Raw genomic sequence first — 57671 nt, forward strand, 5'->3', positions numbered from 1 at the left:
AAAATTGTATCACGTCGATTACTTGCATTTTCTGGATGGTCAATAGGATTATACAAAGATGGGCCTTTTAACATACCAGCAATTGTTGCTGACTCTCCTAATGTAAGATCAGCAGCATCAACACCAAAATATTTTCGCGCTGCATCTTGCACTCCCCATACGCCATTACCAAAGTAAGAGTTATTCAAATACATAGACATGATTTCATCTTTACTATAATTTTTCTCAATTTCAATTGCTAAAAATAACTCTTTAGCTTTACGGTTAAAAGTTTGATCTAACGATAAATAGGCATTTTTAGCCAATTGTTGTGTAATTGTACTACCTCCACCACCAGATGCATTTCTTCTAATAACCATGCGCAATCCCGCACGCGCAATTCCTTTGATATCAAAACCGCGGTGCTGATAAAAATTACGATCTTCAGTCGAAACTACTGCATCTACTACATAAGGTGACATATCTTCTACGCCAATATATGTCCCTTTTTGCGAAGAAACACTCCCTGCTTCATTTTCCTGTTTATCATAAATCACTGTTTCTTCTTGTAAACCAGCTTTTAATTCTTGTACTTTGGTCGTTTTCGCTATATAAAAAAGATAGATACTCATTACTAAGACTACAATCAACCCAAGTAGTAGTAATATTTTATTGACATGATATTTCTTCCAAATTCTCTTGCGCCAGTGATGAAACTGTACAAGGTATGGTTTCAGCCATGCCCAAAATGACGATAAATATTTTTTTATCGTACTAAAAAAGCGCTGAAAATCCATTACTTTTCCCTCCTGGTGTTAAGTGTAGCATAATTCCCTTTTTCTCCAATACTGCTCGAGTTGTATTTTTACTGATGAATCTTATACATTTTATCATTTATCTTAGCGGATTTGCTTATTTTTTTATTAAAAAAGCATTAAACATGATACAATAATGAAGCGAAAGGAAGAAAATCAATGGAATATTCAATCACTTTACCTACTTTTCAAAAAACAATAACGCTTCGTGAATTGTTAGAAACCCAGTGGCTTGTTCCTCGAAAAGTGCGTCATTTTCTGCGAACACGTAAAAATGTCTGGTGTAACCATCAACCGATAAAATTTCATGAAATGGTGCATGCTAATGATATGATTACCTTGCGAATTGAAGAAGATGATTATAATTATCAAACAGTAAAAGCTGGATCAAAAGAAAATATCGAAGTTTTATATGAAGATGAACATTTAATTGTTGTCAATAAAGCTAGCGGGGTGAAAACACATCCTAACCAACCCGATGAAACAGCTACGCTCTTAAATGACCTAAGTGCTTACCTAGGTAAAAAAAATGAACGACCTTATGTCGTTCATCGCCTGGACAAAGAAACGTCTGGCGCTATCTTGTTCGCTAAAAGTCCCCTTGTTCTCCCTATTTTAGGAAGACTCCTAGAAGAAAAGAAAATCTACCGAAACTATCAAGCAATCGTTTGGGGCAAGCTAACACAGGACTGTACAATCGATAAAAGAATTGGTCGTGATCGCCATGATAAACGCAAGCGTATCATAAGTGAACGCCAGGGTAAAACTGCCATTACCTATGTAAAAGTCCATCAAGTGTACAAACAGACCAGTGAAGTCTATTGTAGCCTCGCCACAGGCAGAACACATCAAATACGTGTTCATTTAGCAAGTATAGGACACCCAGTTGTAGGTGATCCACTATATCAAAACAAAGAAGAAAAGCGCCTAGCTTTACATGCCTACAAAATAAAATTCCTTCACCCATTTACTCAGGAACAAATCGAGGTAATAGCTAAGCCAGGCCTTTGGTAAAAAATAGTTCATTTGTTTTCAAGTAGCTTTATTTCTTCTTCGGTTAGTTCTCGGTAATCTCCAGCCTCTAACTGATCATCAAGGTACAATGCCCCCATGCGGATGCGTTTTAAATGAGTAACTTCTTTCCCGACAGCATGAACCATCCGTTTTACCTGATGATATTTACCTTCATATAGTACCAAACGTATTGTCGATTCTTCATTTTCTTCATCTACTTGTTCGATCGTCAACTCAGCAGGTAAACAAAGTTCATCGCCGTCAATCTTTAAACCTTCAGCAAAACGTTTAATATCTCTTGTCGTCATAACTCCTTTAACTTCAGCGATATATTCTTTTTCTACATGTTTTTTAGGAGAAAGTAAACGATGTGAAAGTGCGCCATCATTTGTTATTACAAGCAGTCCTTTTGTATCTTTATCTAAGCGACCTACCGGAAAAAGATCTGAGCGAAAATCTTGATCAGAAAAAATATCCAAAACAGTTAATTCAAAATCGTCTACCGTAGCACTGATAACATCAGCAGGTTTATTGAGTATATAATAAAAGTATTTTTGATAAATAATTTCCTCTTCGTCTAAAGTGACACGATCCTCATTTTCATTGACTTGAAATTTATCTGAAACTTCAGTTTTACCATTAACAGCTACTCGTTTCTTTTTGATCAGTTGCTTCACTTCTTTTCTTGAACCCACATCCATATTTGCTAAATATTTATCTAAGCGCAAATTTTATCCTCCTTTTAAAAGAAAGTTCGAAAACCAAAACGATTTCCGAACTTATTTATGTCTATTTTATTTTATTCTTAATTTTTGACGTAATGAAGCCATTTTTGCTCCTAAAAATTTATCAGCTAAGCGGATTTTCAGCGTCATATACAGATAAGTTATTACACCTATGACTGCAACAATTAAAATCAAAATAAAAGATTGAACTTTACGTTCTTGTGTAAAGATCATCCCAAAAATTCCGCGTGCAATAGCAGCAAAAACAATCATAGCCATAGACAGCATAAATATTAATACTACCCGTCGAAAAGTTAGACTAACGTTAAATCCAGTTTCTTTCTGTAATTTACGTAAGTTAAGATAACAAGTCACCCCAAAACCAAGTATGGTAGAAACGACCGGACCGTAAGATTCCAACATATAAATACTTAAGTATTGAGTTAAAAATTTAACAGCTAGACCAATAATAAAGTAAAGCACAGCTGAAGAATTTTTATAAATCCCCTGCAGCATACTTGAAGTGAGCATGAATAATCCTAATAATAAGCCGGAAAAACTAACGGCAATCAAAAGGTTAGCTCCTAAACGATTCGGTTGATAAAATAAAGTATTCAGCGGATAAGCTAGCAGCATCATACCAAATGTCGATGGGAACATAACAAAGGTATACAATTGTAAATTATTACCAACGAGTTTTGCTAAAGCAGGGCGATCTTTTTTTGCAAAAGCTTCAGTTACTAAAGGTAACCCTACCGTAGCTAAAGAAGTGGCAAGACCGATGACTACCATTACTAATTTGTCTGGATTGCTACTAAACAAGGCGAATAAAGATTTCAACTGTTGACCAGAATATTCTGTAAAACCAGACATAGTACGAATAAACGTATATTGATCGACCATTTTGTAAATGGTAATTCCCGATCCTACAATAATAAACGGTACAGCTTCTCTAATAGTTTGAAGTAGTAACCTTGTTGTATTAACTTTGACTTTTCCTGGACTCATATCTGCTAAGACATCCAGATGTCCTTTTTCTTTTTTGTAGTAATAAAGCAACACAGCAATACTAGCTAATGCTCCAATAAAAGCAGCTAAAGTTGATTGTGTCACTGCGGCAACATAATCACCGCTTCCTAAGCGCATAATAACAAAAGTAGCTAACAACATATAACCAACGCGAGCTACTTGTTCAATTAATTGCGAAATAGCGTAGGGAGCAACGTTTTGTAAACCTTGAAAGTAGCCACGAATTACACTCATTAACGGAATAACTAAAATTGCCACGCTTAGAGAGCGCATTGAAGGAATTAATTCTACTCCACCTCCAGCATAACGTGCAAGAGCAGGTGCCGCGAAATACATAATAATTGCAAAAACTGCGCCCAGCCCTAACATCAATTGCAGAGCCCGTATAAAAAGCTTCTGACTCGCTCTATATTCATTGATCGAGTTATAATAAGACACTTGCTTGGCAATCGCAGAAGGAAGACCTGCAGTTGAAATCATTAAAAATAAGGCATAAACATTATAGCTCATTCCAAATAACGCATTTGCGGGTAAAGCATCATCACCTAACCAATAAATCCAAGGTAAAAGATAAATGACACCTAAAAGGCGTGAACCGATATTACCAATTGTCATCCATGCAGAACCGCGAGCCATCTTGTCTTCATTTGTTAACTCTGGTGTTTCGGGGTCTTTATTATTCATCATGATTATCTTCTCCAACTTTCTTCATACATAATCCTTATTTTAATTCGAAACACCAGCAATCGCAAATGATTTTTAAAAACGACTTCTTTTGTTAAAAAAATTTATCAAAAATACCGGTTTTTCTTCTCCTGTGCTATAATGGTTGAGAAGTTTTTTACCAGAAAGCAAGGTGTGTGTAACTTATGTATTCCATAACCCTTAAAGGGCTCTATCAATTATTAGCAGAAAAAAATTTATTAAAAGAACCAAGCAGCAAAGAGCAACTAACTGATCAAAAATTCACTTATCTGTCTTATGACTCCCGTGATTTAGCAGAACAAACCTTATTTTTTTGCAAGGGACTCCATTTTAAAGTAGCGTCTTTACAAGATGCCGTGGACAAAGGCGTAAACGTCTATGTCTCTGAAAAAAAATATGATACATCAGCACAAGCTATAATCGTTACTGATATTCGCAAAGCCATGGCTATTGTGGCACAAGCTTTTTATCATAATCCTCAAGATAAATTATATAAAATCGGAATTACAGGTACTAAAGGAAAAACAACAACAGCTTACTTCATTAAAAAAATATTGGATGATGCATTTGCCAAAAAAGTGGCGCTCTTCTCTTCAGAAGAAACCACTCTAGATGGCACAACGCTTCTTCCTTCAAAATTAACAACACCTGAAGCACTTGATATATATCGACAGATGGCTACTGCTTGTGAAAATGGACTAACACATTTAGTAATGGAAGTATCGTCACAAGCATATAAAACAAAAAGGGTTTATAACCTTACCTTTGAAACTGGGATCTTTTTAAACATTAGCCCAGATCATATCAGCCCTATCGAGCATCCAACATTTGAAGATTATTTTAATTGTAAAAGGCAGTTGTTATTAAATAGTAAACAGATGGTGATCAACCATGAAAGTGATCAATTTGATATCTTAGAAAAAACTTGTAACGATCACCAAATTCCTTTATACACTTATGGACATAATGAAGGAACTTACCTTTTATCAAATAAAGAAGAGGCTCGCAGTTTTAATTTAAAAGCGAAAAGCAATGATATGCTAAGTATTAGTGGCGACTATAAGATAGCTTTATTTGGGCAATTTAACCACGAAAATGCTACAGCGGCTATTTTAGCTTGCGGATTAGCAAATGTATCAAAACAAAAATGCCAAGAAAGCTTACCATTAACTCAAATACCTGGCCGTATGAATTTACTGGAAAAAGCAAATGGAGCTTACATTTTTATCGATTATGCTCATAATTATCTGAGCATTCATTCTATCGGTCAATTTGCGCAAGAACTAAGGCCTAACGGACGAATTATCATTGTCACAGGTAGTGCAGGAGGAAAAGCTATTTCTCGTCGACCTGATATTGGAAAAGCACTATCAGAATATGCAGACATTGCTATATTAACCAGTGATGATCCAGATTTTGAAGATCCCGCTGATATTGCTGCAGAAATAAAAACTGCCATTACAAATCCTGATACTGATGTTCAATTAGAGCTTGATCGCGCCAGCGCTGTTACTTCTGCTTTTAAACAAGCACGAGCAAACGATACAGTCATCGTTGCCGGTAAAGGAACTGAAAAGATGATGAAATATCGCGGAACAGAAGTCACTTACGAAGGTGATTTTGATATCATTAAACGTCTAATTAATGAATCCAACGAAAACTAATTATTTCATTTTTATTACATTTTTATTTTCTTTGGAGTATGCCTTTATTTTTATGCAATTTTTCTTGTATAATCAATGTATAGATAAGTTGAAGGAGCGTTTCCATGTCTGCTAAACACAAAAAATTACTATTTTTCATCGGTACTATCGTTATTCTTTTAGTTGCTTATTTTGCTTGGAAATTTTTAGCGGCTATTCTTGCACAAGGAACCATTGAAAATTATACTCGTTCTACCGTTCCTTATGGCTTTGTATTAATGTGGTTTTTCCCAATTGTGGCTACTTCCACTTTATTTCTAGGATTAGCACGTGCAAAAAAATAGACTTATTAAAATACTCTTGGACTAAAAGCTAAGAGTATTTTTTATTTTCCTCGCATTTATGATATTGCTAATTTATAAGCACTTTATTTCTCTTCTTTTGTTTTTTATACTATAGTGAAGTTGTAACATAAAAACACAAAAGGAGTGTTAATTCATGAGCAACAAAATGTCTGTTTCAACAGTAATTAACGAAGGCGGACGCGAAGGTGTTAGCAGATCTTTAAATGGTGATTTTGAAGTAAAAACATCTGGAACAAATAAAAAAGGTTACACTAACCCAGAAGAACTATTTGCTGCAGGATTTTCTGCTTGCTTTAATGGAGCGATCCAATTCCCATTAGATCGTGACGGTTTAGGTGACCGTGATCGTTCAATTCGTGCAGAAGTAACTTTATACGGAGATTTGCCAGACGATCATACTACACTTCATTTAGAAGTAACAATTATCGGTAAAATCGATGGTGTTTCTAAAGAAGATACTGTGAAGTATTTGCAAGAAACAGATAGTATTTGCCCTTACTCAAAAGCAGTAAATGGTAATATTGATGTCAAATACGAAGCTGCCGAATAAAATGAAAATTAAATTGTAACTAAAGAAGCTAGAAACTTTTTCTAGCTTCTTTTTTGTTCAATCAGCATTACGATTTTCCTCTTTTCTTGTTTTATTTCATTATATTTAAAAACGCAAGAACCAACTTATGTTGAATTCTTGCGTTTTTTTATTGTTCTTTAATTTGCGACAATATTAACAATTTTATTAGGCACCACAATTACTTTACGAATCGTTTTATCTGCCAAATGTTCTTGAATGTTAGGGTTACTTTTAGCTAATTCTTCCAGTTCTTCTTTTGTCGCTTCAGCCGGAACTTGGACTTTAGCTCTAACTCTTCCGTTAATTTGCAAAACAACTTCCACCTGATCTTCAACTAAAGCAGATTCGTCATAAGTTGGCCAAGAAACGTAAGAGATGCCTCCTTTATTACCAAGAATTGCCCATAATTCCTCGCCCAAATGAGGAGCAACAGGTGCGAGTAATTGCACAAAACCTTCTATATAACCATAATAAAGTGAATCAGCTTTATTAGCTTCATTTACAAATACCATTAATTGGGAAATTGCGGTATTAAAGCGTAAGTCTGCAAAATCTTCGGTGACTTTTTTAACCGTTTGATTATAAACTTTTGTTAATGAACCATCATTTATAGTGGTAATACGATCGCGTATTTTTCCGTCTTCATCAACACACAAGCGCCATACACGATCCAAGAATTTACGACTACCTTCTAAGCCGTTTTCACTCCAAGCAACAGAAGCATCTAAAGGACCCATAAACATTTCGTAAAGACGTAATGTATCCGCGCCATATTGTTCAATAACGTCATCAGGGTTAATAACATTACCTCGTGATTTTGACATTTTTTCATTATTTGTACCTAAAATCATTCCTTGGTTATACAATTTTTGGAAAGGCTCTTTCGTTGGTACTACGCCGATGTCGTATAAAAACTTATGCCAAAAACGTGCGTAAAGCAGATGCAATACTGCATGTTCAGCACCACCAATGTAAACATCTACCGGCATCCATTTCTTCAAATGATCATAGTCTGCTAGAGCGCCTTTATTATGTGGGTCTACAAAACGTAGGAAATACCAAGAACTTCCTGCCCATTGTGGCATAGTATTTGTTTCCCTATGGCCTTTTTTCCCAGTTACTGGATCTGTCACATTAACCCAATCTGTTACATTAGCTAAAGGCGATTCGCCCGTGCCACTTGGTTTAATATCGGCAGCTTTTGGCAATTCTAATGGCAATTCGTCTTCTGACAAGGCAGAAGTAGTACCATCTTCCCAATGAATAATAGGAATTGGTTCACCCCAATAACGTTGACGAGAAAATAGCCAATCACGCAAACGGTAACTAACTTCTTTTTGACCTAAGCCTTCTTTTTCAAGCCAAGCCATCATCTTTTCAATAGCTTCTTCTTTATTTAAGCCATTTAAAAATCCAGAATTGATATGAGGACCATCTTCTGTAAAGGCTTCTTTTTCTATATCGCCACCTTCTAATACAGGAACGATATCTAGATTAAATTTCTTAGCGAATTCGTAATCTCGTTCATCGTGAGCAGGAACAGACATAATAGCTCCAGTTCCATAAGAAGATAAAACATAATCGGCAATCCAAATAGGAATTTCATTCCCATTTACTGGATTGATTGCGTAAGCACCAGTGAAAACACCCGTTTTTTCTTTAGCTAAATCCGTACGGCTTAATTCAGATTTTTTAGCAGCCTCTGCAATATATTGATCTACAGTTTCCTTTTGTTTAGCTGTCGTAATTTGTTTAACAAGATCCAACTCTGGGGCAAATACAGCATAGGTAGCACCAAACAGTGTATCAGGCCGTGTTGTAAATACAGTAAATGTTTCGTCTGTATCTTTTATTTTAAATTGTACGTTTGCCCCTACAGAACGTCCAATCCAATTTCTTTGCATTTCTTTGATACTTTCCGGCCAGTCCAAATCTTCTAGGTCATCTAATAAACGATCAGCATAAGCGGTAATTTTCAACATCCATTGTCGCATTGGTTTACGTACAACATCATAGTCGCCTCGTTCACTTTTTCCGTCAATGACTTCTTCATTGGCGATAACTGTACCAAGTTCTGGCACCCAATTCACAGGCACTTCAGCTTCATAAGCCAAGCCTTTTTCATACAACTTTGTAAAAATCCACTGCGTCCATTTATAATAATCAGGATCTGTTGTATTAATTTCTCGTGCCCAATCGTAACTAAAACCTAAAGAATTAATTTGTTTACGGAATACTTCAATATTTTTTTTAGTAAATTCTGCTGGGTCGTTTCCTGTATCTAGTGCATATTGTTCAGCAGGGAGTCCGAAAGCATCCCACCCCATTGGGTGCAACACATTATATCCTTGACTACGCTTCATACGCGCTAAAATATCTGTAGCAGTATAACCTTCTGGATGGCCTACATGTAAACCCTGCCCAGATGGATAAGGAAACATGTCCATAATATAAGCTTTGGGTTTTTGCTCATCTTCTGTTGTAACAAATGTATTATTTTTTTCCCAATAATTTTGCCATCTTTTTTCAATAGCTTTGTGATCGTAAGTTTTCACAAATCTCTCCTCCTTGTAAAAATAAAAAAATCCCATAGAAAGCTATAAGCTTTCTATAGGACGCAATAAGCGTGGTACCACCTATTTTTACTGAAAAAAATCAGCCTCAAACGTTTTAACGGCCGTCGCCCTATGTGCTTTTAAACTACACGAAAAGGCAAGTTCAAAAGTATTCTTGCACATTTACACCAACCATGTACTCTCTAAAAAGAAAAACTTTTTACTACTCCACAGTAGTTTTGTTTCATATGTTCATAGACTGTATACATAGTATCAAAAAAGTGGCATAAATTCAATTATAATCGTTAAATGGAAATAAAACACGTCAAATGACGTGTTTTATTTCCATTTACTTTTAAAGAATAGTTTAGTTTACTTTTAAATTTTGACCGATAAAAATCGTATCTGAATTTAAATTATTAATAGACTTCAAACGACTCACTGAAATATCATATTCTTGCGAAATCATCCATAAACTATCTCCACTCTTAACTTTATGTTGAGTATTTGATGATCCACTGTTGTTAGATGAATTAAATGTAGAAGAACCATTGCTCACAGTAAGTTTCTGGCCAGGATAAACAAAATCGTTTTGAACATTATTCCAGTCACGCAATTGATTCATTGTAATGCCATTTTGATCAGCGATTAGCCAAACAGAGTCTCCAGCTTTTACTGTATAGCTTCCACCTGAAGAATTATTAGAATTACTTGAACTGTTACTATTTGAATTATTAGAGTTACTACCCTTTGATACAGTTAATTTTTGTCCAGGGTAAACAAAATCGTTTTGAATATTATTCCAGTCACGCAATTGATTCATTGTAATGCCATTTTGATCAGCGATTAGCCAAACAGAGTCTCCAGCTTTTACTGTATAGCTTCCACCTGAAGAATTATTAGAATTACTTGAGCTATTACTATTTGAATTATTTGAACTACTACCATTTGATACGGTTAACTCTTGGCCAGGGTAAACAAAATCGTTTTGAATATTATTCCAGTCACGCAATTGATTCATTGTAATGCCATTTTGATCAGCGATTAGCCAAACAGAGTCTCCAGCTTTTACTGTATAGCTTCCACCTGAAGAATTATTAGAATTACTTGAGCTATTACTATTTGAATTATTTGAACTACTACCATTTGATACGGTTAACTCTTGGCCAGGATAAACAAAATCGTTTTGAATATTATTCCAGTCACGCAATTGATTCATTGTAATGCCATTTTGATCAGCGATCAACCAGACAGAATCCCCGGCTTTTACTGTATAAGTACTTGAACCATTATTTGATGAATTACTATTATTATCAGAATTTCCGGTACCATTTGAGTTATTTGAATCATCTGAACTGCCATCTTTTGATACAGTTAATTCTTGACCAGGATAAACAAAATCATTTTGGATATTATTCCAGTCACGCAATTGATTCATCGTAATCCCGTTTTGATCAGCGATCAACCAGACAGAGTCTCCGGCTTGCACTGTATAAGTACTCGAGTTACTATTCGATGAATTATCATCGTTAGCAGAGTTATTATCTTCACCAGTATTTTCGTCGGTGTTTTCGTTACCGCCCGTACCAGTATCAATCATTCCACCATCGTTTCCTGAATCAAAACGAGTTAAATCATAACTTTCAATGATGCCATTTAATACGGTATTGTAGTCCGGTGCAGTTGCATAAAGACCTGTTAAAGCAGCTGTAGCATCCTTGTATGAATTTGTATTACTTTTCCAAGCGCCGCTGTACAAACTTGTACTTAATAAAGCAGCGTTATCTTGAAACGATGCAGTATATGAAGGATATTTACGAAAGGCCGCGTCAACTGTAACATATCTACCATTAATATACTCTTGGGTAGGCATCGTTACAGACTGTCCGTTATAACTTCCTTTAATCCCAAATAAGTTATGATTAGGAGCTTGTGATAAAGCACTTGAACCCCAACCACTTTCTACGACAGCTTGTGCTATCATTACTGACGCGTACAAATTATTACTTTCGGCAACAGGCGCTGCATGTGCCGCAAACTCTTCAATAAATGCAGAAGGTTCCGGCGAAAGTTGTGCAGAAAAAGTAGACGCCTCTGCTGGTCCTTGATCTCCTGGATGTTGCCCAGCAATTTCTTGTAATTGTTCTGCCTCTTCTTCCGGAGTTTCTGGAAGATCTTCTTCTGCTTCAGCATCTTGTTCTTCATCTTCTGATGTTTGTTCTTCTTGTTGAAGATCCTCTTCTGGTTCTTCTCCTTCTTCTTGTGGCTGAACTTGATCTTGCGAATTTTCTCTTTCTGTTGAAAATTGCTGAGCTTGGTCATAGGCTACTTCATTATCAGCTGGTTCTTCTGCTTGTTCGACATCCCCAGCTTCTACACTGTTATCTTGCGTTACATTATTTTCAGCTTCAGCACTTGGTTCTTCAACCGTTTGATCATCTGTTTGACTTTGAAAGTCTTGTGCCCCATCTTCTGATTCATAAGATGCTACTACGCTACTATCTGCTTCCTCAGCAAAGACGTTATCTAGCGGTAATAAAGGTGTAACCATTGAAACAGCTGTAACAGTTGTTCCAACAACTGCCGCACCCTTTTTAAAATTCCCATATAAACTCATGCGCTCCTGAAATTTTCGGCGCTCTTTTCGTGTCAAAGACGATCTCATTTACTCTCCTCCAAACTTTTACATTTATAACAATTATACATGTAATATTTTTCATAGGCAAAACAAAAAACGAATGTAATATTTTTTTAATCTAGTTGTAATATAAAAAATTTTCTAAGTTACTCCATTTAATTTTAGACTGTTTTTATAGTTATGCTATACTGTTTTTGTTAAAAAAATAAGGAGCTTTTAGTTTATATGCACAAAAAATTATATATGCAGTTTGCCGCTAGCTGTACTTTCCTCATTTTTGCTTTTTTGAGTTATGTCGTAAAGTTTTATCCTGAATGGTTAGAACCCTTTGATGACACAATTACTACTGCTGTTCGTAGTCTTTCTCCAAATTGGGATGGTTTTTTCTTATGGATTACCCAATTTGGTAATTCAGTTAGCATTGCCCTACTTTTTTTAGCGGTTTTTTTGGTTCTCATTCGTGGAAAAAAATATATCGATGCTCTTTGGTTAGCTAGTAACGTTGTTATCATCGCAATCATCGTCAATCCTTTATTAAAACTATTTTTCAGCCGCGAACGACCTTTATTAGAACATTTAGTCGTTGAAACTAGCTTTAGTTTTCCTAGTGGCCACGCAACTGCAAGCATGGTGTTTTATGGCTCCTTGCTTCTTTTGGTCCCATTATTTATTCAATCAAAAGTTTGGCGCCTTAGCTTACAAGGGCTACTGGCTATTTTTATTTTGCTCATCGGTATTAGCAGAATATATCTAGGTGTTCATTTTCCATCAGACATCTTAGGTGGCTATTGTGAAAGTTTGACCTGGCTATTATTTACTTATCCCATGTATCGCAAACAACGACTCATTCGTGTTTTGCAAAAGAAACAACTATAGCATGGATAGAATTGAAAAGAGAGATAATTATGTTACAAAATGCACTACAATTTAGCCATACTTTATTAAAAGAAATTCTCACAGATTACGATCATGTTGTAGATGCTACTATGGGAAACGGGAATGACACCTTGTTTTTGGCTCAAACTGTTCAGCCTAACGGTAAAGTTTATGCATTTGATGTTCAAAAACAAGCTTTATTAAAAACACAACAACGATTAGTAGATAACAAACTTATGGAACATACAGAATTAATTCAGGATGGACATGAACACATAGAAAATTATCTTACTGAAGATGAAGCTATAAAGGCAGCTATATTCAATCTTGGTTATTTGCCAAAAAGTGACAAAACGCTCACTACCCTGCCTGCTACTACTAGAAAAGCTTTAGATATCTTACTGAAACATTTATCTGATAAAGGACGAATTGTAATAGTTTCTTATTATGGACACGCTGGTGGAAAAGAAGAGCTAACTATGGTTGATCATTACTGTCAGAACTTACCTCAAGATCAATATAACGTTTTGCGTTACCAATTTATTAACCAAAAAAATGACCCCCCTATATTATTTTGCATTGAAAAAAAATAAACACCCACAGATAGTTAAGAATATCAATGACTTAACTATCTGTGGGTGTTTTTAAGCGTTTCTTAAAAATTGTATTGTTTTAAAAGTGAAAGTAGCTCATTGGGATTTGTTTGCTTATATAAATTTTGCAGCAATTCCGTATTTTGGATTAATTGCATTAAATTTTGTAACATCGCTAATTGTTCATGCGACTGGTTTAATCCTAAAATAAAAATAAAATCTGCTTGTACATCTTGTTTGGCGTCATCCATCCGCTGAAATAAAACAGAGTGATCAGGAATAATTAATGCAATGAATTCCTCTTTTACCCACTCAGGATCCGTATGTGGAATAGCGACACCAAATGCTCCTTGTTCAATTCCAGTAGGAAAAGTTTCTTCTCTTTCCAAAATTTTATCTGCAAAATCTTCTGTGACCCAATTTTTTTCTAAAACTAACTGATGCACCGCGTCAAAAATTTCTTTCTTATCCTGATACTGTACTCCTAACAAAATAGGGGAATACTCTAAATAATCCGTGACCCTTTTCTCCATTTGACTTACCCCCAGTAATTAATTCTATATAAGCGTAACAACCGCCACACCTGACTTTTATCATTGCATGCTAACAAATCAGATAAAACCGTATCACGGCCTGCTAAATCCATGATTTCTAATAAAGCATCAACGTGTTTTTCTTTATTGTTTGAAGCTAAAAGCACAATAAAATGAATAGTTTCACCGGTTTTGGCAACAATTCCTTTTTTAAAAATTCCAAAGGACATAGCGACACCACGTGCCCCTTTTTCTGGTTCTGTATGTGGTAAAGCTAGTTGATTGCGAAAAACAATATAGGGTGGAATTTCTGACAGTTCTTGTTTTAAAGCAGTTAAATAACGTGGTTCAATCATTTTTTCTTCGATTAAAGGCTGACTGAGTCGTTCTAAAGCCTCATGCCACGATACTTCGTTTTCTTCTATAATTAAGCCATTTTTCGGCATCAGTTGATCAAAATGATTTGCCTCATTGTCAATTACAGCATTTTCTGAAGTATTGTCTTTTAAAAGTTTCAATATTTCAAAAAACAGTTTTTCTTTATCGTCTACCTCTGCTTGCTGAAGCACATTAGCAACAATTTTTTCAGCCAGTGATGTCTCATCTAAGCCGATCACTGTCTCATTCATTACTCTTTGCCGTAGCTGCATTTTTCCTTTATCCGTCAAAAAATCCTTTACCAAAAAATACCTTCTGTCTATATCTAAAGGAACTGAAGAAAAAATCAGATCTACCTCAACATCTTGAGCGTAAAACTCTCGTAATGACATCGTAGAAACAAAATCTACCTCAGGAAAAACTCCCTTCAATGTTTGTTCCATAAGTAAGGAAACTGAAATACCATTTGTACAAACGATCACCGCAGTGGGATCTTTTTTGCGTAATAAAGAACTATTATTTTCTAATAAATGACTGCCAAAAAATAAGGCTAAGTAAAAAATTTCTGTATCTGAAATGCTTTTTTTTAAAAAATCTTCAAGCGGTCTGATTGATTTTTTTACCAAGTAAAAAATAGAAGAAACTTCTCGACTTTGTTGTCTTGTGATATCAACTTCTGATAAGTGCATACTATATTTGATACGATAATAAGCAGGACGCATATGAAGCATAATCTGTTTAAGCAACTCATTTTTATCGTCGATGCTTACCTGAGCAACTTTTTCAAAACGATCAATCATATTTAAAACGGCTAATTGCATCGTTTCAAACTGCCCTTTGGATAAAACATCTACTTGAGTTAGCATCGTCGATAAAAAAAGTAAGGTAAAATAGATAATTTCATTAATCTCTTTCTTATATTTTGGGAAAAATACTTCTTTAACCACCTTATATTCTTTGGTTTCTTGTAGTTCAACATAGTCTAATTCAAAATCATAATTAATCTTTTTTCCTCTTATAATGCGTCGATCTAACAGCAGAGTCAACACTGGCAAAGTATTTACCTTATCGTCAGAATAGCGTAAGTTCAAGCGTTTTTCTAGTACGCTGACTTTCTTTTTATATTCTGCTAATTGTGACTGCGTGATATCACCATATTGTTTCAAAAGTGCTTCATTATTGATAGATTGATTAATCGTATTCACTGTGTCAGTTAATAACTGACGACGATTCCATTCTTCCCCTTTGATACGATAACCTTTTGAACGCAGATATTCTAAGCATAATTGATAGTTGGCTAAATGTGGCTCCACTTCTTTAAGGTCTCTAGCAACTGTATTTTTACTAACATTCAATTCGACAATAAAATGGTTCATCGATAAGGGTTCAGTTTTTGATAAAAGCATTAAGATCAATAATTGAACGCGTTCTTCTGGTAATAAATACGTATCCTTGGTGATTTGCGAATTGTTTTGAACAAATTCTTCTGCTGTTTCTTTTGTTATAATAAAATGACCATTAGTCGTTCGGGTAACTGGATCTAGATTTAATTCATCTAAATATTCATTAACTTTTTGTAGCGAATAACTTAATTGCGAACGAGTTAGATCATGTCTTTTTTTCAAAGAAGTGCTAGTTTCGTCAGGGTTGTTTAAAATCTCGATAAATAGTTGATTGGTTCTTGCATCTAATTCCATTTGAATTCCCCTTCGAAATATATTCTCTATTTTATAAATAAATTAGAGTCAGAAGTTTTCTGACTCATTTTTTAGCTAAAACTTGTTCCTGATTGAATCATTACTTTAACCTCATCTCCTGACATCACACTTTCAAAAGCTGTTCGCCATTCTTCTAAAGGAAACTTTTTTGTTACCATGGTAGAAACGTCAATGGCACCTTTAGCTAATAAATGTAAGGCAATTGGCCAGTCATATGGATTTTGTGATCGGCTTCCAATATAATGAATCTCTCTTTGAATAATCGTTTCTACATCTAACTTTTCAAACTTATCTTTAAATAAACCGACTTGAACAAAGTCTCCGCCTTTTTTCATTAAAGGCAAAGCTTGATTAACGGCTACAGCTGAGCCTGAAGCGTCATAAACTTTAGTTACACCAACATTATCTGTCAGCTGGTTGACGACTTTTGTTAAATCTTGCGTTTGGGTATCAACGATCGCGTCTGCGCCAAATTTTTGTGCTAATTCTAAGCGCTCGCTATCTTTTGAGATCCCAGTAACAATGACTGTTGCGCCAATCTCTTTCGCAATTTGAACTAAGAACAGACCAATAGGCCCCGGTCCCATAACTAGGATTGTATCATGAAGATCTAAGGGGCTTCTTTGATACATAGCATGGACGCAACATGACAAAGGTTCTGACATAGCTGCTCCTTCGTAACTTAAATTTTCTGGTAATTTATGCGCATATTTTTCTTTGGCGATAACATATTTTGCCAAAGATCCATTTTGCTGAGTACCAATGCCTTTACGATAAGGACAAAGATTATATTGTTCTTTTTTGCAGTAAGTACATTGTCCGCAAACATAAAAAGTTGTTTGACTCGTTACACGATCCATAGGTTTAAATTTCATAACGTTTTCTCCTACTTGAGCGACACGTCCTGAAAATTCATGTCCTAAAGCAACTGGGGTTACTGGATTTTTATACTCACCCTTAAATGTATGGATATCTGAACCGCAAATTCCTGTATAAGCAACTTCAATCAAGATTTCATCTTCTTTAGGAACTGGAATTTCTAGTGCCTCAAGAGACATTTTGTCATATCCGGCCTCTTTTTTTGTTACAGCTTTCATTGTTTTTTTATTTTGTTGCGTGTTTTCTGCTGCTTGCATATTTTTCCGACCTTTCAATTAAAATACACTATTGAATAATTCTGAGCCTTTTAAGATAATCCAGTTTAGAATATTACCGCCAGTATCTAAGTTACTGATTTGAGCAGCTCCTTCTGGAAACTCTACGATACCTTCACCCATTTGCGTGATAACTGGGGCAAAATTGGTAGCCATATATAAACCAAATACCACGGCAACAGTACAAGCTAAGACTGAATGCACAATATTTCCGTTACGTCCAGGTACAATTAACGCCGCAAAAAATGGAATCGTTGCCAAATCTCCAAATGGTAAAACATGATTACCTGGTAAAATTACTGCTATAAATAAAGTAATCGGTACCATTAAAAGACCCGTCGATAAAGCTGCAGGCGAACCAGTTGCTAATGCGGCATCCATCCCAAGGAAAATTTCGCGATCTTTGTAACGGCTTTTTAACATTTTTTGTGCGCCTTCTTGAATAGGAATAAGTCCTTCCATCAAAATCTTTACCATACGCGGCATCAATAACATAATACCGCCCATTGTCATAGCTGTTTGTAGGATACCAGAAATATCATAGCCTCCAAGAATAGCTAAAAATGCCCCGATAATAACGCCCATAATCATTGGTTCCCCAAAAATGCCAAATCGCCTTTGAATAGTTTCAGGTTTTACATTAATTTTATTTAGACCTGGTATTTTAGAAATGAGCCAAGCAGCTGGGATTCCAAATACAGCATAGCCGGCTGCCGAACCAGTAGCAAAACTAATACCTTCTAAACCATAGTATTCTTGTACTTTTGGTGCTGTCTTATCAGCAATAATCAAGCAAAAGATAGTATACAAAATACCGCCTAAAATCCCCATCATAATACTTCCTGTAACAATATAGGCAGTTGCTGCCGCTGCAGACATATGCCAATAATTCCAAATATCTATATTTAAAGTTTTCGTCCATTTCAAACCAAGCATAGCTAAATTAACCACTAAGATAATAGGGATCATCAATCCTGCAATAGGTTGCGCCCACGTGATGGATGAAATTGCCGGCCAACCAGCGTCAATAATTGTTAAATTTAACCCAAAGCGTTCCACCATAGCTTGGGCAACAGGACCAACGGTATTGGTTAGTAAATCTATCACTAAATTAATCCCGATCATACCAATTCCTACTGTAATACCAGAAGTTATTGCTTTAGTAACTTTCACCCGAAATATCAACCCTACAATGAAGATAATAATAGGCAACATAACACTCGGTCCCATATCTAAAACCGCTTGTACAGCGTTCATTAAAGCTCCCATGATATTGTGCTCCTTTCAAGAAATGTCAGCTAATTTGTTTAGCTGTATCTATAATTTCCTTTTCAGTCTCTTCTGTACCCACGCCAGTTAAAAACGACATTGCTTTAATGGCAGGAATATCATATTCTTGTGGTAATACTGTGGTAGAAATCAGCATGTCGGCGCCGTCTTGTTTTCCAGCTGCCTGTGAGATCTTTATTTGATCTACATCGGCTTTTATCCCATTTTCTTTGAGCAATTCTTCTACCTTTTGTGTCACAACTGTTGATGTAGCTATCCCAGCCCCACAAGCGACTAAAACTCTAATCTTTCTCATCCTATTTCCCTCCAAATTTTTTCATTTAAAAAATAACGAACAAAGAATAATCTTTATGTGCACACGTCATTTCCTTGACAATTTTCATTATATTTTAAAAGCGCTTACTTAACAATGAAATTAGCAACCAACTTTTATGGAGAAAATTATGCAGCGTGAGATCATTGATTCTTTTAATGTGAAAAAAATAACATTAAAAAGTTTACTTAATTTCATTTTGGAATTAAAAAATAGGCTGAAACATAAGTTTCAACCTAGATAATTTTATATTATTTTATTCATTTATGATATTACTGGAATAGCTCCTGACTTTTTGTAAACAAAGCTTCATCAAAGAAGACCAGATAGACAATAAGTTCATTTTTTGCAAGAAACTGTCGAATGGTCTTCACAGCAGTTTTTACCGCTGCATCAGCTGGAAAGCCATAGACCCCTGTAGAAATTAAAGGAAAGGCTACACTGTCACAATCTTTTTCAACTGCTTTTTTTAAACTATTATGATAACTTGCAGCCAATAATTCAGAAGCATCCTTACCTTCTTTTTGATAAATAGGACCTGCCGTATGAATAATATAAGAAGCAGGAAGGTTACCTCCAGATGTTACAACTGCTTCTCCAGTTTCTATTGGGGCTAATTGGTCACATTCAGTTTGTAACTTTTGCCAGCCAGCTGCTTCAAAAATAGCGCCACACACGCCGCTACCTCCTTGTAATTGTTTATTAGCAGCATTTACAATGGCATCTACATTCATTTTAGTAATATCTTGATAAACAAATTTTAATGTCATTTTTATACCCACCTTGTAAAAAAAGCAAGGATTCGAAAAAGAACCCTTGCTTTATCACTTTATTATTTTAATGCATTAACGATTTCTTTGTTAAATGCATCTAAATCATCTGGTGTTCGACTAGTAATCAAGTTGTCATCGACAACCACTTCTTCATCTTTTACATTTGCCCCAGCGTTTGCTAAATCAGGGCGAACAGATGTAAAGCCAGTCATTGTTCTACCTTTAGCCACACCAGCTTGAATAAAGATTTGTGGTCCATGACAAATGGCAAATACAGGCTTGCCAGATTCAACAAATTTTTTAGTAAAGTCAACATAACGATCATCTGTACGTAATTGGTCAGGAGAAAATCCTCCTGGAATTAGTAATGCATCAAAGGAAGAAACATCTCCATCTTCAATGGATTGATCAACTGAAATTGTGGAACCTTGTTTGCCATCTACGTGATCTTTTCCGTTATCACTAATAACCACAACTTCATTCCCAGCGTTTTCTAATGCTTCTTTAGTTGAAGTTATCTCGATATCTTCAACAAAATCTGTCATAATTGCTGCAATTTTACTCATAATTTTCTTCCTCCTTATTCAGTATAGGTCTCTTTCAACCTCTATTTCTATTATAACGAATGATAATTTTTGTCTCAAATATTTTGATGTATGATAAACTTTTATTCAGAAAATAAAAAATATGATAAAATAAACGAGATAAATTATAAATCAATTCATTGTAATAAAGGAGACTTATTTTGAAAATTAAACAAAAATTGTTTGCCACAATCTACTTGTTTTTCCTTTGTATGTTTACCTTCAGTGTGACAGCTTCGGCCCAAGAGATAGACACAAACTCAGTAAATAATCAATCAGATCTGATTTTAACCAATCTTACTTCGTCTGAAACAAGCCAAAAAGCAACAGAGGCACAATTGTTAGATAACCCAGTTGTTACTTTTTTACTAGAACATTTAAAAATCAATAAACCTACTGTCTTTGCCATTGGTATTACCACGATTGGCATCATTTTTCTTTTTATGTCGCTGTTTTTACCTAGTTTGGCTAAGCAGGAAAAAATGAGGCAAAGATCAAACCAGCCAACTTCTGCCAATAGACACGGAAATCGACGAAAAAAAGTCTCTAAAAAAGGGATTATCGCTGTTTTAGGTCTTATATTTGTACTTATAGGTGTCGTAGTGCAGACAATCAATCAGATGAATTAAAAACTATTAAACTTTAACAGACTTTTGACTCGCTTGTTTTATCTAAGTAAAACGACTTCGGCCTAATCTTTATCCTGTTTTTCTATATCAATCACTCGATCTACAAAAGGCTCATAAAATTCTTGCTCGTGAGAAACAACCAAGACAGTACCTGGGTAATTACCTAGGGCTTCCTGTAGGCTCTCCTTAGTTTTTTGGTCAATGTGGTTGGTTGGCTCATCTAATACTAAAAAGTTGCTAGTCTGCAAAGTTAGTTGTGCTAATTTCACCTTTGATTGTTCGCCACCACTCAGTAACTTAAGTGACTCTTGCACCAGTTGATCGCTAAGACCACAGCGTGAAAGCTGTCTTCTCAGTTCTTTGTTGGAAGCATTAGGGAAAATATTCCCTAGGTATTGCAAGGGTGTTTGCAGAGGTGACTCCCAGACTAGCTCTTGTTCAAAATAACTCACTTTCGTGTTGGCCGGGTAATGGAATTCACCAGCTAAAGCAGGTATTTCACCCAGTAATGTTTTTAATAAGGTCGATTTACCAATCCCATTAAATCCCTTTAAAGCAACTTTTTCTCCATAGCGAACCGTTAAATCAATAGAATTTAATAAGGGTCTTTCATAACCGATAGTTAACCCTTGTGTTGTTACCGCAAAAGTCGCAACAATTTCTTTATAGGGAAAACTAAAATGGGGTTTTATTTGATTTGTGGGTGGCGTTAGGCGTTCTACTTTAGCTAATTGCTTTTCACGACTTTTAGCCATTTTAGAGCGAGATCCAGCCTTGTTTTTACGTATATAGTTTTCTGTTTTTTCAATCTGCTTTTTTTGAGCTTCATAACGTTTCATGTAATTTTCGTGGTCAGCTTCTTTTTGTTTTAACGCTTTAGCTAAATTTCCTGTATATTTCGTTAGCGTTCCAAACTCGATATCAGCAATATGAGTGGTAATTTCATTTACAAATTCTTGGTCATGCGAAACCACTAAAAAAGTCCCTGGAAAATTTTGTAGAAATGCAGTGAGCCACTGGACATGTTTATCATCTAAATGATTTGTTGGCTCATCTAATACCAATATATCCGGTTTTTCTAACAATAATTTAGCTAAAATAACTTTTGAACGCTGACCGCCACTTAAATTTCTCAATAAAGTATCTAAACCCAAGACATCAAGTCCAAGACCAGCAGCCATTTCTTGGATCAAAACATCCATCTGGTAAAATTCGCTTTGGTCTAATTTCGTTTGTAATTTTCCCGCTTTTTCTAATAAAAGATCATCAAACGTTTGGCTATAGTTTTCATAAAGCTCACTGATTACTTCTTCAATTGCTAGTTCCTTTGCAAAAGCTTGTTTTAAAAACTCATAAATCGTTAACTGTTCGTCAACTCTCACATATTGATCTAAGTATCCAACACTTTGGTTTTTTGGTAATTCAATAAAACCTTCATCAGGCAAAACTTCACCAGTAATAATCTTAACCAATGTAGATTTACCCGCGCCATTTTGACCGATTAAACCAATATGTTCTCCAGTATTTATTTGCAAGTTTAGTTTTTCATATAATACTTTATCCCCAAATTGTTGCGAGATATTAACTAATTTCAACAATGTTTATCCTATCCTATCTATGTACAAAATCTAAAACCCGTAAAAAAACTGTGAACAAAATTGTCCACAGTTTTACTGTAAAATTATTCAACTAAAAAAGTTTAACACGCTTAAAAAAATATGTCTAGTTTAATCATCCCAAACATCGCTAAGTGATAAGTCAGCTTCTACTTTTGTCCCATCAAATTCCTCATCAATATATTCTTGTATCTCAGGATCATGGTATAATTTCCCTAACTTTTTCAACTGTTCTTCGTCTTGTCGATCTTCTTTCACAGCAATAACATTTAGGTTGATACGATTAGATTCATCTGCTTTTTCACGATAAATTGCATCATTTAAAACATTCAACCCGCCTTCAAGAGCAATTGTATTTCCAATTAAAGCCATATCCACATCCTGTAAAATACGTGGCCCTGTCCAATCATCAATCAGCTCAAATTCTAAATTTTTAGGATTTGCGCTGATATCATCGGTTGTACCAACACCATCATCAAAATCTGCATCTAATTCAATTAAATCTGCTTTTTCTAATACGCGCAATTGTCTAGCACCATCAGCTGGATTATCAGCTATAGCAACAACAGCATGATCTTCTACTTCATCAAGGTTATCATATTTATCCGAATAAATACCTACTGGTTCTACATATGTCGTAGCTACTGGAACCAACTTTTCTGCACTATCTTCATTAAAACTTTCTAAATAGCCAATTGTTTGAAAAGCATTGGCATCAATATCTTCATCTGCCGTCGCGGTATTTTTGGCTACACCATCTTCAATATCTTCTACCTCAATTTCAAGATCAGCTTTTTCTGCAGCCTCTGAATTTGCAATAAATCGCCAAATATCTGCATCCGCACCAACTGATCCGACTCGGATAACCGAGTCATCTTGTTCTACATTACTTTCTTTATTGCCACAAGCAGTTATTACAACAGACATTGATACAATAATAAACCCTATCCACATTTTCTTCATAAAAAACTCCTCTAATGTTTACAAAACCATAACGGTTGTTTTTTAAATAACTCAACAAGAACAAAAAAACTAACTTTATCCTATGTTGCTTACGTAAAATCTTTAAAATGAAGGAAAAACAAACAAACTTCCACTGATTTTGCATAAAAAGAAGGGAAGTCTTCATTAGTTGCCTTCTTTTTAGAGCAAACAAAAAAACGTCTTAAAAAATTTTATAAAAAAAAGCGGAAATATCAAATTACCGCTTTTTTTCGTACTTTAGTTCATCGTCATACCGCCAGTTACATTAATTGCTTGTCCTGTCATATAACTAGACAATGGACTTGCTAAAAATAAAATAACATTAGCTACATCTTGTGTAGTGCCAGTACGTCCCAATGGCACTTGACTCTGATCTTCTTCTAGTACCTCTTGGGCAGACATCCCCCGAATTTCTCCGCCTTCAACACGCTCCCTATGTTTCATCGGCGTTTCAACAATTCCGGGACAAACAGCATTCACCAAGATATTGTTAGGCGCAACTTCCAAGGCTAAAGTTTTACATAAGCCTAAGACTGCATGCTTCGATGCTACATAACCAGACATCCCTTTATAGCCATTTTTCCCGGCCTGTGAAGCAACAAAAATTACCCGGCCATGATTATTGTGAGTTTGCATTAAAGCTGTTACATATTTGCTAGTAAGATAAGCACCGCGTGTATTCACCGCTTGTACTTTATCAAAATCTGTAGTCTGGCTTTCAGTGAGAAAATCTACAGTAGATATTCCCGCTACATGAACAAGTACATCAGGTACTAAGTGTTTTTCTTCTAATTGCTGAGTTAATTGGATAACTTCTTCTTCTTCGGAAATATCCAAATGCATTTTATAAAAATCTGTAGCAGTTTTCGTCAATTTTACTTCTTCAAAGGCAATGTCACAAGCAATAACGGTAGCTTTTTCTTTCTGAAAAGTCTCCAACACGCTTTTTCCAATACCTTGAAAAGCACCGATGACTAAAACAACCTTCTCTTTTAACTCAGGAAAATACATCAACAATACCTCCTAAACTACATGACGTTCAAAAGGATCGTCGCTAATGCCATCTTCTAAGATAAGTTTAGCGTACTCTTTTGCAGAAAATAGTGAATGATCTCGGTAATTACCACAGCTAGTAATATCGACGCCTTGCACATCTTCCCATTTTGTTTCATAAGCGATAGTTTTAAGAGATTCAGTTAATGCTTGGGCAACCTCTGTTGCTGAATATTCACCCCAGATGATTAAGTGAAAACCGGTACGGCAACCAAAAGGAGAACAATCAATAATACCTTCTAGACGATCGCGTAGTAAATCAGCTAATAAGTGTTCAATTGTGTGCATACCAGCAGTTGGTAATTCCTTTTCATTTGGTTGTAAGAAACGTAGATCATAATTAGAAATAACATCACCTTTTTTACCATTTTCTTTTCCAATCAAACGCACATATGGTGCTTTTACCTTTGTATGATCCAATGTAAAACTTTCTACTTCTGCCATTTTAGCTTCCTCCTAAAAATTTTTTAGAGATAAAAAAATCTCCATCCCTTTGCTTACCATTTATGATAAACAAAGGGACGAAGACTTTCGCGTTACCACCCTTATTTGCATAAACCTTACAGTCAATGCCTCAACGGTACCTTAGATACCCGGCAGTATATCGGCTGCTACTTCCGTTTACTCAGCGTCAACTGAATAAAAAGCTCAGAGTTCATCTTCACTGTCTATTATTTGCTCCCTTTCTCACCACCCGGGTTCTCTTTTAACAAATGCAACAGCTACTCTTCTCTATCATTGCTTTACATGTGATTTGTGAATAGTATAGACAAGACTGAGGAAAATGTCAAGGTGATAACCTACTAATATAATAAAAGAAATAAATTGATATTTTAATTTAAAAGGTGGTTCTACTTTAAATAAAAAGGCGTAGCCGAAATACTTCCTGAAGTTAGAAGCTGTTATTATCAAAATAATGCTAATTTAATTGGTGGTGCAATAAATTTTAAAAGTATGCAAAAAAACAGATAAGCATTTTGTGTTTATCTGTTTTGATACATATTTCTATTTTAAAAGTTTCGAATTTTCCAAGAATCTAAGTAAATATCCAAATAAAATTGTAATAAATCCCCTTGTAATTGCGCATTCAAAGAAAAATTTAATTTTCCCGACAACTGCTTGGCAATAGCTAAACCCAGTCCTGAACTATCTCTCTGACGTGCTGGTTCACTCTGATAGTTACGATCAAATAAACGAGTAACGTCCATCTTTTGATCTTCTAGTATCTTATTTTCAAAAACAAAGCGTAGTCGTTCTTCCTGCTTTTCTAAACGAATATGAAAATACTGTGTACCATGAGTAAAGGCATTTTTAATCAGGTTTTGTATAATGCGTTCAAAATCAATGCGACTTGTCTGAAGCACAATTCTTTCCTCTGTTAAATCAATATTAATATCATCAAAGGCAGCTGTTAATTCTTCATAATACTGCGCCACTTGTTCTTGAATTAGTGTAATAGGATTAACTGCTTCTTCTTGGACTTTATAGTCATCGGCATCCAACAAACTGAGCAGATAAAATTCGTCAATAAGAGACGAAATCAGCTGCGTGCGCTCTTCAATAATGGTTAAATATTTTAAATCACGTGCACTCATTTCGGATGTATCCATCATTTGTATATATCCGATCATTGAGGTCAACGGTGTCCTAAAATCATGGGAAATTGAAGCAATCATTTCCTTGCTTTGTTTAGCCATCCGCTTATTTTCTTTTGAGGTTTGGTTAAAAGAGTCTACCAATTCGTTCACTTCTTCTACTAGTTGAAGATGACGTTTTGATACACCAACTCTTTTCAAAGGAGTACGAGAATTTCCTTGCTTAATTGCTTTGACTTGTAAAATCATATCTTTTAATTCACGATAGTAAAAAATCCAAGCTAAGATAAGCAATAAGTTAATTCCAATACTAATGTACAAAATCCATATCACAAAACTCACCTACTAATTATCTTTGACATCCGAACATTTCAATATAAAAAATGAAATAACCGTCGTTACAATAATATAAATACCTATAATAATAAAAGGCTGTGAGCCAATGGAATCTATCGTTTTCAGAGCTGCTTGTGCACTTGGTGGTCGATTAGCGGGTTGCCCTTGTTGCCCATAAAAAATTCCATTTCTCAAAGCCGCTTGTAGTTTTCCAGTATTTGTCGAAAGTAAATAAGGACTAAAATTAAAATTACGTAAAACGCGTGCATGATTTATCCATCTAATAAGATTCCCTAGAATACCATTTGAAATAATGAAAAATAGAAATAACGGAATATTGCCACCCTGCCATTTCAAAGTAATTATATTAGTCAATGAAGAAAAAGCAATTGTAAATAAAGCTAGATAGGCGACTAAACTAAGCAAAACTTCAATTTGACTCATTGTAAAAAAGGGCGCCCCATTATTTAATAATGCAAGTATAGCAAATCCGCCAAGATAGGCAATTGCTAAAAAGAGGAATACAGCAAGCATATAAACTAGCGAACTAATAATTTTTGCTACAATATATTCGCTTTTACGCAACCCAGAACTAAATAAACGGACAAACCCTTTGTTATTAAGCTCATCTAAATACACGGCATAATAAAACTGAGGACTTATGACCAAAGAACCAAACAAAGTAAGAGGCATCACTGCTACGGAAAAATACATCTCTGTAAGTTCACTTTTATTATCGGCAAAATTAGCATTTGTCGAGCCAAAAATGACAAAAGTTAAAAATAAACCTGCCAAAATCAACCAATATAATTGGTTACTCCGTTTATGAAAAATCCGATAAAGATCCGCTTTAATATAATTAAACATTTTCTTGACCTCCTTGATGAATAAGAGAAAGATAATACTCTTCCAAAGTTTGTTGATGGGGCGTCAATTTATATAATTCAAGCCCACCATCTACTAAAATTTTTGCAATTTTATTTGTTTCATCAATATGGTCAGAAAGAATAATTTCCTTATCACCATTAACTACATAATCTAAAGGAGTCAGCTGTTCCTCTAATAGATAGGCCGCTTTTTCTGGGTTATCTACTTTGATAATCACTTGGTCCTCTGTTTTTTCTAATAAAGTTTTTCGATCAATTTCACTTAACAACTCACCGTCATGAATAAAGCCAAATCGTGTGGCCATGATCCCTAATTCTCCCAAAATATGTGAAGATAGTAAAAAAGTAATTTCCTGTTCACGGTTCAATTTTTGCACTAACTTTCTAAAACTAGCAATACCTTGAGGGTCCAAACCATTGATCGGCTCATCCATGATAATTAAATCAGGCTTACCAACTAAAGCATTGGCAATATTTAAACGTTGTTTCATCCCCATAGAAAATGTTTTAACTTTCTTTTTCACTTTATCCAATTCGACTAATTTCAACACACGATCGACTTCTGTTTTATCTGTGATTCCTTTAAGTTTGCAAGTATAAGTTAAATTTTCCCGAGCATTTAGATAAGGAAAAAACTGTGAACCATACATAAAACCGATATTTTTTTGAGAACCTTCTAAATTCTCGATAGAAGGTTGATCATAAATCGACACCTCGCCTCTGTCTTGTACCACAAGGCCCATTATTACTTTAAATAAAGTCGATTTTCCTGCACCATTTTTGCCAACCAGTCCATATACTTCTCCAGACCTGACATGAATGGAAACATTGTGCAAAGCGTTTTGTTTACCATAAGTCTTTGTCACAGCATGAGTGCTCAGTAGGTTTTCCATACTTACTCTCCTTTAGCTTTTTTGAGTATACTTTTACCTTAGTAAGGAGAACTTTCAAAATCTTGTCGTAAATCTTACAAAAGTATTAAATTGACTAAGTATTTAGTTGAAAGCCTACACCCCAAATAGTTTTAATAACTTCTGCTTCCGTAAACGTTTGAAATTTATTACGTAAACGAGAAATATGGACTGTAATAGTATTATCATCCCCAAAATAAGGTTCTTGCCAGATCGTTTCATATAAATTTGCCTTGGTAAATACTTTTTTAGGATGTTGTAAAAAACATTTTAATAATTCATATTCTTTTTGCGTCAATGAAATCAACTGATCTTGATAATAAACTTCATGGGTTTCATCGTTCATTTTAATTTTGCCTACTGTTAAGATAGTACCGTTAGTTTCATCGATTGTACGACTTCGCAACTGATTTTTTATCCTGGCTGTTACTTCAACGGTATTAAAAGGTTTAGCGATGTAATCATTAGCTCCTGTTTCAAATACTTCAGATAAAACACTAGGCTCATTTTTGGCAGTGATAACAATAATTGGCGTAACATTTGTTAAACGAATTTCAGCAATTAATTCTTCACCACTAACTCCTGGCAACATCAAATCCAACAAAATAAGGTCGAAACTTTCATCCACTAAAAGTCGCTTAGCCTCGGACCCAGCAAAAGCTTGTGTTACGTCATAATCAGTTTCGAGTAAGTCATTTAACAAGTTATTGATATCATTATCATCTTCTACAATCAAAATTTTCTTCATTGCTCTTCACCTTACTATAATTCATCTATTTGCATTTTAGCGTGTACAAATAAAAAAAGAAAGATAATTCAGTTTTTTATTGAATTATCTTTCTTTTTTGTTATTTCCAAACATTGGCAGCAACTTCTTGTAACAACTTAATTTTTTCCCATTGTTCTTGTTCAGTCAGACGGTTACCTTCCTCTGTTGAAGCAAATCCACATTGTGGACTGATACTTAAATTTTCCAGTGGAACATACTCCGTGGCTTCTTTAATTCTTTTTTTTATTTCTTCCTTACTTTCTAATTCCGGGAATTTAGATGTAACCAAGCCTAAAACAATTTTACTATTTTTGTTATTCCAGTAACGTAAAGGAGAAAAATCACCCGCACGGTCTGAATCATATTCTAGGAAAAAACCATCATAATTTGTGGCAAACAATTCTTCAGCGATTGGCTCATAACCGCCTGAAAATAGCCAAGAAGAAGCATGATTTCCTCGACAAATATGGGTTGTCAGTGTTAAATCTTTGGGTTTTTCCTCCAAGGCTTCATTAATGATTTCGGTACAAATTCGAGCAATGTTTTTAGGATCGATCCCTTGTTCTTGTAGTGCTTTTCTTTTATCAGCGTCCGCTAGAAATGCCCAATTGGTGTCATCAAATTGTAAGTAACGACATCCTTTTTCATAATAAGCTTTAATAACGTCTTTATAAGTTTGTGCCAAATCATGATAAAAGTCTTTTAAATCAGGATATATCTCATAAATTTTTGTTGTACCGTCATTTGCTAATAACTCCTGACGTAAAATCATATTAGGGCTAGGTACAGAAGCCTTAGCAATTGTGTTTTTATCATCTCCAACTTTCTCTTTTAAGAAAATAAAATCCTCTAGAAATGGATGGTTTTCATTAAAAGAAATTCGGTCGGTTACACGAATATTGTAAGAAGGGGCCGCTTGCCCATGAAATTGCTGATTATAACCCCCTTCAGGAACATAACCTTCCACACCATTAAGATGTTCTAAAAAATCCAGATGTCAAAAACCACGACGAAATTCCCCATCAGTAATTCCGTGTAAGCCGACCTTTTTTTCATTTTCGATCAATTTTTCTATTTCTTTATCCTCAATATTTCGTAGCTCTTTTTTCGTTATCTCTTCATTAAAATAATCTTTTCTGGCTGTTTTTAAACGTTCTGAACGCAAAAAACTTCCAACATGATCTACCGTAAATGGAATTTCTACTTGTTCAAAAGTACTCATATGATCTCCTCCTCAACATTATTAATAAAAAAAGCCCTCTTGCCAGCATAATACTGACAAAAGGGCGACTTTACCGCGGTACCACCTTTTAAACGCTCAAACCAACACTTACTTTATCGGCTGTCCTTTTTATCGGTAGAACCTTCCGCTTCTAGCTACTTATCGCCAAAAGTTCCTCCTTAGTCATCTTCAACTTCTTACCATCAGCACTTCTCACCTACCAGCGCTTCTCTGAGAAAGTTTAAAGTCTACTCTCTAAATCACGGGAATTTTATATAATGTTGATATAATAGCATGTTTAAATTTTACTTGTCAAGCCTTGCTTTTTTATATCCCTTACTAATTTTTATATTCGCCAAACATCTGCAGCGACTTCTTGTAACAATTTAATTTTTTCCCATTGTTCTTGTTCAGTCAGACGATTTCCTTTTTCAGAGGAAGCAAAACCACATTGCGGACTGATACTTAACTTTTCTAATGGAACGTACTTTGTGGCTTCTTTAATTCTTTTTTTTATTTCTTCTTTACTTTCTAATTCCGGAAATTTTGAAGTTACTAGCCCTAAAACAATTTTACTGTCTTTGTTATTCCAATAACGTAAGGGAGCAAAATCACCCGCACGCTCTGAATCATATTCTAGGAAAAAGCCATCATAATTTGTGGCAAACAATTCTTCAGCGATTGGTTCATAGCCACCTGAAAATAACCAAGAAGATGCATGGTTTCCTCGACAAATATGGGTTGTCAGTGTTAAATCTTTGGGTTTATCCTCCAAAGCTTCGTTAATAATATCCCTACAAATTCGAGCTACTTTCTTTGGATGAATCCCTTGTTCTTGTAATGCTTTTCTTTTATCAGCGTCCGCTAGAAACGCCCAGTTGGTGTCATCAAATTGTAAATAACGGCAACCCTTCTCGTAATAAGCTTTAATAGCTTCTTTATAGGTTTGTGCCAAATCATGATAAAAGTCAGTCAAATCCGGATATATGTGATGGATTCTTGTTGTATCATCATTTGCTAATAACTCTTGGCGCAAAATCATATTCGGACTGGGAATAGAAGTTTTAGCAATAACATTTTCATCCTTTCTTAACTTTTCTTTTAAAAAGGCAAAATCATTTAAAAAAGGATGATCTTTATTAAAAGAAACCCGATCAATAACACGAATATGATAATCAGGAGCTGCTTGGGCAAGAAGTTTCTGGTTACGTCCATGCTCAGCAGTATAACCTTCTATGCCATTTAAATGTTCTAAAAAATCCCAGTGCCAAAAAGTACGACGAAATTCCCCATCCGTAATCCCGTATAAGCCAACCTTTTTTTCTTTTTCGATCAATTTTTCTATTTCTTTATCCTCAATATTTCGTAACTTTTTTTTCCTTATATCACCATTAAAAAAATCTTTTCTGGCGGTTTTAATACGTTCTGGGCGTAAAAAACTTCCTACATGATCTACTGTAAATGGAATATCTTTTTTATTAATAGCACACATCATAATTTCTCCTCAACTGTTATTAATTAAAATGCCTTTTTAAAACTACTTTGCCGAAATTATAAAATATCCTAGCATGTTTAAATTTTGCTTGTCAAAACTTCTTAACGATCATTTGCCAAATCGAGTAGGAGACTAACCATTAATTGATTAGTCGACCTCTCACACCACCGTACGTACGGTTCCGTATACGGCGGTTCAATAATTTAAGCTTTTATTTCTCAAGGATTTCAATGAAATCCTTGAGTTTCCATTGTTTGAACTTTTCTTTGCTGAAGATTCTACTTAGAAGTTTTGATTTTGAAATTCGCCAATACTGTTTCCGGCTATTCGCATACGTCATGGCCTCTTTATGAGAGGCCCCTCTTGCCTTCAGTTGGCGGTGTTTCGTATCGACTTTCTTCCATCTTTTCCAAATCAAGGCTCGCAACCTATGTCGTAAGTATTCCATCTGTTTAGCTAGGAAAGTTTTTAGTTCTCCGTCTTTATAGTATTGAATCCAACCTTGGGTGTACTGATTGATGGTTTTGATCATCTCATCTAGCGTGCCCACCCTTTTTCGGTTCGTCAATCTTTTCAGCGTTCTTTTGAACTTTTGTTTGGCCGACGCTGTGGGTCGGCTCTTTACTTTCCCTTATCTTTTCTCATACGATAGCTCAGGTATTCTAATTGATGCGCCTTAATGATTTGGCTCTTTTCTTGATTCACCGTCAATCGTAATTTCTTTTCCAGGAATTGGGTAATACTTTCTTGGACTCTCTGAGCGGCCCGCTCGCTTTGGACAAAGATAATAAAATCGTCCGCGTATCGAATAAACCGATGGTTTCTTCTTTCGAGTTCCTTGTCCAATTGGTCCAGATAAACATTGGCTAAAAGAGGAGAAAGCGGGCTCCCTTGGGAGGCTCCTTTTGAAGTTGGACGAAGAATTTCGCCCTCCATTACTCCTGCGTTTAAGAAATTCCAAATAAGTTGGAGAACGGCCTTTTCTTCGATGTACCATTGCATACGATGCATAAGTTTCTGATGGTTAATCGTGTCGAAATAGCTCTTTAAATCACAGTCGACAACCACGTCATAGCCTTCTTCATAATATTGGCCTGCCTTCGCTATTGCTTGTTGACAGCTTTTTCCAGGTCTAAACCCATAGCTGTTTTCCGAAAAGGTCGGGTCGATCAAGGGCGTGATGACTTGTAAAATCATTTGTTGTACTACGCGGTCCCGTACGACGGGGATGCTCAATTTTCGTTTCTTGCCGTTTCCTTTAGGAATTTCCACACGTTTTGTTGGTTGTGGGCGATAGGTCCCTTCTCTCAGCTTTTGTACAAAGGGACGACGATACTTGTTCAAATGAGATTTGATTTCAGATACCGTCATATCATCGATTCCCGGTGCTCCTTTGTTCTTTTTGACTTTCTCGATCGCTCGATCTATATTCATTGAGCTGACGAGTTCGTTCATTAATGGAAAGCCACTTTGGTTCATCATCTTATTGTCGTGCTCCCTTACGCGCTCCTCATTTCTTCTTTTGCTTCCAGCTTATCCTTCCACGAGTGAGCTACCTATCGGTCTTTACCACGGTATTGGCTGCGGTCCTGGTGAGCACGTCCACCTCCTTGTTTACTTCAAAGTTATTATTGTTCAGTCCTTCATATCCATAGGATACTACTATGACCTTGGCTGACTTCTGCCTATTCGTTGTTACTACGATTTCTATCGCTAGGCAGACCTCCTCGGGTAAGGTGCGATAACTTTCCACTCACGTCACCGCCTCATTTACTGTATGGGATTCGGGCAGTATTGGACTTTGCTTTGTTTTGCAAGCTCGTCCGTCCCAATTCAGCCTTCTTATGAGATTCCTGTTCGTCAGTGCGAGTGTTTGCCTCCAGCTTCCTTCAGATTCCGCCTCACGACGGACACCCTTGCTTTTAGCTAACAGTTCCTACTGCCAAGCCTGTAGTGGACTTTCACCACCAAGTTATCGCCCATGCCGAGCGCAATCGAGTAGGTGACTAGCCATTAATTGGCTAGTCGACCTCTCACACCACCGTACGTACGGTTCCGTATACGGCGGTTCAATATCTTGCGTAAGCAGACTCTACCAAGGCGCTTAGTGAAACTAAGCCCCATCGGTGGAGTCTTTCGTTTGTAAGTGTCCGATGAACTTCAGACGTTTTGGACAGTCGCCAATATTTCTTTCTAGAGGATCCGATTTTCTTGGCGCCGTTTAAATCTAAACCATAAGACAATAACTTCGTTATTTTCGTTTTGGGAACTTTCCAACGTTTGAGGATCAGCTGCCTGATGCGGTGATGTAACCATGGTTCAATTTCCTTTTGAATAAAACCTCGAATAAATCCCAATCCGAAATAGCCTATCCAGCCACGCGTGACTTGATTGATTTCCTCTATGATCGTTCGAAAATCACCCGCACGCTTACGGCTTGTTCGACGTTTCAATTCGGCTTTGAATTTCTTCTTGGCTTCTTTGGTAGGGATAAAACGACAGGTGCCATTGACTTTCATTATCAGACAGCTCAAGAATTTTAAACGCGTTGGTGCCCCCACTTGACTCTTGTCTTGATTAACAATGAGTTTAAGATCTTTTTCAATGAAACGGGTCACACTTTTTAACACTCGTTCGCCCGCACGTTTTGACTTGACATAGATGACGAAGTCATCGGCATAACGAACAAATTGGTGTCCTCTTTTCTCAAGTTCTTTATCCAGTTCATGTAAGTAAATATTACAGAGAAGAGGCGATAAGACCGCCCCTTGAGGTGCACCCGACTTTCTTTCTACGTATTCGCTAGACAGGTTAATCACACCACTCGTCAAGAACTTACGAATAACCTTGAGAATTGCCTTATCTTGAATAAACTGCTCTAAGTGATACATGAGCTTGTCATGATTTAGTGTGTCAAAGCATTGTTTCAAGTCACAATCGACCACCACTTTATAGCCTTCCTCATAATAAGCGACACATTGCTTCAAAGCAGTGTGTGTTCCCTTATTCGGGCGAAATCCGTGGCTTTGTGGAAGAAAGTATGGGTCAATGATGGGCTCAATGACTTGTCGAATCGCTTGTTGAACTACGCGATCACGCGCACATGGGATTCCCAATTGGCGTTTTTCACCATTGGGTTTCGGTATTTCGACTTGTTTGACCGGTTGTGGCTGGTAGGTCCCTTGAAGCAATTTCTGCCTTAGTGGCGCATACAACTTCTCAATGTGGTCTTCTACTTCATCCACAGCCATACCATCGACACCAGCGGCTCCTTTATTACGTCGGACCCTTGTTGCGGCTGTCTTAAGATTTTCTTTTCTTACAACGGACTTCATCAAAGATGAAGACTTACGATACATTTCTTTCATTTCTCCTAGAGGATAACTCGACACATCTACATACGCTTTCAGGTTCCACCTTATCCCTCTGTAGATTGCCAACCTTATGGTTGTTTTCTGTCTTCTTTGCTTCCTCTAACCTCCAATCTATACTTTGTATGAATATTGTTCGGTCCTTCGGTACATTTTCCCTACTATGACCTCAGCTGACTTCTATCTATTCGTTATTACTACGACAGCTGTCGCTAGATAGATATCCTCGGGTAAGGAGTGATAACCTTCCACTCATGCCGCTGCCTCATTTACTGTATGGGGTTCGGGCAGTATTGGACTTTGCTTTGTTTGGCAAGCTCATCCGTCCCAATCCAGCCTTCCTATGAGGTTTCTGTTCGTCAGCGCGAGTGTTTGCCTCCAGCTTCCTTCAGATTCCACTTCGCAGTGGACACCCTTGCTTTTGGCTAACAGTTCCTACTGCCAAGCCTGTAGTGGACTTTCACCACCAAGTTATCGCCCATGCCGAGCGCACCAAAAAAGATACACTTTGCAGTAATTACAAAGTGTATCTTTTATTCACATTAGCTTTGTGTTTCATTTAATGCATCTTCTGCAGCCATTTGTGCTTCAATATCAGAAATACTATAAACATTTTCGCTAGCTGTATTTACTTCTTTAGGTTCCATATTACGGTAACGAGGCATCCCGGTACCAGCTGGGATAGTCTTACCAATAATAACATTTTCTTTTAGACCAAGAAGTGGATCTTGTTTACCGCGAATTGCAGCATCTGTTAGCACACGAGTCGTTTCTTGGAAGGAAGCAGCTGATAAGAAGCTGTTAGTTTCCAGAGAAGCCTTCGTAATACCAAGGAGTACTGGACGAGAAGTTGCAGGAATGCCACCAGTAACTAAGACATTATAATTTTGATCTCTAAAGTCTGCAATATCCATCATAGTACCAGGTAGAATATCTGTATCCCCTGGATCCATGACACGAACCTTGCGCAACATTTGACGGACCATAACTTCAACGTGCTTGTCACTAATTTCTACCCCTTGCATACGATAAACACGTTGTACTTCACGTAACAGATAATTTTCTACAGAAAGTACATCACGCACTTGCAATAAGTGTTTCGGATCGATAGAACCTTCTGTTAACGGTGCTCCACGATGGATGTGATCTCCTTCAGAAATTTTCATACGTGCAGTATACGGCACCGTATAAGTCCGTGTATCCGTTTCGCCAGTAACTGTAACTTCTTTTGTACGAGTAGCGGCATCCTCAGCTACTTCAGTAACTTCTCCTGTTACTTCAGTGACCACTGCTTCCCCTTTAGGGTTACGTGCTTCAAAAATTTCTTGTATACGTGGTAGCCCTTGAGTAATATCATCACCAGCAACACCACCAGTATGGAAAGTACGCATTGTTAATTGGGTACCAGGTTCACCAATAGATTGTGCAGCAACAGTACCTACGGCTTCCCCAACTTCTACTTCATTACCAGTAGCCAAGTTACGTCCATAGCAAAGACGACAAACGCCATGCTTACTATTACAAGTAAATGCTGAACGAATTGTTACTTTTTCAATACCAGCATTTACAATTTGTTTAGCTTCAACTTCATTAATTAAGTCATTGGCTTCAACAATTACTTCCCCAGTTTCAGGATGGTAAACAGCCTTGCTTGTATAACGACCTACGAGACGTTCTTCCAAAGGCTCAATAATTTCATTACCTTCTTTAATCGCTTCGATTTCAAGGCCACGATCTGTTCCACAATCGTCTTCTCGAACAATCACATCTTGTGCTACATCCACTAAACGACGTGTCAAGTAACCTGAGTCCGCAGTCTTCAAGGCTGTATCAGTCATACCTTTACGTGCACCGTGAGTAGAAATGAACATTTCCAAAACAGTTAAGCCTTCACGGAAGTTAGAAATAATCGGTAATTCCATGATCTGACCACTTGGAGCTGCCATCAAGCCCCGCATTCCAGCAAGTTGGGTAAAGTTAGAAATATTCCCGCGGGCACCCGAGTCAGACATCATATAAATTGGGTTTTGGTTACCAAGAGATTTCGATAATTTCAATTGAATATTATCTTTGGCTTCATTCCAAATATCAATCACTCGTTCATAACGTTCATCATCAGTAATCAAACCACGACGGAACTGTTTTGAAACAGTAGCAACTTGTTTGTGCGCTTCATTAATAAGTTCTTCTTTTTCTTGTAAAACAGTAATATCAGAAATACCAACCGTAATACCAGCATGAGTGGAATGACTATAACCTAGATCTTTCATACGGTCAAGCATACGTGAAGTTTCGGTTACCTTAAACCGTTTAAAAACTTCAGCGATAATATCTTCCAAATTATCTTTTTTGAATGGTTCTATCAAATCTTGCTCTTTAATGTGAGCAGGAATATCTGTCCCAGCATCAATGAAGTATTTATCCGGCGTTTGCACGGTTAAATTAAAATCAGTTGGTTCATTCAAGTAAGGGAATTCTGCTGGCATAATGGTATTAAAGATAATTTTACCAACAGTTGTCACCATCAAACGACCTTTTTGGAAGTCTGTCAATGGCTTACCACCTAAACGTTCAGGATCAACTGCTACACGAGAATGCAAGTGAACGTAGCCATTTTTCCAAGCAGTGACTGCTTCGTTCATGTCACGAAGAATCATACCTTCTCCTTCGCGTTCTGCTTCTTCTAATGTTAAGTAGTAGTTCCCTAAAACCATGTCTTGTGATGGCGTAACAACTGGTTTTCCATCTTTTGGATTCAAAATATGTTGAGCAGCTAACATCATTACTCGAGCTTCAGCTTGGGCTTCTTCACTTAGAGGTACGTGAACAGCCATTTGGTCCCCGTCAAAGTCAGCATTGTAAGCTTCACAAGCTAGAGGATGCAAACGAATAGCGCGTCCTTCTACTAATACAGGTTCAAAAGCTTGAATACCTAGACGGTGAAGCGTAGGTGCGCGGTTTAATAGTACAGGATGCTCTTTAATAACATCTTCTAATACGTCCCACACATCGTCTTCTTGTCTTTCAATTTTACGTTTAGCATTTTTTACGTTAGAAGCTAATTCACGTTTAACTAATTCTCTCATAACAAATGGCTTAAATAATTCTATTGCCATTTCTTTTGGCAATCCACATTGATACATTTTCAAAAATGGTCCAACACAGATAACTGAACGTCCAGAATAGTCTACCCGTTTACCTAATAGGTTTTGACGGAAGCGTCCTTGTTTTCCCTTTAGCATATGAGAAAGAGACTTCAACGGACGATTTCCTGGTCCTGCAACAGGACGACCACGACGACCATTATCGATCAAAGCGTCAACTGCTTCTTGCAACATACGTTTTTCATTTTGAACAATAATATTAGGTGCGTTTAAATCCAACAAACGTTTCAATCGGTTATTACGGTTAATAACACGACGATATAAATCGTTTAAATCAGAAGTAGCAAAACGTCCACCTTCTAATTGTACCATTGGTCGTAAATCTGGCGGTACAATTGGGACAACGTCCATTACCATCCAGCTTGGTTCATTTCCAGACGTACGGAAAGCTTCCAAGATATCCAAACGGCGAATAGCTCTTGTCCTTTTTTGACCCGAAGCAGTTTTCAAGGTTTCTTTTAGTTCATCTGCTTCACTATCTAAATCTACGCTTTCCAATAGTTGTCTGATCGCATCAGCACCCATTGCAGCGTTAAATTCTTGTCCATATTGTTCGCGTTTTTCACGATATTCACGCTCAGTCAACAATTGTTTCTTTTCTAAGCTGGTATTACCTGGGTCAATAACAGCATAAGAAGCAAAATAGATAATTTCTTCTAATGCGCGTGGACTCATGTCTAAAACAAGCCCCATACGAGATGGGATACCTTTAAAGTACCAGATATGAGATACAGGAGCAGCTAGTTCAATATGTCCCATTCGTTCACGACGAACTTTTGAACGTGTTACTTCTACCCCACAACGATCGCAAACAATACCCTTATAACGGATTCGCTTGTACTTTCCACAAGCACATTCCCAGTCTTTTGTAGGACCGAAAATACGCTCATCAAATAAACCCTCACGTTCAGGTTTTAACGTACGATAGTTAATGGTCTCAGGTTTTTTGACTTCGCCATAAGACCAGCTTCTAATTTTTTCGGGAGAAGCCAAGCCTATTTGCATATTTTCGAATTTATTTACATCGATCAAAAAGGGTTCCCTCCATTTCAATTCGCAACTTCGATCAGAAAATGTAAGTAACTTTGAAAAAACGGACAGCTATTTATAAAAATATTTTTATAAATAGCAACCCTGTTTCTTCTAAAAAGATGATTTTAATTAATCTACAGGAGCATCTGCTGGATTGTTTTCTTCATCCAATTGTTTCTTTTCTGGTTCTTTGCTTGCAGCATCTGTTTCTACTTTTTCAGCATTTTGTTTTTCAGCAAATTTTTCTAAGGCATCTACAGTGATTAAATCATCGTCCTCGTCATCCATATCGCGTAATTCTACTTCTTCATTTTCGTTATCTAGAACGCGCATATCCAATCCAAGTGATTGCAATTCTTTAACTAACACACGGAAGGATTCAGGAACACCTGGTTTTGGAATAGGTTCCCCTTTGACAATGGCTTCATAGGTTTTTACCCGTCCTACTACATCATCTGACTTGTAGGTTAAGATTTCTTGTAGGGTATAAGCAGCACCATAAGCCTCTAGTGCCCAAACTTCCATTTCACCAAAGCGTTGACCACCAAATTGTGCTTTACCACCAAGTGGTTGTTGCGTTACTAATGAGTAAGGGCCAATTGAGCGAGCATGTAATTTATCATCAACCATGTGAGCCAATTTGATCATATACATTACGCCTACAGAAACTCTACCATCAAACGGTTCACCAGTACGTCCATCATATAGCACTGTTTTAGCATCTTTTGCCATACCTGCTTCTTCCACAGTTTCCCAAACATCACTATCATTTGCTCCGTCAAAAACTGGCGTAGCTACATGAATACCTAATTGTCTAGCGGCCATTCCCAAGTGCAATTCTAATACTTGTCCGATGTTCATCCGAGATGGAACACCTAGTGGGTTTAACATAATATCAATTGGTGTTCCGTCTGGTAAGAAAGGCATGTCTTCTTCGGGCATAATACGAGAGACAACCCCTTTATTTCCGTGACGACCAGACATTTTATCGCCTTCTTGAATTTTACGTTTTTGTACAATGTAAACCCGAACGAGCATATTCACTCCAGGCGATAATTCATCTCCAGCTTCGCGAGTAAAGATCTTCACATCGTGAATGATTCCGCCGCCACCGTGAGGCACTCTAAGTGAAGTATCACGAACTTCACGAGCTTTTTCACCAAATATAGCATGCAATAAACGTTCTTCTGCCGATAATTCGGTGACTCCTTTTGGTGTTACTTTTCCGACCAAAAGATCTCCATCACGGACTTCAGCACCAATTCGGACAATGCCCATTTCATCAAGATCTTTTAATGCATCTTCACCAACATTAGGAATTTCACGTGTGATTTCTTCTGGGCCTAATTTCGTATCACGAGCTTCTGACTCATATTCTTCGATATGAACAGAAGTATAAACGTCATCTTTAACTAAACGACGGCTCATGATAACCGCATCTTCATAGTTATAACCTTCCCAGGTCATAAAGCCAACAACAACGTTTTGACCTAATGCCATTTCGCCATTTTCCATTGAAGGGCCATCAGCTAAGATATCACCTTTTTCAACTTTTTCACCTTGTTGAACCAAAGGACGTTGGTTATAACTTGTTCCTGAGTTAGAACGACGGAATTTTGTAATATGATAAATATCCAATGCACCGTTATCACGACGTACGCGAATTTCTGTTGCATCTACATATTCAGCAATACCAGCTGCTTTACATAACAGAGCAGCGCCTGAATCATGTGCTGAAGTATATTCCATACCAGTACCTACCCAAGGCGAACGTGGATTAATTAGCGGCACTGCTTGTCGCTGCATGTTTGCACCCATTAAAGCACGGTTTGAGTCATCATTTTCCAAGAACGGAATACAAGCTGTAGCTACTGAAACGACTTGTTTTGGAGATACGTCCATATAGTCGACTTTATCTGTAGAAACTTCAAGATTTTCACTTGTAGCACGAGCCATAACAACATCTTCTGCAAATGTTCCATCTTCATTTAATGGACTGTTTGCTTGTGCTACTACATAGTTATCTTCGATATCAGCTGTTAAATAATCAATTTGCTCAGTCACACGACCTGTTGTACGATCAACGCGACGATAAGGTGTTTCAATAAAACCATATCGATTAACTTTTGCATAAGAAGCCAAACTATTGATCAAACCAATATTAGGTCCTTCTGGTGTTTCAATCGGGCACATCCGACCATAGTGAGAATAGTGAACGTCTCTTACTTCATAACCAGCTCTGTCACGTGTCAGACCACCAGGGCCTAAAGCAGATAAACGTCGTTTATGCGTTAACTCGCCTAATGGATTGGTTTGATCCATAAATTGTGACAACTGTGAAGAACCGAAAAATTCTTTAATACTAGCTACCACCGGGCGAATGTTAATTAATTGTTGCGGTGTCAATGTATCTGTATCTTGAATAGACATACGTTCACGAACCACACGTTCCATCCGAGCTAGTCCGATACGAAATTGATTTTGCAATAATTCACCTACAGAACGAATACGACGATTTCCTAAATGGTCGATATCATCTGTGATCCCGATACCTTCCATTAAATTAAAGAAGTAACTCATTGAAGCAACAATATCTGCTGGAAGAATCGTCCGAACATTTGATTCAGGTAGGCCATTGCCAATCACGTTTACATCTTGATCAGGATCATTAGGAGAAAACACCTTAAATACTTGAATATTCATTGGGTCAGTTACAACACCATCTTCGGATGGATAATAAGTAACAGTATTTAAACCATTATCGATATATTCAGCTAAAGTATCTTCCATAATCTGATTGGTGATTTCTGTTCCTTTTTCCAGAATAATCTCACCAGTTTCAGGATCAGCCAATGTTTCGGCTAAAGTGAGGTTTAATAACCGTGTTTTCAAGTCTAATTTTTTATTCATCTTATAGCGACCCACAGCAGCCAAATCATAACGACGCGGGTCAAAGAAACGAGCATTTAAAAGACTTCTTGAACTATCCGCTGTTTTAGGTTCACCCGGACGCAAGCGTTCGTAAATATCTTTTAATCCTTCTTCTGTTCTTGAATCCGTCGCTGTTTTGTGTAAGTCTTTTTCAATCGTATTACGTAGAGAATCATTATCTCCGAAGATATCTAAAATCGTATCATCAGAACCAAAACCTAAAGCCCGAACTAAAACAGTCATAGGGATTTTACGCGTACGGTCAATTCTAACGTAAGATATGTTTTTAGCATCTGTTTCCATTTCCAACCATGCACCACGGTTAGGAATAACAGTAGAACCAAAACCTTCCCTACCATTTTTATCTACTTTACTGCTAAAATAGACGCCTGGAGAGCGGACTAATTGAGAAACAATTACTCGCTCTGCCCCATTAACAATAAAAGTACCTTGTTCTGTCATTAACGGAAAATCACCAAAAAATACTTCTTGTGACTTAATTTCCCCTGTTTCACGATTGGTCAAGCGTAATGTAACCTGTAACGGCGCAGAATAATTTGCGTCATGTGAACGTGCTTCTTCCACTGTATATTTTGGGGTCTTTAATTCATAGTCCACAAATTCCAATGAAAGGTTTCCATTAAAGTCATCAATTGGCAATATATCTTCAAACATCTCTCTTAATCCTTCATCTAAGAACCATTGATAAGAGTCAGTTTGAACTTCGATCAAATTCGGTAATTCCAGTACTTCACTGATTCGTGAGAAACTTCTACGTTCACGATAATTTCCGTACTTTACTACGTGTCCAGCCAAGTTGTTCACCCCTTAAAAAGTCTTCCAAAAAAGCTATCTAAAATGTTACATTTTGATTACAAATGTTAAATTTGAGTAACATCAAGCATTTTTTGCGAACTTTAGGCAAAAAAAAACCAAAAATAGAACAACATATTCATGAGTTTCTACTTTTGTTTCTTTATTCCCAAGCCGGAACGGACAATATTTCGTTCCTGCTCATTATTTTCAGATAGTTTTTGCATCTATTTATTATACATAATTCCAATATATTCGTCAAGGTTTTGGATAAACTTTTTTATAATGACATTTCTTGATTGTGTAATCATTTTTAAATCGATATACTTAGTAAAAAAGTTTATAGAGGAAGGTTTGTACTCATGGGTTCAACCAAACAACAAATATTAACTATTCTGAGACAGGATAAGGGAATTATCTCTGGTGAAAAACTAGCCAACAACTTAGAAGTTTCTCGTACGGCTGTTTGGAAAGCTGTACGAGAATTAGAAAAAATGGGTTATCAGATTGAGCATCTCCCTAATGGATATCGCTATTTAACTTCAGACGTTCTTGAAAAAGAGTTGATAAGTAGCCAAGCTTTGCCGACGTCCTCCATCTTTATTAAAGAAGAAACTAATTCAACAATGGATGATGCTAAAGTTGCCGCTATGGCCCAACAACCAACACCCGCTCTTTTCATTGCAGAAAAACAACTAGGAGGACATGGCCGTTTTGGTCGACCATTTTTTTCACCTGCTGGACAAATCTATATGAGTTTATTATTAACGCCCAACCAAACTTTTGAAGAATTACCCCAATATACAATTTTGGCTGCCGTTGCTGTGAGTTTAGCAATCGACCATTACACGGGGAAACAAACACAAATTAAATGGGTGAATGATATTTATTTAGACGGGAAAAAAATCTGCGGTATTTTATCTGAAGCAACCAGTGATTTTGAAACTGGACGTATTAAACATGTAACCTTAGGTTGTGGTATTAATTTTTCAATTCCCGCCCAAAGTTTCCCTGAAAATATACAGACAAAAGCTGGCGCTATTTTTTCTCAAAAAGCTCCTCTTATAACACGCAACCAATTGATTCAATTAATTTGGCAATACTTTTTTGAATTACTTGAGGCTTTACCTGATAAAGAATATATCAATATTTATCGTAAAAAATCATTTGTATTAGGTAAAAGAGTGCAGTTTAAGCAACAAGGGGTCACTTATAGCGGGAAGGCTACAGAAATCTCTGATACTGGAGAACTGATCGTCCAGACCAGCCAAGGGGTTAAAACTCTTTCTTCTGGTGAAATTAGTTTAGAAGCTATTTATTAAAAACAAGCAGCTGAACACACTAGTAGCATTCAGCTGCTTGTTTTTACATTACTCGCCAAAAAATACAAAGTAATAATCCCAGTGCATAGCTACTATTGAATAAGACCATGTTTTTGATTGCATAAGCAAAACTCTTTGGCTGAGGCAGACTTTTTTCATGCTCCCTTAAATTACGAGAAATTTTAGGAAAAGTAAGAAAAATGATGAGAATTGGCCAAGTATAAATACCAAAAATCAAACCAATAACAATCGTCACATAGCAAGCATACATTAATCCTTGAAATAGCAGTGTTCCGCTAGCACTTCCAATATAATATACTAAGGTATAACGATGATTTTTAACATCTGTCTTTATATCGCGTAAATTGTTGGCAAGCATAATATTGGCGATCGTAAAAATTAAAGGAAGAGAAGCCCAAATCAGAGCTAAGATTCCCCATAGTTGTCCTGAAAGTGAAAAATTTCCCTCGGTAAAATCAAGTGTAAGGTAAAAAACCTTTTGTTCAATAGTGTTAAGATAAATAGTTATAGCAAAAATGCCTAAGCCCATAGTTACCCCGCTAAACAATTCTCCTAGCGGCATGCGAGATAATGGAATCGGACCATAAGTATAAAAAACACCGATAAAACACACAACGCCCCCCATAACAAGCATCAACCAACCCGTTTGGACAATTAAAATCAAGCCAATGACTAAGGTCGCTGTTAGCATAGATAAAATCATCCGTTGAATCTTTACAACTGATAATCGCTCTCGTCCTATCACATTTTCTTGATATTTATAAGTCTGAGATTGCGCTTTTTTAAAATCCATATAATTATTGATAGCCGTTGTGGTCATATCAAAAATGATCATTCCGATGAAAAACAATAATGTGTATCCCCAATGAAATTCTTGAAAGTAAGAAATTGAAAAAAGAATCCCCATAATAAAAGGAAATATGCTAGCTACCTTTGTCTTAATTTCAACAACTTCAAAAAAACTTTTAAAGACATATCCTACTCCTAAACCACTATTTACTGTAACTCGTTTCTACCACCTAAGGAATAACCCGAGTCTTCGTCCAACTCAAAACTATCTTCAATATCTTCTGTCATATACACCCTATCTTCTTTTGTCACAAAAACCGCTGAAGTACCTTCAGGTGTATTATCTTCTATATATTGCAAACCATCTTTGACCCCTTTATCAAAGATAACTGTAGTCAAACCATCGCCATCAATCGATTTATCAGTGATAACCGTTGCACTGGCAATATCATTATCATAAGGATAGCCCGTTTCAGAATCAAAAAGGTGATGATAACTTTCTCCGTCTACTTCCAGATAGCGTTCATAAATTCCCGAAGTAACGATTGTTTTATCAGATTCCTTGATCGAACCTAAAACAGAGCCACGTTCGTCATTAGGATCCTGTATTCCTACAGTCCAATCTTCATTTTCTCCACGATTACTATGACCAACAACATAAATATTACCGCCTAAATCAACGATGGCTGACTTCACATCATGTTCTTTTAGCACTGCGACTGCTTCATCAGCTATATAGCCTTTAGCGATCGCACCCAAGTCAATAATTGCATTCTCATCTTCTAGATAAACTGTTTGTTCATCATCATCAAAGACTATATCGTTATAATCCACATGTTTTAGTGCTTCATCAATTTCATCTTGTGACGGTTTACGAGCATCATCAAAACCAATGCGCCAAAGTTGTGTAATCGCACCAATCATCAAATTAAAACCACCGTCAGATTCCTCACTGTAATCACGTGCTTGTTTTAATAAATCATAGATATCTTTTGATACTTTTACTGGTTTTTCCCCTGCATTTTCATTAATTTCATCAATTTCAGAACCAGACTGGTTAATTGTAATCTTACCTTCTAACTCTTTAATCCGATCAAAAGCAGGTTGTAATACATCTTCTTTATCTTCATCAAAAACACGGATACGTGTGTACGTTCCTAGTAAAAATTCTTCTTGTGTATAAGGTTCTTTTTTCATTCCTTGAGCATATGAAGCTTCTATTGACTGATCAGTCTCTTCTTCACTACTGCAAGCTGCACTAAAGATAAATACAACAAAAAGTGTAAGAAGAACGCCTATTTTTCTTTTCATAATAACCTCCACTTTCTCTTCATTTACTTATCATAGCCTGTTTTTCCCAGAATGAAAAGATCGTTAATAAATTTAGCTAGTTATTTACTACAATTTACTCCTGCAAAATAATTCGGACACTACGCCTCGCCTTCGTTCGCCCTAGTACTGCTCATCACTTCGCTTACGCTTCGATCTCATCAAGGTCTAAGCGACAAGTCGCTAAGGCCTTGAAGGATCTACTTTCAACTCCTCTTGGTCGTTGAATCGTAGTGATTCGCAGCAAAAAAGAGTCGAAACATAATGTCCCAACCCCTTTTTAACTTGCTTCAACAATTATTCTTCAACAAAGTTATCAACTTCGATTGTATCTGTGTCACCTTTTTCAGCAGCATTTACTAATTGCTCAGCATAAAGAATAAATGATTCAGAACTGTGGGTTGCTCCTGATACAACTTCAACATCACCAGGTGCAGCTTCGTCATCATCCATTGTTTCAACAAATTCATCATTTAAAGTGTCGATATATTCATCTGGACTAACCCCTGATTCATCTTTCATTGTTTCATTGTATTCTTCATCATCTTTTTTAGAATTACCGTCTTCATCTACATTATCGAAGTTTGATTCAGTAATCTTACCATCTTCTACTTCAATTGAGAATACTGCACGATAGCCGTTATTATAGTTTTGCTCTTCTAAATTATAAGTGCCATCTTGTAGTTCAGCGCCATTATCAATTTCGATTTCATCAGTATTTCCTTCTTGCGCTGCTTGTACTAATTGTTGAGCGTAATTTTGGAAAGCATGAGCACTATGTGTTGCACCTGACACAACTTCAACACTTTCTGGATTTTGTTCACTTACAAGATTCTCATTTAATTGTGGAATAAACTCTTCAGGAGAAACTCCAGATTCTTCTTTCATATTTTCATTGTATTCTTCATCATCTTGTTTTGAGTCTCCATCTTCATTCACATAATCATAATCTGATTCTGTGATTTCACCATCTTCTGTGGTAATCGAAAATTCAACGTGATATCCGTTATCGTCATTTAGCTCTTTCAATGAATAAGTACCATCTTGCAATGAAGCTCCTGATACCACTTCAGTCTCTTCAGATGAATCAGCACTTTCTTCAGTTGAAGTAGTTTGTGAAGCATCTTCCCCGTTTCCTTCGTTGGCCTCATCTGCTGAACATGCACCTAAAACAATTGTAGAAAATGCTAATGCAGCAACCCCTGTCATAAACTTTCTTGTTTCCATTTTTTTACCCACCTTACCCTTATATTATTTTTCACAAAGAAGTTTGTGATTCACTTAACATTTTATATTAATTTTGAAATAAGTCAACCGTTTCTTTAAAAATCTGCGAAAAAATAGTAAAAATTCTTCTGCTTTTGTACGTGAAAATATATAAATAAGAAAATTTTTTTGTGAAATTTTTAAAAAAGTCTTAGACAAATGAAGAATTTAACTATATAATGAGAACGATTATGTAATTATTATTTCATTTATTGAAGGAGAGATTTCCAATGGCTAAGCAAAATATTGTTGTTGTTGGTGCAGGCTATGCAGGTGTCTCAGCTACAAAATTTATGGCTAAAAAATTTAAAAAAAATGATGATGTCTCGATCACTTTGATCGACCGTCATTCTTACCATACAATGATGACTGAACTTCATGAAGTAGCTGCTGCAAGGGTTGAGCCAAATGCAATCCAGTATGATTTACAACGTCTTTTTTGTCGTAAGAAAAATGTGCAACTTGTAACAGACACTGTGACTAACATTGACAAAGATACAAAAACCGTTCAAACCAAAAATGGACAATACCCTTTTGATCATTTAATTATTGGTATGGGCGGTGAACCAAATGATTTTGGTACACCTGGTGTTAAAGAAAATGGTTTTACCCTTTGGTCTTTTGAAGATGCCTTGCGCATTCGTGAACATATAGAAAAAACTGTAGCAAAAGCTGCTTTAGAACCTGACGCCAAACTTCGAAAAGCAATGCTTACCTTTGTCGTTTGTGGCTCTGGATTTACTGGTATCGAAATGATCGGTGAGCTAGTCGATTGGAAAGAACGACTTGCCAAAGATAATAAGTTAGATCCTAGTGAAATTAACTTAAAAGTTGTTGAAGCTCTGCCAACGATTCTAAACATGCTGAAACGAAGTGACGCAGCAAAAGCAGAACGTTATATGAAAAAGAAAAATGTAGATATCATGATAAATTCACCGATTGTTGAAGTAAGTCCTGATCATATCAAATTAAAAGACGGATCAACAGTTGCTACTCATACACTAATTTGGACAGCAGGTGTCAAAGGAACTTCAGATGCTGCTGATTTCGGACTAGAAACAGCTCGTGGGAATCGCTTAGTTGCAAATGAATATATGCAAGCAAAAGGCTATGAAGATAAGAATATTTATATTGTAGGGGATTTAGTTTATTATGAAGAATTCTCCAACACACCAACACCACAAATCGTACAAGCAGCCGAACAAACTGGACACACAGCTGCGACGCATATTATCAGTTCAATAAACGGTGGACAAAGCCCTAAATTTAAGGGAAATTACCAAGGTTTTATGGTTTCTGTCGGAGCTAAGTGGGGTGTCGCTAATCTTTTTGATAAGATCCATTTAAGCGGCTTTCTTGCTATGATAATGAAACATATCGTCAATTTGAAATATTTCTTTGATATTCGTACAGGATATTACATGTTCCAATACATCATGCATGAATTTTTCCGTGTTAAAGACGACCGTAATGTAGCCCGTGGCCATACTTCGCGTAACAGCAATGTGTTGTGGAGCGTTCCTTTACGTGTGTTTTATGGTTTAGTTTGGTTTTTAGAAGCCTTCAAGAAAATTGTAGGTGACGGCAAGTGGTTTACTCCAAGTACTTGGTTTGGTGAAGGCTCCTGGTTTGAAGGAGACAGTGTATTTCCTTGGACATGGGACTATCAATCATTAACAGATGCAGCTTCTGGTGCAAGCGAAGCAGCTGATGCAGCTAGTGGCGCAACTGACGCAGGTGCCGACGCAGCCGTTGAAGCAGGAAACACCATTTTTGGTTTAAGTTATGCTTATGGAGAAGAACCTATGGCGGTCATCGAAAACTCTCCAGAATGGTTTATGAATATTATGAAGATAATCATGCCTAATATGGAAGTTGCGATGTTTTTCCAAAAAATGATGGTTTTTGTGGAAATCGGTATTGCCCTTTGTTTAATGGCTGGTTTATTTACTTGGTTATTTAGTGGAGCAACAATTATTCTTGTAGCAACTTTTTGTTTATCAGGAATGTTCTACTGGGTAAATATCTGGTTTATCCCCGTAGCCTTTGCCTTAATGAATGGTTCCGGACGCGCACTGGGATTAGATCACTGGGTCATTCCATGGTTACAACGTACATTAGGAAAATGGCGCTATGGTACTCCTAAATCATTATACGGGCAAAAATAAAATAAAAATGGCTGGGACCTCTAAAAAGTTCCAGCCATTTTTAAAAGAATATAAATCACAGCATCTTTTATTATGCTAAAATAAACCTGAATGATTTATAAAAATTTGTGGATAACGCATTCGACTGTTCAACGAGGTGACTTTTATGTTATTTTCCCTTTTTATCGCCGCTTTTGAATAAAGAATAGAAAGGGATGATCGAACGACGCTAAAAAAAGATAAAATTCTTCCTAGAGAATGAAAGCCAAGCCTTTTTTATCAAGAGGAAAAGGGGAAAAGTAAACTAGAGATTCAATCGCTGAATTCGTGTAAGGACTTCCCAAAAAAGCGTGTTGTAAACATTCGTACTTGATAAGTGAATTTGCACTTGACGCGCGTGTTCTGTGACTTTTCCAGCAATATGAAATAGTTGAAAACGGATCGTGTCAATCACCGTCGTCTTTTTCTCTTGCGGAAAAGTCAGCTGTTTCATCAAGTGGATGATATTATAGGCGATAAAACTTAGGGCTAAGCGAACCTTATTCGCTAAAAAGGAAGGACTGTCCGTTTTATCAGCGAAAAATCCGGTCTTCATTTCTTTAATGAAGTTTTCCATATTCCCTCGTTTTTGATAGAGCTGAAAAATGGTTTGGGGCGAAAGATGAGCGAAATCGGTCACCACAAATTGAAATTCGGAAAAAAGTAAAGTTTCGGCTTTTCGAGTAGCCTTGATGGCTACTGTTCGAGATCGGTCCCAAGAATCTGCTTGATAAGCCATCTTAAAATATTGATGTTCGGACTTTGTGTAGTCCGTACCGTTGGTATATTGGACAAGATGTTGCGCATAATGAATCAACCGTACGTTATTTTTCAATTTAATCACATAATGGGCGCCTCGACACTCACATTGTTTATAAATTTCCGGTTTGGCAAAGCCACTATCCCGCGTACAAGCATTGTGGGATCACTCGAATGTTGTTGGTAATGCGCCAACATTTCTACGAGATAATCTTCGGCGTGGGTGGAGGTATAAGATTTGCCATGACGATGGCGAACATCTAATGCCAATCCGGTTAAACCTTCAAATGCCACAAATGGATGATACCCATTGAGGCCATAGTGGTAAATATATTCCCCTGCTTCTTGCTTTCCGTAAGTGGGACAACAGGTGGAATCCAGATCAAGCACGAGTTGTTGGCTGTTTTGCTGGTCCATGCCTAAATCGCCAAGTTTTTTCGCCACTTGTAATAGTTGATTAACATTTTCTTCTGTCAAGGTATGAAGCAAAGTAGACATCATAAATTGCGAACTAAGGCGTTCTTGTTTCAATGCTTCCTTAAAAAGGCGATCATATTGTAAGGTATTGGCGTCTCGGTCTCGAGAATAACCAGCGATCAATTGATATAGCCATTGTTTTACGACATCCAGCCATTCATGTTGGGCGAAGGCACGATACTCTGGAATATGAACGTATTGCGCTAACAGGGAATCAAAACGAATTTGATTTAGAAACTCCGAAAGTAAGACGAGCCCCGCGTCATTGGTTAAGGTGCCACCGTCATTGGCGATCAAGATGGCTTTTTGCTTATTGAATGTAAGAGAATTTTGTTGTAAAGTGAAAGACATAAGAACGCACTCCTTATTGTTATGTTTCGTTGACTTTACAATAACACGAAGTGCGTTCTTTTTGTACACCCAGAAGGTGAAGCAACTCAACCTTTAGAAAAAAGCACATGCCAAGGATTGAATGATCCTGGGAAAAATTTATAAATCATTCAGGATAAAATATAAGATAAAAAATTACAATCTAAAAGAGACGGTTGATAAAGGGGTTAACAACAAGACAGGAGGGACAATGACGATTCGTCTGATCGTTACTTTATGAGTCATTTGAGAAAAATCATTTTTATATCACTTTTGATTGCCCAAGGGGTAGTTCTCGGTCTTATCGAAAATATGATCCCTTACCCGTTTGCTTTTGCACCTGGCGCTAAAATAGGCTTAGCAAATTTAATTACAATAATTGCCTTATTTACGATGTCAAAAAAAGATAGTTTTTTGCTGGTTTGCTTACGTTTAATTTTGACCACTCTTTTAGGGGGGACCCTTTCAACTTTTTTATATAGCATGAGCGGTGCAATGCTGAGTTACTTTGGCATGCTGTTGGTTAAAAAAATAGGTCCGAAATATGTTAGCATTATCGGTATCAGTGCGACAGGAGGCTTTATGCATAACGTCGGACAACTTCTTACCGCCTCTTTTATTGCTCAAACATGGAGCGTCCTACTTTATTTACCCATCTTATCTTTTTTAGGTATCTTATCAGGAATTGCTATTGGTATCGCTGCAAATTATTTATTAAGACGCGTCGACACTTTACGACGCTTTCAAAATGAACATGAACAACAGACGCAGGAAAAATGGTCGATGTATTAACTATTTATTGCGGATTGTTTTTGAAACAAAGGAGCTAGCTATGAAACTTCACCCTATATGGAATAACTATCCACAATTACAATCTGAATTAACAGAAACCTTAAAACTAATGGAAGATTCCATCCAACTGAAGAATAAATCCGTTAGAAAAGCTTTATTGGAGATGATCGGGGCGGGAGGTAAATTACTACGTCCAGCTTATCAACTTCTTTTTTCACAATTTGGTCCCAAACAAGATCGAAATAAAGCTATCGCACTGGCAGCTGCTATCGAAATGTTGCACACAGCTACATTGATTCACGATGATATTGTAGATGACGCTTCTTTAAGACGGAACCTGCCAACAATCAGTGCAGCTTTTGACAATAATACTGCTGTCTACGCTGGAGATTATCTTTTTGTGGCCTGCTTTAAATTGATGTCTGGCTATACTGGAACTTTACGTAGCTTGCAAAAAAATGCGAGCAGTATGGAAAATATTTTAACTGGCGAATTAGGACAAATGGCAGATCATTATAATCTAGCAATTACCGTCGAAGAGTATTTAGCAAATATTTCAGGAAAAACAGCAGAACTATTTGCTTTAAGTTGTTCCGTTGGTGCATTTGAAAGTGGAAGTAGTCAATTATTTGCCAAAAATGTTTCAGACATTGGCCATCAAATCGGGATGGCTTTTCAAATCATTGATGATATTTTGGACTATACTCAAAATGGAGAGGGACTTGGTAAACCGGTACTAAAGGATGTGCAGCAAGGCGTGTATACTTTACCATTGATCTATGCTTTACACGCAGATCGCCAACAATTAGTCCCATTGTTAGAAAAAAAAGAACAAATGACACAAATTGATAAACAAAAAGTGTACCAGTTAGTTAACGAATTGGGCGGTGTAGCTAAAGCTCAACAACTAGCAAATACCTACACGCAAAATGCGTTAAAAAAAATTGAAAATCTACCCAATGATTCCCAGAATACTAAAGTCACTTTATATCAACTTACAGAAACACTGTTAACTCGAACAAATTAGTAGGTGATCTATCATAAAAAGTTTCACGTGAAACTTTTTTGTTTTTGCTAAAAAATTCACCAAGGACTTGAGATGACTATTCAAGTCCTTGGTGAATTTTATTGTTTTATAAGTTTAAGTCATTGTAACAAATTCTTCAGCTCCGGTCGGGTGGATAGCTACTGTATTATCAAAATCAGCTTTAGTTGCCCCCATTTTCACAGCAACAGCAAATCCTTGCAGCATTTCATCTACATCTACTCCTATAGCATGTAAACCGATAATTTTTTCTTCTTTTCCTAAACAAACAAGTTTCATTTCACATTTTTGTCTATAGTCATTTAATGCAAAGTACATTGGAGTAAAACGTGAACGATATACTTTGATTTCATCTTTACCATATTTTTCCAGTGCTTGATCTTCGTTCCAACCGATTGTAGCAATAGGCGGATGTGTAAATACAACACTAGGAACAAAGTTATAATCTAAGTAAAGTTCAGTTTGACCATTAAACAAACGTTCAGAAAGTCGGCGTCCAGCTGCGATCGCTACTGGGGTCAACTCCAATTTACCGATCACATCACCAATAGCATAAATCCCATCAGCTGTTGTATTTTGGTACTTGTCTACTTGAATAAAACCCCGTTCATCTAGTTTTACCTCGGTATTGCCTAAGCCAAAACCTTGCACATTGGCTTTCCTTCCTCCAGCAAATAATACGCAGTCTCCTGTAATTTTTGCACCATTTTCAAAAGTAACAGTGTACTGCTCACTATTTTTATCAATAGCTGAAGGTACGCTTTCTTTATAAAGAGACACGCCTTCTTCTTCATATTCTTGTACTAGATTATCAGCTAACATTGCATCAAACTTTCTAAGAGGACGTTCATTACGAAAAGCCCAGGAAACTTTACTTCCTAGCCCGTTAATTACCCCTGCAAGTTCAGCGGCGATATAGCCTCCTCCTAAAACAATCATATGTTGAGGAGCTTCTTCTAAGTCAAAAAAGTCGTCTGAATCAATTGCATATTCACCACCTGGAACATCTAAGCTAGTAGCGTGTCCCCCAGTTGCGATTAAAATATGGGGAGCTGTATATTGCTTGCCTTCTACTTCAACTGTGTGACCATCTATAAACTGTGCATATCCCTTTAATAGTTCTACACCGTTATTATCAAAACCTCTTTTATAAGCACCATGTAAAAAGTCAATATAGTCTCTTCGGTTTTTAACCAAGGTTTTAAAATCAAAAGTTTTATCCTTTACTTGAAGACCGTAACTTGGTGCATCTCTTTGGACGGTTTGATAAATATCACTTGCTTGCCACATTACTTTTTTAGGTACACAACCAACATTGATACAAGTCCCGCCAACCTCATCGGCTTCAATTAGTAATACCTTAGCGCCATGCATACCAGCGCGATTTGCAGAGGCAATGCCACCGCTTCCGCCGCCAACGACGATATAATCATATGTTTCCATGGTATCCTCCTCTGATATTTTCTGTCTAAGAATAAAGCTATCACTCCCGCATCTATCCGTCAAGATACTGAACTGTTTGACTTAAACGCACCATGTCTTTCAACTGTAAGCCGTTTTCAATAATAGGCCTTGCATAGTGGTTAATAAAAAAGTCACGCGCAATATATGTCATACGGAAACCGCACTTTTGATATAAGTATAGTTGCTCAAAACCGGTCGAACCTGTCCCAATTTCCACTAGCTTATATTGATTTTTCCTAGCAAAAGACAGGGCAAATAAAATAAGTTGTTGCCCGATTTTTTGTCCACGGAAACTCTTTTGTACAGCTATATTCGCAATTTCTAAGGTCTTTGGCTTAGTCGGTAATAATAGAATTATCCCTAGCAACTTTTGCTTTTTTTGCGCCGCAAAACAAAAACCACGCGATAAATAATCTTCAACGATTTTCTCAGAAGGATCCGCCTCTAAGAGTAGTTTATAATGAGTGCTATCTATATGCCGTAACCTATGAATCTCTATATCCATAACAAAATTCCTCTTTTTCTAATAAAATCGTAGTATGTTCACCACTACTTTTGTTTTCTTATCATATCTCCCACTTGTACTGCTTGTTTCACTGGCATTGTTAGTATCATCATAGGATGCGGTGCACGTCCAATTGATTCACCTTGCTCATTATGCATTTCTGCCACTTGCTGGGTAAAATGACGCATTCCTGGTCCGTAAAACTCAATACGATCCCCTAGATTAAAAACATTACGCTGTCTTATGGTAGCAATTTGTGTATCTTTATCATAGCTAATCACTTCACCAATAAATTTGTATTGTGAAATTTTTCGCCGTGGACCAAATAATTGTTCATTTTCTGTCGGTATATGATAATAAAATCCAGTGGATAACTCACGCTGCGCAACCTTCCATAACTCATCAATCCATTCTTGTTGACAACTATAGTGTTTTGGATCAGCCATGTAACTATCAACCGCCCTTTTATAAACATTAGCTACTGTTGAAACATAGTGAATAGATTTCATCCTCCCCTCAATTTTCAAACTATCAACGCCATTTTGAATAAGATCAGGCAAGTGTTCTATCATTGATAAATCTACAGCGCTCATTGAAAATTTTTCTGATTTCTTACTCTCAGTGAAATAATTACGTTCTGTACCAAAAGGCAGATCAAATAAGTCATATTTCCAACGACAAGATTGCGAACATCCGCCACGATTAGCATCTCGCATTGACATATGATTGGATAAAGTACATCGACCTGAATAAGAAATACACATCGCACCATGAATAAAAGCTTCAAGTTCAACTGAGGTATGCTGACGAATCTCTGCCACTTCTTTCATTGAAATTTCACGTGCTAAAACAACACGCTCCAAGCCTTCATTGCGCCAAAATTCCAATGTTTCATAATTTGCTGCAGACGCTTGTGTAGAAAGATGAACAGCTAGCCCTGGTGCTTCAGTAATACAAATTTCAACTAAAGCTGGGTCGGAAATAATCACAGCTGCGACTCCTATATCGCGAATTTTTCGAAAAAAATCCCCAGCGCCTGCTTGATTAGCTTCATGTGTTATCATGTTCGCTGCTACATAAACCTTTGCATTATGGTTATTAGCAAAACGAACCCCTTCTGTCATCTCTTCATAAGAAAAATTACCTGCTCGACTCCGTAAACTATAAGCATTTCCTCCAATATAAACAGCATCCGCTCCGTAGTTAATTGCAGTCTTTAATTTTTCCAAAGTGCCAGCTGGCGCTAAAATTTCTGGTCTTTTTAATATTTGCTTTATCGTCACTTTTATTACCCCTTATTTGATCTTTTCTGGATTTATATTATAAAAGCCAGTGGATAATGTTCGATGCACTGGATGTAGTTGATTCACTCGAGAAGCATAGTGAGCTATTTGCCTTGTAGTATAAGTATTTTTTTCAATTTCTTTTCTAACAGTATCGTATAATTGAATAATTTCTACAAAATTCTGTCCAGGAGTAAATATGCCATCAAGTTTCCAAGTTTGATAACCGTTTGCCGCCAGTTCAGGTAACTCATTCATCAAACAAATGTCATCATTGGCAAAAATGTGGGTGCCGTGGTTGTCCTCATAAATTGAATAGTGAGTTTTTTCACGTTTTTCTTCAGATAAAAAAAGATTTTGTGATTTGTCCTCTACTTCGTCTTGTTTAGTATAATGAAAATAATTTTGTAAAAGTGAACGCTTCGAATGATGGATACAAGTAGCGCCATAAACTAATACTTCCGTTGGAATATTTAAATGGACTGCCATTTCTTTCATTTCTATAAAGGGAACTTCACGCGCTAAAACAGCACCGTTAGCGCCCTTTCTCCCCCAAAAATTGACCTGCCGGGCGCTAGTTACTAGAGTTTGTCCATCATAAATAAAAGGAAGCGCCAGTTCAGGTTGCTGTTGCATTACAAAAATAATTCCAGGATCGCCTAATGATATTTTATCTACATGAATGCTTTTTAAAAAACGCAGATATTTCGGGATATCTTTCATTTTATCTGGATGTATAATCCCATTAACAGCAACCATTACTTGTTTCCCTGCTTCATGAGCAAGTGCCACAAGTTCCTTTTGTTCACTCTTTGAAAAAGAGTAGGGTAAACGTAACCCAAACTTTTCTTCACCAAAGATAATGGTATCAACACTAGGTAAGATCTCAGTTGCTTGATAAACAGATTCTACTGTTGCAATTATTTCAATCATATGCTCTCTCCTCTTTCACATGCTATCACAAGCTAGCTTGTTTTCCAACACAATAAGTGTAACACTTCACGA

The 57671-nt window shown here is 36.6% G+C and carries 44 protein-coding genes, 2 pseudogenes and 1 other annotated feature (1 of these 47 running past the window's edge); of the genes and pseudogenes, 11 read left to right on the forward strand and 35 right to left on the reverse strand.

The annotated features are described in order from the left end of the window. Positions 1 to 776, reverse strand: partial view of a PBP1A family penicillin-binding protein gene (locus C7K42_RS07895; RefSeq protein ID WP_103099865.1) — the beginning only. Its footprint begins 1378 nt before the window's first position; the window shows 776 of its 2154 coding nt (coding positions 1–776); its start codon is at positions 774 to 776; its stop codon lies beyond the left edge, outside the window. A 177-nt stretch (positions 777 to 953) separates the two neighbouring features. On the opposite strand from C7K42_RS07895, the gene C7K42_RS07900 reads away from it, so the two are divergent. After that, complete coding sequence (locus tag C7K42_RS07900; RefSeq protein ID WP_014123510.1) at positions 954 to 1808, forward strand: RluA family pseudouridine synthase; 855 nt, start codon at positions 954 to 956, stop codon at positions 1806 to 1808. Between the two features lie 8 nt (positions 1809 to 1816). Here the strand turns inward: C7K42_RS07900 and C7K42_RS07905 are convergent, their stop codons facing one another. After that, positions 1817 to 2536: a pseudouridine synthase gene (locus tag C7K42_RS07905; RefSeq protein ID WP_069028516.1), complete on the reverse strand. Its 720-nt coding sequence runs from the start codon at positions 2534 to 2536 to the stop codon at positions 1817 to 1819. Positions 2537 to 2602: 66 nt separating this feature from the next. Beyond that, on the reverse strand, positions 2603 to 4249 hold the full coding sequence (locus C7K42_RS07910) for a putative polysaccharide biosynthesis protein (protein ID WP_014123508.1): 1647 nt from the start codon (positions 4247 to 4249) through the stop codon (positions 2603 to 2605). A 182-nt stretch (positions 4250 to 4431) separates the two neighbouring features. Here C7K42_RS07910 and murE point away from each other — a divergent pair, with 182 nt between their 5' ends. The 3 genes from murE (at position 4432) to C7K42_RS07925 (ending at position 6825) form a co-directional block, all read left to right on the forward strand. After that, a complete protein-coding gene (gene murE, locus C7K42_RS07915) occupies positions 4432 to 5931 on the forward strand; it encodes a UDP-N-acetylmuramyl-tripeptide synthetase (protein ID WP_014123507.1) in 1500 nt (499 codons plus the stop codon). A 104-nt stretch (positions 5932 to 6035) separates the two neighbouring features. Next, the gene (locus C7K42_RS07920) at positions 6036 to 6254 is read left to right on the forward strand and encodes a hypothetical protein (RefSeq protein ID WP_014123506.1); all 219 of its coding nucleotides are present in this window, start codon (positions 6036 to 6038) and stop codon (positions 6252 to 6254) included. A gap of 154 nt (positions 6255 to 6408) precedes the next feature. Continuing rightward, the gene (locus C7K42_RS07925) at positions 6409 to 6825 is read left to right on the forward strand and encodes an Ohr family peroxiredoxin (protein ID WP_061839971.1); all 417 of its coding nucleotides are present in this window, start codon (positions 6409 to 6411) and stop codon (positions 6823 to 6825) included. Positions 6826 to 6983: 158 nt separating this feature from the next. On the opposite strand, the gene leuS is transcribed toward C7K42_RS07925, so the two are convergent. Then, on the reverse strand, positions 6984 to 9401 hold the full coding sequence (gene leuS / locus C7K42_RS07930; protein ID WP_014123504.1) for a leucine--tRNA ligase: 2418 nt from the start codon (positions 9399 to 9401) through the stop codon (positions 6984 to 6986). Positions 9402 to 9768: 367 nt separating this feature from the next. Continuing rightward, positions 9769 to 12066, reverse strand: coding sequence for a LysM peptidoglycan-binding domain-containing protein (locus C7K42_RS07935; RefSeq protein ID WP_014123503.1), 2298 nt, complete (start codon positions 12064 to 12066; stop codon positions 9769 to 9771). Positions 12067 to 12264: 198 nt separating this feature from the next. Between C7K42_RS07935 and C7K42_RS07940 the strand changes: the two genes are divergently transcribed. Beyond that, entirely contained in the window at positions 12265 to 12915 is a 651-nt protein-coding gene (locus C7K42_RS07940; protein WP_014123502.1) for a phosphatase PAP2 family protein, read from the forward strand. Positions 12916 to 12944: 29 nt separating this feature from the next. Beyond that, entirely contained in the window at positions 12945 to 13508 is a 564-nt protein-coding gene (mnmM, locus tag C7K42_RS07945; RefSeq protein WP_014123501.1) for a tRNA 5-(aminomethyl)-2-thiouridylate-methyltransferase MnmM, read from the forward strand. A gap of 62 nt (positions 13509 to 13570) precedes the next feature. Here the strand turns inward: mnmM and C7K42_RS07950 are convergent, their stop codons facing one another. From C7K42_RS07950 to C7K42_RS07980, 7 genes are all read right to left on the reverse strand, one after another. Next, complete coding sequence (locus tag C7K42_RS07950; RefSeq protein ID WP_014123500.1) at positions 13571 to 14041, reverse strand: PTS sugar transporter subunit IIA; 471 nt, start codon at positions 14039 to 14041, stop codon at positions 13571 to 13573. Between the two features lie 5 nt (positions 14042 to 14046). Next, the gene (locus tag C7K42_RS07955) at positions 14047 to 16116 is read right to left on the reverse strand and encodes a BglG family transcription antiterminator (RefSeq protein WP_103099867.1); all 2070 of its coding nucleotides are present in this window, start codon (positions 16114 to 16116) and stop codon (positions 14047 to 14049) included. Positions 16117 to 16187: 71 nt separating this feature from the next. Then, a complete protein-coding gene (locus C7K42_RS07960; protein WP_174706059.1) occupies positions 16188 to 17273 on the reverse strand; it encodes a zinc-binding dehydrogenase in 1086 nt (361 codons plus the stop codon). 18 nt (positions 17274 to 17291) lie between these two features. Continuing rightward, positions 17292 to 18560, reverse strand: a complete 1269-nt coding sequence (locus C7K42_RS07965; RefSeq protein ID WP_014123496.1) for a PTS galactitol transporter subunit IIC — start codon at positions 18558 to 18560, stop codon at positions 17292 to 17294. Between the two features lie 25 nt (positions 18561 to 18585). Then, a complete protein-coding gene (locus tag C7K42_RS07970; protein WP_014123495.1) occupies positions 18586 to 18876 on the reverse strand; it encodes a PTS sugar transporter subunit IIB in 291 nt (96 codons plus the stop codon). 290 nt (positions 18877 to 19166) lie between these two features. Next, the gene (locus tag C7K42_RS07975) at positions 19167 to 19664 is read right to left on the reverse strand and encodes a macro domain-containing protein (protein WP_014123494.1); all 498 of its coding nucleotides are present in this window, start codon (positions 19662 to 19664) and stop codon (positions 19167 to 19169) included. Between the two features lie 62 nt (positions 19665 to 19726). Next, the gene (locus C7K42_RS07980) at positions 19727 to 20233 is read right to left on the reverse strand and encodes a type 1 glutamine amidotransferase domain-containing protein (protein ID WP_014123493.1); all 507 of its coding nucleotides are present in this window, start codon (positions 20231 to 20233) and stop codon (positions 19727 to 19729) included. 179 nt (positions 20234 to 20412) lie between these two features. Here C7K42_RS07980 and C7K42_RS07985 point away from each other — a divergent pair, with 179 nt between their 5' ends. Beyond that, entirely contained in the window at positions 20413 to 20880 is a 468-nt protein-coding gene (locus C7K42_RS07985; RefSeq protein WP_014123492.1) for a hypothetical protein, read from the forward strand. Between the two features lie 62 nt (positions 20881 to 20942). Here the strand turns inward: C7K42_RS07985 and C7K42_RS07990 are convergent, their stop codons facing one another. From C7K42_RS07990 to rpoB, 15 genes and pseudogenes are all read right to left on the reverse strand, one after another. Continuing rightward, the gene (locus C7K42_RS07990; protein WP_103099868.1) at positions 20943 to 22478 is read right to left on the reverse strand and encodes an ABC-F family ATP-binding cassette domain-containing protein; all 1536 of its coding nucleotides are present in this window, start codon (positions 22476 to 22478) and stop codon (positions 20943 to 20945) included. Between the two features lie 129 nt (positions 22479 to 22607). Continuing rightward, positions 22608 to 23459 (reverse strand): MetQ/NlpA family ABC transporter substrate-binding protein, encoded by an 852-nt coding sequence (locus tag C7K42_RS07995; RefSeq protein WP_014123490.1) that lies wholly within the window; start codon positions 23457 to 23459, stop codon positions 22608 to 22610. A gap of 258 nt (positions 23460 to 23717) precedes the next feature. Next, complete coding sequence (locus C7K42_RS08000; protein ID WP_014123489.1) at positions 23718 to 24491, reverse strand: SDR family NAD(P)-dependent oxidoreductase; 774 nt, start codon at positions 24489 to 24491, stop codon at positions 23718 to 23720. Positions 24492 to 24503: 12 nt separating this feature from the next. Then, positions 24504 to 24977 carry an S-ribosylhomocysteine lyase gene (locus C7K42_RS08005; protein WP_014123488.1) on the reverse strand — a complete coding sequence of 158 codons (474 nt, stop codon included), beginning with the start codon at positions 24975 to 24977 and terminating at the stop codon, positions 24504 to 24506. Positions 24978 to 25543: 566 nt separating this feature from the next. Continuing rightward, a complete protein-coding gene (locus C7K42_RS08010) occupies positions 25544 to 26461 on the reverse strand; it encodes a sensor histidine kinase (protein WP_103099869.1) in 918 nt (305 codons plus the stop codon). 12 nt (positions 26462 to 26473) lie between these two features. Beyond that, on the reverse strand, positions 26474 to 27331 hold the full coding sequence (locus tag C7K42_RS08015; RefSeq protein WP_103083910.1) for a hypothetical protein: 858 nt from the start codon (positions 27329 to 27331) through the stop codon (positions 26474 to 26476). Beyond that, positions 27324 to 28244 carry an ATP-binding cassette domain-containing protein gene (locus C7K42_RS08020; RefSeq protein ID WP_014123485.1) on the reverse strand — a complete coding sequence of 307 codons (921 nt, stop codon included), beginning with the start codon at positions 28242 to 28244 and terminating at the stop codon, positions 27324 to 27326. Before C7K42_RS08020 ends, C7K42_RS08015 begins: the two co-directional genes overlap by 8 nt. Positions 28245 to 28338: 94 nt before the next feature. Continuing rightward, positions 28339 to 29010, reverse strand: coding sequence for a response regulator transcription factor (locus C7K42_RS08025; protein WP_014123484.1), 672 nt, complete (start codon positions 29008 to 29010; stop codon positions 28339 to 28341). A gap of 100 nt (positions 29011 to 29110) precedes the next feature. Further along, positions 29111 to 30253 (reverse strand): annotated as a pseudogene (locus tag C7K42_RS08030) (5-methyltetrahydropteroyltriglutamate--homocysteine S-methyltransferase). A gap of 57 nt (positions 30254 to 30310) precedes the next feature. Next, positions 30311 to 30526 (reverse strand) — a binding site (T-box leader). A 73-nt stretch (positions 30527 to 30599) separates the two neighbouring features. After that, positions 30600 to 31748: a 5-methyltetrahydropteroyltriglutamate--homocysteine S-methyltransferase gene (locus C7K42_RS08035; protein WP_103099870.1), complete on the reverse strand. Its 1149-nt coding sequence runs from the start codon at positions 31746 to 31748 to the stop codon at positions 30600 to 30602. A gap of 211 nt (positions 31749 to 31959) precedes the next feature. Beyond that, positions 31960 to 32316 carry a group II intron maturase-specific domain-containing protein gene (locus C7K42_RS12900; protein WP_249038029.1) on the reverse strand — a complete coding sequence of 119 codons (357 nt, stop codon included), beginning with the start codon at positions 32314 to 32316 and terminating at the stop codon, positions 31960 to 31962. Between the two features lie 53 nt (positions 32317 to 32369). After that, complete coding sequence (gene ltrA / locus C7K42_RS08040; protein ID WP_014123943.1) at positions 32370 to 33230, reverse strand: group II intron reverse transcriptase/maturase; 861 nt, start codon at positions 33228 to 33230, stop codon at positions 32370 to 32372. A 587-nt stretch (positions 33231 to 33817) separates the two neighbouring features. Further along, entirely contained in the window at positions 33818 to 35116 is a 1299-nt protein-coding gene (gene ltrA, locus C7K42_RS08055; protein WP_232510086.1) for a group II intron reverse transcriptase/maturase, read from the reverse strand. Positions 35117 to 35661: 545 nt separating this feature from the next. Further along, the gene (rpoC, locus tag C7K42_RS08065; RefSeq protein ID WP_014123479.1) at positions 35662 to 39315 is read right to left on the reverse strand and encodes a DNA-directed RNA polymerase subunit beta'; all 3654 of its coding nucleotides are present in this window, start codon (positions 39313 to 39315) and stop codon (positions 35662 to 35664) included. Between the two features lie 129 nt (positions 39316 to 39444). Next, a complete protein-coding gene (rpoB, locus tag C7K42_RS08070; protein WP_014123478.1) occupies positions 39445 to 43062 on the reverse strand; it encodes a DNA-directed RNA polymerase subunit beta in 3618 nt (1205 codons plus the stop codon). 359 nt (positions 43063 to 43421) lie between these two features. Here rpoB and C7K42_RS08075 point away from each other — a divergent pair, with 359 nt between their 5' ends. Further along, a complete protein-coding gene (locus C7K42_RS08075; RefSeq protein ID WP_069028495.1) occupies positions 43422 to 44381 on the forward strand; it encodes a biotin--[acetyl-CoA-carboxylase] ligase in 960 nt (319 codons plus the stop codon). Between the two features lie 43 nt (positions 44382 to 44424). Here C7K42_RS08075 and menA read toward each other — a convergent pair whose 3' ends face one another. The 3 genes from menA to pplA all read right to left on the reverse strand — a co-directional run bounded on the left by menA (position 44425) and on the right by pplA (position 47747). Then, positions 44425 to 45345 (reverse strand): 1,4-dihydroxy-2-naphthoate polyprenyltransferase, encoded by a 921-nt coding sequence (gene menA, locus C7K42_RS08080; protein WP_103099758.1) that lies wholly within the window; start codon positions 45343 to 45345, stop codon positions 44425 to 44427. Positions 45346 to 45398: 53 nt separating this feature from the next. Beyond that, a complete protein-coding gene (locus C7K42_RS08085) occupies positions 45399 to 46502 on the reverse strand; it encodes an FAD:protein FMN transferase (RefSeq protein WP_103092045.1) in 1104 nt (367 codons plus the stop codon). A 315-nt stretch (positions 46503 to 46817) separates the two neighbouring features. Further along, positions 46818 to 47747, reverse strand: a complete 930-nt coding sequence (gene pplA / locus C7K42_RS08090; RefSeq protein WP_103099759.1) for an extracellular electron transfer flavoprotein PplA — start codon at positions 47745 to 47747, stop codon at positions 46818 to 46820. Positions 47748 to 48016: 269 nt separating this feature from the next. On the opposite strand from pplA, the gene C7K42_RS08095 reads away from it, so the two are divergent. Next, positions 48017 to 49954 carry an NAD(P)/FAD-dependent oxidoreductase gene (locus tag C7K42_RS08095; RefSeq protein ID WP_103099760.1) on the forward strand — a complete coding sequence of 646 codons (1938 nt, stop codon included), beginning with the start codon at positions 48017 to 48019 and terminating at the stop codon, positions 49952 to 49954. 283 nt (positions 49955 to 50237) lie between these two features. Here the strand turns inward: C7K42_RS08095 and C7K42_RS08100 are convergent. Then, a pseudogene (locus C7K42_RS08100) lies at positions 50238 to 51559 on the reverse strand (IS1380 family transposase). 255 nt (positions 51560 to 51814) lie between these two features. Here C7K42_RS08100 and C7K42_RS08105 point away from each other — a divergent pair. Continuing rightward, positions 51815 to 52369 (forward strand): Gx transporter family protein, encoded by a 555-nt coding sequence (locus C7K42_RS08105; RefSeq protein WP_061839989.1) that lies wholly within the window; start codon positions 51815 to 51817, stop codon positions 52367 to 52369. Positions 52370 to 52409: 40 nt separating this feature from the next. Beyond that, on the forward strand, positions 52410 to 53396 hold the full coding sequence (locus tag C7K42_RS08110) for a polyprenyl synthetase family protein (RefSeq protein ID WP_103099859.1): 987 nt from the start codon (positions 52410 to 52412) through the stop codon (positions 53394 to 53396). A 114-nt stretch (positions 53397 to 53510) separates the two neighbouring features. Here the strand turns inward: C7K42_RS08110 and gor are convergent, their stop codons facing one another. Genes gor through C7K42_RS08130 form a run of 4 tightly spaced genes read right to left on the reverse strand, consistent with a single transcriptional unit; the run spans position 53511 to position 57599 of the window. Then, the gene (gor, locus tag C7K42_RS08115; protein ID WP_061839991.1) at positions 53511 to 54857 is read right to left on the reverse strand and encodes a glutathione-disulfide reductase; all 1347 of its coding nucleotides are present in this window, start codon (positions 54855 to 54857) and stop codon (positions 53511 to 53513) included. 52 nt (positions 54858 to 54909) lie between these two features. Beyond that, a complete protein-coding gene (locus tag C7K42_RS08120) occupies positions 54910 to 55383 on the reverse strand; it encodes a GNAT family N-acetyltransferase (RefSeq protein ID WP_180991157.1) in 474 nt (157 codons plus the stop codon). Positions 55384 to 55427: 44 nt separating this feature from the next. Continuing rightward, positions 55428 to 56666 carry a peptidase U32 family protein gene (locus C7K42_RS08125; protein ID WP_103099858.1) on the reverse strand — a complete coding sequence of 413 codons (1239 nt, stop codon included), beginning with the start codon at positions 56664 to 56666 and terminating at the stop codon, positions 55428 to 55430. Between the two features lie 12 nt (positions 56667 to 56678). Further along, positions 56679 to 57599 carry a peptidase U32 family protein gene (locus tag C7K42_RS08130; protein WP_103083456.1) on the reverse strand — a complete coding sequence of 307 codons (921 nt, stop codon included), beginning with the start codon at positions 57597 to 57599 and terminating at the stop codon, positions 56679 to 56681. Positions 57600 to 57671 lie beyond the last annotated feature (72 nt).

Source organism: Tetragenococcus halophilus subsp. halophilus DSM 20339, assembly GCF_003841405.1.
Classification (GTDB): domain Bacteria; phylum Bacillota; class Bacilli; order Lactobacillales; family Enterococcaceae; genus Tetragenococcus; species Tetragenococcus halophilus.

Excerpts from the sequence above, each read along its gene's own strand:
- C7K42_RS07900 (WP_014123510.1), top strand. The coding sequence starts at position 954 with ATGGAATATTCAATCACTTTACCTACTTTTCAAAAAACAATAACGCTT.
- C7K42_RS07910 (WP_014123508.1), bottom strand. The coding sequence starts at position 4,249 with ATGATGAATAATAAAGACCCCGAAACACCAGAGTTAACAAATGAAGAC.
- murE (WP_014123507.1), top strand. The coding sequence starts at position 4,432 with ATGTATTCCATAACCCTTAAAGGGCTCTATCAATTATTAGCAGAAAAA.
- C7K42_RS07920 (WP_014123506.1), top strand. The coding sequence starts at position 6,036 with ATGTCTGCTAAACACAAAAAATTACTATTTTTCATCGGTACTATCGTT.
- C7K42_RS07925 (WP_061839971.1), top strand. The coding sequence starts at position 6,409 with ATGAGCAACAAAATGTCTGTTTCAACAGTAATTAACGAAGGCGGACGC.
- C7K42_RS07935 (WP_014123503.1), bottom strand. The coding sequence starts at position 12,066 with ATGAGATCGTCTTTGACACGAAAAGAGCGCCGAAAATTTCAGGAGCGC.
- C7K42_RS07940 (WP_014123502.1), top strand. The coding sequence starts at position 12,265 with ATGCACAAAAAATTATATATGCAGTTTGCCGCTAGCTGTACTTTCCTC.
- mnmM (WP_014123501.1), top strand. The coding sequence starts at position 12,945 with ATGTTACAAAATGCACTACAATTTAGCCATACTTTATTAAAAGAAATT.
- C7K42_RS07950 (WP_014123500.1), bottom strand. The coding sequence starts at position 14,041 with ATGGAGAAAAGGGTCACGGATTATTTAGAGTATTCCCCTATTTTGTTA.
- C7K42_RS07955 (WP_103099867.1), bottom strand. The coding sequence starts at position 16,116 with ATGGAATTAGATGCAAGAACCAATCAACTATTTATCGAGATTTTAAAC.
- C7K42_RS07960 (WP_174706059.1), bottom strand. The coding sequence starts at position 17,273 with ATGCAAGCAGCAGAAAACACGCAACAAAATAAAAAAACAATGAAAGCT.
- C7K42_RS07965 (WP_014123496.1), bottom strand. The coding sequence starts at position 18,560 with ATGGGAGCTTTAATGAACGCTGTACAAGCGGTTTTAGATATGGGACCG.
- C7K42_RS07970 (WP_014123495.1), bottom strand. The coding sequence starts at position 18,876 with ATGAGAAAGATTAGAGTTTTAGTCGCTTGTGGGGCTGGGATAGCTACA.
- C7K42_RS07975 (WP_014123494.1), bottom strand. The coding sequence starts at position 19,664 with ATGACATTAAAATTTGTTTATCAAGATATTACTAAAATGAATGTAGAT.
- C7K42_RS07980 (WP_014123493.1), bottom strand. The coding sequence starts at position 20,233 with ATGAGTAAAATTGCAGCAATTATGACAGATTTTGTTGAAGATATCGAG.
- C7K42_RS07995 (WP_014123490.1), bottom strand. The coding sequence starts at position 23,459 with ATGAAGAAAATGTGGATAGGGTTTATTATTGTATCAATGTCTGTTGTA.
- C7K42_RS08000 (WP_014123489.1), bottom strand. The coding sequence starts at position 24,491 with ATGTATTTTCCTGAGTTAAAAGAGAAGGTTGTTTTAGTCATCGGTGCT.
- C7K42_RS08005 (WP_014123488.1), bottom strand. The coding sequence starts at position 24,977 with ATGGCAGAAGTAGAAAGTTTTACATTGGATCATACAAAGGTAAAAGCA.
- C7K42_RS08015 (WP_103083910.1), bottom strand. The coding sequence starts at position 27,331 with ATGTTTAATTATATTAAAGCGGATCTTTATCGGATTTTTCATAAACGG.
- C7K42_RS08020 (WP_014123485.1), bottom strand. The coding sequence starts at position 28,244 with ATGGAAAACCTACTGAGCACTCATGCTGTGACAAAGACTTATGGTAAA.
- C7K42_RS08025 (WP_014123484.1), bottom strand. The coding sequence starts at position 29,010 with ATGAAGAAAATTTTGATTGTAGAAGATGATAATGATATCAATAACTTG.
- C7K42_RS08035 (WP_103099870.1), bottom strand. The coding sequence starts at position 31,748 with ATGATGTGTGCTATTAATAAAAAAGATATTCCATTTACAGTAGATCAT.
- ltrA (WP_014123943.1), bottom strand. The coding sequence starts at position 33,230 with ATGATGAACCAAAGTGGCTTTCCATTAATGAACGAACTCGTCAGCTCA.
- ltrA (WP_232510086.1), bottom strand. The coding sequence starts at position 35,116 with ATGAAAGAAATGTATCGTAAGTCTTCATCTTTGATGAAGTCCGTTGTA.
- C7K42_RS08075 (WP_069028495.1), top strand. The coding sequence starts at position 43,422 with ATGGGTTCAACCAAACAACAAATATTAACTATTCTGAGACAGGATAAG.
- C7K42_RS08085 (WP_103092045.1), bottom strand. The coding sequence starts at position 46,502 with ATGAAAAGAAAAATAGGCGTTCTTCTTACACTTTTTGTTGTATTTATC.
- pplA (WP_103099759.1), bottom strand. The coding sequence starts at position 47,747 with ATGGAAACAAGAAAGTTTATGACAGGGGTTGCTGCATTAGCATTTTCT.
- C7K42_RS08095 (WP_103099760.1), top strand. The coding sequence starts at position 48,017 with ATGGCTAAGCAAAATATTGTTGTTGTTGGTGCAGGCTATGCAGGTGTC.
- C7K42_RS08105 (WP_061839989.1), top strand. The coding sequence starts at position 51,815 with ATGAGTCATTTGAGAAAAATCATTTTTATATCACTTTTGATTGCCCAA.
- C7K42_RS08110 (WP_103099859.1), top strand. The coding sequence starts at position 52,410 with ATGAAACTTCACCCTATATGGAATAACTATCCACAATTACAATCTGAA.
- gor (WP_061839991.1), bottom strand. The coding sequence starts at position 54,857 with ATGGAAACATATGATTATATCGTCGTTGGCGGCGGAAGCGGTGGCATT.
- C7K42_RS08120 (WP_180991157.1), bottom strand. The coding sequence starts at position 55,383 with ATGGATATAGAGATTCATAGGTTACGGCATATAGATAGCACTCATTAT.
- C7K42_RS08130 (WP_103083456.1), bottom strand. The coding sequence starts at position 57,599 with ATGATTGAAATAATTGCAACAGTAGAATCTGTTTATCAAGCAACTGAG.